Annotated in this window: 56 protein-coding genes, 1 tRNA gene and 1 pseudogene (1 of these 58 running past the window's edge); 30 read left to right on the top strand and 28 right to left on the bottom strand. The window is 70.0% G+C overall.

The window, feature by feature from the left end; translation table 11 throughout:
• From A9977_RS23820 to A9977_RS23795, 6 genes are all read left to right on the top strand, one after another.
• A protein-coding gene (locus A9977_RS23820; protein ID WP_183027327.1) for an ABC transporter ATP-binding protein crosses the window boundary here: on the top strand, window positions 1-740 show its 3' portion. 22 nt of this gene lie to the left of the window's left edge; 740 of the gene's 762 nt are visible here — the last part of the coding sequence; the start codon falls outside the window, past its left edge; the stop codon is at window positions 738-740.
• Between the two features lie 109 nt (window positions 741-849).
• Window positions 850-2079, top strand: coding sequence for an FAD-dependent monooxygenase (locus tag A9977_RS23815; RefSeq protein ID WP_183027326.1), 1230 nt, complete (start codon window positions 850-852; stop codon window positions 2077-2079).
• Window positions 2080-2094: 15 nt separating this feature from the next.
• Window positions 2095-2862 carry an Asp/Glu racemase gene (locus A9977_RS23810; protein ID WP_310936185.1) on the top strand — a complete coding sequence of 256 codons (768 nt, stop codon included), beginning with the start codon at window positions 2095-2097 and terminating at the stop codon, window positions 2860-2862.
• A complete protein-coding gene (locus A9977_RS23805) occupies window positions 2859-3689 on the top strand; it encodes an alpha/beta fold hydrolase (protein WP_183027325.1) in 831 nt (276 codons plus the stop codon). The genes A9977_RS23810 and A9977_RS23805 overlap by 4 nt, the downstream gene beginning before the upstream one ends.
• 60 nt (window positions 3690-3749) lie before the next feature.
• A complete protein-coding gene (locus tag A9977_RS23800) occupies window positions 3750-4826 on the top strand; it encodes a 2,5-dihydroxypyridine 5,6-dioxygenase (protein WP_183027324.1) in 1077 nt (358 codons plus the stop codon).
• The gene (locus A9977_RS23795; protein ID WP_183027323.1) at window positions 4819-5451 is read left to right on the top strand and encodes an isochorismatase family protein; all 633 of its coding nucleotides are present in this window, start codon (window positions 4819-4821) and stop codon (window positions 5449-5451) included. Before A9977_RS23800 ends, A9977_RS23795 begins: the two co-directional genes overlap by 8 nt.
• A gap of 20 nt (window positions 5452-5471) precedes the next feature.
• Here A9977_RS23795 and A9977_RS23790 read toward each other — a convergent pair whose 3' ends face one another.
• Window positions 5472-6149, bottom strand: a complete 678-nt coding sequence (locus tag A9977_RS23790) for a TetR/AcrR family transcriptional regulator (protein WP_183027322.1) — start codon at window positions 6147-6149, stop codon at window positions 5472-5474.
• 101 nt (window positions 6150-6250) lie between these two features.
• On the opposite strand from A9977_RS23790, the gene A9977_RS23785 reads away from it, so the two are divergent.
• Complete coding sequence (locus A9977_RS23785; RefSeq protein ID WP_183027321.1) at window positions 6251-6862, top strand: DUF938 domain-containing protein; 612 nt, start codon at window positions 6251-6253, stop codon at window positions 6860-6862.
• A gap of 4 nt (window positions 6863-6866) precedes the next feature.
• Here A9977_RS23785 and A9977_RS23780 read toward each other — a convergent pair whose 3' ends face one another.
• The gene (locus tag A9977_RS23780; protein ID WP_183027320.1) at window positions 6867-7520 is read right to left on the bottom strand and encodes an MSMEG_1061 family FMN-dependent PPOX-type flavoprotein; all 654 of its coding nucleotides are present in this window, start codon (window positions 7518-7520) and stop codon (window positions 6867-6869) included.
• Window positions 7521-7648: 128 nt separating this feature from the next.
• Window positions 7649-8602: a LysR substrate-binding domain-containing protein gene (locus tag A9977_RS23775; protein ID WP_183027319.1), complete on the bottom strand. Its 954-nt coding sequence runs from the start codon at window positions 8600-8602 to the stop codon at window positions 7649-7651.
• A gap of 83 nt (window positions 8603-8685) precedes the next feature.
• Here A9977_RS23775 and A9977_RS23770 point away from each other — a divergent pair, with 83 nt between their 5' ends.
• Window positions 8686-10026, top strand: a complete 1341-nt coding sequence (locus A9977_RS23770) for an MFS transporter (protein WP_183027318.1) — start codon at window positions 8686-8688, stop codon at window positions 10024-10026.
• On the opposite strand, the gene A9977_RS23765 is transcribed toward A9977_RS23770, so the two are convergent.
• Together A9977_RS23765 and A9977_RS23760 are read right to left on the bottom strand one after the other, a co-directional pair.
• Window positions 9956-10732 (bottom strand): sulfite exporter TauE/SafE family protein, encoded by a 777-nt coding sequence (locus A9977_RS23765; protein WP_310936184.1) that lies wholly within the window; start codon window positions 10730-10732, stop codon window positions 9956-9958. The genes A9977_RS23770 and A9977_RS23765 overlap by 71 nt on opposite strands.
• Window positions 10733-10827: 95 nt before the next feature.
• A complete protein-coding gene (locus tag A9977_RS23760) occupies window positions 10828-11742 on the bottom strand; it encodes a LysR family transcriptional regulator (RefSeq protein ID WP_183027317.1) in 915 nt (304 codons plus the stop codon).
• Window positions 11743-12074: 332 nt separating this feature from the next.
• On the opposite strand from A9977_RS23760, the gene A9977_RS23755 reads away from it, so the two are divergent.
• The 3 genes from A9977_RS23755 (at window position 12075) to A9977_RS23745 (ending at window position 14736) form a co-directional block, all read left to right on the top strand.
• Window positions 12075-12440 carry a hypothetical protein gene (locus tag A9977_RS23755; protein WP_183027316.1) on the top strand — a complete coding sequence of 122 codons (366 nt, stop codon included), beginning with the start codon at window positions 12075-12077 and terminating at the stop codon, window positions 12438-12440.
• A gap of 118 nt (window positions 12441-12558) precedes the next feature.
• On the top strand, window positions 12559-13407 hold the full coding sequence (locus A9977_RS23750) for an AraC family transcriptional regulator (protein ID WP_183027315.1): 849 nt from the start codon (window positions 12559-12561) through the stop codon (window positions 13405-13407).
• Between the two features lie 123 nt (window positions 13408-13530).
• Complete coding sequence (locus A9977_RS23745; protein WP_183027314.1) at window positions 13531-14736, top strand: serine hydrolase; 1206 nt, start codon at window positions 13531-13533, stop codon at window positions 14734-14736.
• Between the two features lie 40 nt (window positions 14737-14776).
• On the opposite strand, the gene A9977_RS23740 is transcribed toward A9977_RS23745, so the two are convergent.
• Window positions 14777-15670 carry a LysR family transcriptional regulator gene (locus tag A9977_RS23740; RefSeq protein ID WP_183027313.1) on the bottom strand — a complete coding sequence of 298 codons (894 nt, stop codon included), beginning with the start codon at window positions 15668-15670 and terminating at the stop codon, window positions 14777-14779.
• A 103-nt stretch (window positions 15671-15773) separates the two neighbouring features.
• On the opposite strand from A9977_RS23740, the gene A9977_RS23735 reads away from it, so the two are divergent.
• A complete protein-coding gene (locus A9977_RS23735; protein WP_183027312.1) occupies window positions 15774-16592 on the top strand; it encodes an NAD(P)H-dependent oxidoreductase in 819 nt (272 codons plus the stop codon).
• Between the two features lie 41 nt (window positions 16593-16633).
• Here the strand turns inward: A9977_RS23735 and A9977_RS23730 are convergent, their stop codons facing one another.
• A complete protein-coding gene (locus A9977_RS23730; RefSeq protein WP_183027311.1) occupies window positions 16634-17419 on the bottom strand; it encodes a helix-turn-helix transcriptional regulator in 786 nt (261 codons plus the stop codon).
• Between the two features lie 91 nt (window positions 17420-17510).
• Between A9977_RS23730 and A9977_RS23725 the strand changes: the two genes are divergently transcribed.
• Both A9977_RS23725 and A9977_RS23720 read left to right on the top strand, forming a co-directional pair.
• Window positions 17511-17789, top strand: coding sequence for a hypothetical protein (locus A9977_RS23725; protein WP_183027310.1), 279 nt, complete (start codon window positions 17511-17513; stop codon window positions 17787-17789).
• Window positions 17789-18196 (top strand): hypothetical protein, encoded by a 408-nt coding sequence (locus A9977_RS23720; protein WP_183027309.1) that lies wholly within the window; start codon window positions 17789-17791, stop codon window positions 18194-18196. Before A9977_RS23725 ends, A9977_RS23720 begins: the two co-directional genes overlap by 1 nt.
• Window positions 18197-18216: 20 nt before the next feature.
• Here the strand turns inward: A9977_RS23720 and A9977_RS23715 are convergent, their stop codons facing one another.
• Entirely contained in the window at window positions 18217-19242 is a 1026-nt protein-coding gene (locus A9977_RS23715; RefSeq protein WP_183027308.1) for an RNA methyltransferase, read from the bottom strand.
• 429 nt (window positions 19243-19671) lie between these two features.
• Between A9977_RS23715 and A9977_RS23710 the strand changes: the two genes are divergently transcribed.
• On the top strand, window positions 19672-20718 hold the full coding sequence (locus tag A9977_RS23710) for a Shedu anti-phage system protein SduA domain-containing protein (RefSeq protein WP_183027307.1): 1047 nt from the start codon (window positions 19672-19674) through the stop codon (window positions 20716-20718).
• Window positions 20715-21620 carry a hypothetical protein gene (locus A9977_RS23705; protein WP_183027306.1) on the top strand — a complete coding sequence of 302 codons (906 nt, stop codon included), beginning with the start codon at window positions 20715-20717 and terminating at the stop codon, window positions 21618-21620. Before A9977_RS23710 ends, A9977_RS23705 begins: the two co-directional genes overlap by 4 nt.
• A 117-nt stretch (window positions 21621-21737) precedes the next feature.
• Here A9977_RS23705 and A9977_RS23700 read toward each other — a convergent pair whose 3' ends face one another.
• From A9977_RS23700 to A9977_RS23690, 3 genes are all read right to left on the bottom strand, one after another.
• A complete protein-coding gene (locus A9977_RS23700; RefSeq protein WP_183027305.1) occupies window positions 21738-21944 on the bottom strand; it encodes a hypothetical protein in 207 nt (68 codons plus the stop codon).
• Between the two features lie 271 nt (window positions 21945-22215).
• A tRNA-Met gene (locus A9977_RS23695) sits at window positions 22216-22292 on the bottom strand.
• A gap of 36 nt (window positions 22293-22328) precedes the next feature.
• Entirely contained in the window at window positions 22329-23912 is a 1584-nt protein-coding gene (locus tag A9977_RS23690; protein WP_183027304.1) for a VWA domain-containing protein, read from the bottom strand.
• Between the two features lie 135 nt (window positions 23913-24047).
• On the opposite strand from A9977_RS23690, the gene A9977_RS23685 reads away from it, so the two are divergent.
• On the top strand, window positions 24048-24719 hold the full coding sequence (locus tag A9977_RS23685; protein WP_259652120.1) for a sigma-70 family RNA polymerase sigma factor: 672 nt from the start codon (window positions 24048-24050) through the stop codon (window positions 24717-24719).
• Window positions 24716-25855, top strand: a complete 1140-nt coding sequence (locus A9977_RS23680) for a hypothetical protein (RefSeq protein WP_183027303.1) — start codon at window positions 24716-24718, stop codon at window positions 25853-25855. The genes A9977_RS23685 and A9977_RS23680 overlap by 4 nt, the downstream gene beginning before the upstream one ends.
• Before the next feature lie 23 nt (window positions 25856-25878).
• On the opposite strand, the gene A9977_RS23675 is transcribed toward A9977_RS23680, so the two are convergent.
• The gene (locus A9977_RS23675) at window positions 25879-26658 is read right to left on the bottom strand and encodes an enoyl-CoA hydratase (protein ID WP_183027302.1); all 780 of its coding nucleotides are present in this window, start codon (window positions 26656-26658) and stop codon (window positions 25879-25881) included.
• Window positions 26659-26784: 126 nt separating this feature from the next.
• On the opposite strand from A9977_RS23675, the gene A9977_RS23670 reads away from it, so the two are divergent.
• On the top strand, window positions 26785-27336 hold the full coding sequence (locus A9977_RS23670; RefSeq protein WP_183027301.1) for a DUF2325 domain-containing protein: 552 nt from the start codon (window positions 26785-26787) through the stop codon (window positions 27334-27336).
• Between the two features lie 147 nt (window positions 27337-27483).
• On the opposite strand, the gene A9977_RS23665 is transcribed toward A9977_RS23670, so the two are convergent.
• From A9977_RS23665 to A9977_RS23655, 3 genes are all read right to left on the bottom strand, one after another.
• Entirely contained in the window at window positions 27484-29277 is a 1794-nt protein-coding gene (locus A9977_RS23665) for a M61 family metallopeptidase (RefSeq protein ID WP_183027300.1), read from the bottom strand.
• A complete protein-coding gene (locus A9977_RS23660; protein ID WP_183027299.1) occupies window positions 29277-29990 on the bottom strand; it encodes a DsbC family protein in 714 nt (237 codons plus the stop codon). The genes A9977_RS23665 and A9977_RS23660 overlap by 1 nt, the downstream gene beginning before the upstream one ends.
• A gap of 115 nt (window positions 29991-30105) precedes the next feature.
• Window positions 30106-31242 carry an FAD-dependent monooxygenase gene (locus tag A9977_RS23655; protein WP_183027298.1) on the bottom strand — a complete coding sequence of 379 codons (1137 nt, stop codon included), beginning with the start codon at window positions 31240-31242 and terminating at the stop codon, window positions 30106-30108.
• Between the two features lie 79 nt (window positions 31243-31321).
• Here A9977_RS23655 and A9977_RS23650 point away from each other — a divergent pair, with 79 nt between their 5' ends.
• Complete coding sequence (locus A9977_RS23650) at window positions 31322-32203, top strand: MOSC domain-containing protein (RefSeq protein WP_183027297.1); 882 nt, start codon at window positions 31322-31324, stop codon at window positions 32201-32203.
• 3 nt (window positions 32204-32206) lie between these two features.
• On the opposite strand, the gene rbsD is transcribed toward A9977_RS23650, so the two are convergent.
• Genes rbsD through A9977_RS23620 form a run of 6 tightly spaced genes read right to left on the bottom strand, consistent with a single transcriptional unit; the run spans window position 32207 to window position 38227 of the window.
• Window positions 32207-32599: a D-ribose pyranase gene (gene rbsD / locus A9977_RS23645; protein WP_183027296.1), complete on the bottom strand. Its 393-nt coding sequence runs from the start codon at window positions 32597-32599 to the stop codon at window positions 32207-32209.
• The gene (gene rbsK, locus A9977_RS23640) at window positions 32596-33564 is read right to left on the bottom strand and encodes a ribokinase (RefSeq protein WP_310936183.1); all 969 of its coding nucleotides are present in this window, start codon (window positions 33562-33564) and stop codon (window positions 32596-32598) included. Before rbsK ends, rbsD begins: the two co-directional genes overlap by 4 nt.
• Window positions 33561-34655 carry a LacI family DNA-binding transcriptional regulator gene (locus tag A9977_RS23635; RefSeq protein WP_183027295.1) on the bottom strand — a complete coding sequence of 365 codons (1095 nt, stop codon included), beginning with the start codon at window positions 34653-34655 and terminating at the stop codon, window positions 33561-33563. The genes rbsK and A9977_RS23635 overlap by 4 nt, the downstream gene beginning before the upstream one ends.
• Window positions 34656-34671: 16 nt before the next feature.
• The gene (locus tag A9977_RS23630; protein ID WP_183027294.1) at window positions 34672-35664 is read right to left on the bottom strand and encodes an ABC transporter permease; all 993 of its coding nucleotides are present in this window, start codon (window positions 35662-35664) and stop codon (window positions 34672-34674) included.
• Window positions 35661-37241 (bottom strand): sugar ABC transporter ATP-binding protein, encoded by a 1581-nt coding sequence (locus tag A9977_RS23625; protein ID WP_183027293.1) that lies wholly within the window; start codon window positions 37239-37241, stop codon window positions 35661-35663. The genes A9977_RS23630 and A9977_RS23625 overlap by 4 nt, the downstream gene beginning before the upstream one ends.
• A 32-nt stretch (window positions 37242-37273) precedes the next feature.
• On the bottom strand, window positions 37274-38227 hold the full coding sequence (locus A9977_RS23620; protein WP_183027292.1) for a sugar ABC transporter substrate-binding protein: 954 nt from the start codon (window positions 38225-38227) through the stop codon (window positions 37274-37276).
• Window positions 38228-38445: 218 nt separating this feature from the next.
• Between A9977_RS23620 and ychF the strand changes: the two genes are divergently transcribed.
• Window positions 38446-39537, top strand: a complete 1092-nt coding sequence (gene ychF / locus A9977_RS23615; RefSeq protein ID WP_183027291.1) for a redox-regulated ATPase YchF — start codon at window positions 38446-38448, stop codon at window positions 39535-39537.
• A 34-nt stretch (window positions 39538-39571) separates the two neighbouring features.
• Here ychF and A9977_RS23610 read toward each other — a convergent pair whose 3' ends face one another.
• Complete coding sequence (locus A9977_RS23610) at window positions 39572-40393, bottom strand: SDR family NAD(P)-dependent oxidoreductase (protein ID WP_220812046.1); 822 nt, start codon at window positions 40391-40393, stop codon at window positions 39572-39574.
• Between the two features lie 5 nt (window positions 40394-40398).
• Window positions 40399-40866 (bottom strand): SgcJ/EcaC family oxidoreductase, encoded by a 468-nt coding sequence (locus tag A9977_RS23605; protein ID WP_220812044.1) that lies wholly within the window; start codon window positions 40864-40866, stop codon window positions 40399-40401.
• A gap of 154 nt (window positions 40867-41020) precedes the next feature.
• Between A9977_RS23605 and A9977_RS23600 the strand changes: the two genes are divergently transcribed.
• Window positions 41021-41836: an SDR family NAD(P)-dependent oxidoreductase gene (locus A9977_RS23600; RefSeq protein WP_183027289.1), complete on the top strand. Its 816-nt coding sequence runs from the start codon at window positions 41021-41023 to the stop codon at window positions 41834-41836.
• Window positions 41837-41953: 117 nt separating this feature from the next.
• On the top strand, window positions 41954-42940 hold the full coding sequence (locus A9977_RS23595) for a tripartite tricarboxylate transporter substrate binding protein (protein ID WP_183027288.1): 987 nt from the start codon (window positions 41954-41956) through the stop codon (window positions 42938-42940).
• Window positions 42941-42982: 42 nt separating this feature from the next.
• Here A9977_RS23595 and A9977_RS23590 read toward each other — a convergent pair whose 3' ends face one another.
• Both A9977_RS23590 and A9977_RS23585 read right to left on the bottom strand, forming a co-directional pair.
• Window positions 42983-43768 carry an SDR family NAD(P)-dependent oxidoreductase gene (locus tag A9977_RS23590; RefSeq protein ID WP_183027287.1) on the bottom strand — a complete coding sequence of 262 codons (786 nt, stop codon included), beginning with the start codon at window positions 43766-43768 and terminating at the stop codon, window positions 42983-42985.
• Between the two features lie 103 nt (window positions 43769-43871).
• Window positions 43872-44141 carry a helix-turn-helix transcriptional regulator gene (locus A9977_RS23585; protein ID WP_183027286.1) on the bottom strand — a complete coding sequence of 90 codons (270 nt, stop codon included), beginning with the start codon at window positions 44139-44141 and terminating at the stop codon, window positions 43872-43874.
• Between the two features lie 93 nt (window positions 44142-44234).
• On the opposite strand from A9977_RS23585, the gene A9977_RS23580 reads away from it, so the two are divergent.
• The 3 genes from A9977_RS23580 (at window position 44235) to A9977_RS23570 (ending at window position 47643) form a co-directional block, all read left to right on the top strand.
• On the top strand, window positions 44235-45932 hold the full coding sequence (locus A9977_RS23580) for an FAD-dependent oxidoreductase (RefSeq protein WP_259652119.1): 1698 nt from the start codon (window positions 44235-44237) through the stop codon (window positions 45930-45932).
• A gap of 89 nt (window positions 45933-46021) precedes the next feature.
• Window positions 46022-46879 carry an IclR family transcriptional regulator gene (locus tag A9977_RS23575; protein WP_183027284.1) on the top strand — a complete coding sequence of 286 codons (858 nt, stop codon included), beginning with the start codon at window positions 46022-46024 and terminating at the stop codon, window positions 46877-46879.
• Window positions 46880-46968: 89 nt separating this feature from the next.
• Window positions 46969-47643: a glutathione S-transferase gene (locus tag A9977_RS23570; RefSeq protein ID WP_183027283.1), complete on the top strand. Its 675-nt coding sequence runs from the start codon at window positions 46969-46971 to the stop codon at window positions 47641-47643.
• A gap of 21 nt (window positions 47644-47664) precedes the next feature.
• Here A9977_RS23570 and A9977_RS23565 read toward each other — a convergent pair whose 3' ends face one another.
• Window positions 47665-48138 carry a YqaA family protein gene (locus A9977_RS23565; RefSeq protein ID WP_183027282.1) on the bottom strand — a complete coding sequence of 158 codons (474 nt, stop codon included), beginning with the start codon at window positions 48136-48138 and terminating at the stop codon, window positions 47665-47667.
• Window positions 48139-48310: 172 nt separating this feature from the next.
• On the opposite strand from A9977_RS23565, the gene dusB reads away from it, so the two are divergent.
• The 3 genes from dusB to purH all read left to right on the top strand — a co-directional run bounded on the left by dusB (window position 48311) and on the right by purH (window position 51382).
• Window positions 48311-49378: a tRNA dihydrouridine synthase DusB gene (gene dusB, locus A9977_RS23560; protein WP_183027281.1), complete on the top strand. Its 1068-nt coding sequence runs from the start codon at window positions 48311-48313 to the stop codon at window positions 49376-49378.
• 20 nt (window positions 49379-49398) lie between these two features.
• Window positions 49399-49635 (top strand): Fis family transcriptional regulator, encoded by a 237-nt coding sequence (locus A9977_RS23555; RefSeq protein WP_183027280.1) that lies wholly within the window; start codon window positions 49399-49401, stop codon window positions 49633-49635.
• A gap of 139 nt (window positions 49636-49774) precedes the next feature.
• On the top strand, window positions 49775-51382 hold the full coding sequence (purH, locus tag A9977_RS23550) for a bifunctional phosphoribosylaminoimidazolecarboxamide formyltransferase/IMP cyclohydrolase (protein ID WP_183027279.1): 1608 nt from the start codon (window positions 49775-49777) through the stop codon (window positions 51380-51382).
• Window positions 51383-51421: 39 nt separating this feature from the next.
• Here purH and A9977_RS23545 read toward each other — a convergent pair whose 3' ends face one another.
• Together A9977_RS23545 and hemL are read right to left on the bottom strand one after the other, a co-directional pair.
• Window positions 51422-51892 carry a hypothetical protein gene (locus A9977_RS23545; RefSeq protein WP_183027278.1) on the bottom strand — a complete coding sequence of 157 codons (471 nt, stop codon included), beginning with the start codon at window positions 51890-51892 and terminating at the stop codon, window positions 51422-51424.
• Complete coding sequence (gene hemL, locus A9977_RS23540; protein ID WP_183027277.1) at window positions 51889-53178, bottom strand: glutamate-1-semialdehyde 2,1-aminomutase; 1290 nt, start codon at window positions 53176-53178, stop codon at window positions 51889-51891. Before hemL ends, A9977_RS23545 begins: the two co-directional genes overlap by 4 nt.
• Window positions 53179-53295: 117 nt before the next feature.
• Between hemL and A9977_RS34420 the strand changes: the two are divergent.
• Window positions 53296-53474: pseudogene (locus tag A9977_RS34420) on the top strand (aspartate aminotransferase family protein); the annotation flags it as partial.

Below are 53474 nucleotides of genomic sequence, written 5' to 3'. Positions count from 1 at the left end.
CGCCGCCGGCCGGTGCCGCGCCTGCGGGCGAGCCGCTGCTGGCGCTGCGCCAGCTGCATGTGAGCTATGGCAAGACCGCGGCCCTGCACGGCGTCGACCTGCGCATCGCGCCCGGCGAGGTGGTGGCGCTGATCGGCGCCAACGGCGCGGGCAAGAGCACGACGCTGCGCGCGATCTCGGGCCTGCTCAAGCCGACGCGCGGCGAGATCCTGTTCAAGGGCCACGCCATCGGTGGCATGCCGGCCGACCGGATCGTGGGGCAGGGCATCGCCCAGTCGCCCGAGGAGCGCCACGTCTGGCCCGCCATGACGGTGCACGAGAACCTGGCCCTCGGCGCCTACCTCTGCAAGTCGGCCACGGTGGTGGAGGAGCGCGCCGCCAAGGTCTACGCCCGCTTCCCGCGGCTCAAGGAACGCTACAAGCAACTGGCCGGCACGCTCAGCGGCGGCGAGCAGCAGATGCTGGCGATCGGCCGCGCGCTGATGTCGGAGCCCACGCTGCTGCTGCTCGACGAGCCCAGCCTGGGCCTGAGCCCGCGCATGGCCGAGGAGGTGTTCGACTTCGTGCGCGAGATCCACGCGCATGGCGTGACGGTGCTGCTGGTGGAGCAGAACGTGCACAACGCGCTGTCGGTCGCGGCGCGGGCCTACGTCTACGAGACCGGCCGCATCGTGGCGGAGCGGCCAGCGGCCGAGCTGCTCGAGGACACCGCCTTGCTGAGCGCCTATCTGGGCGGCTGAGCCGGGGCGAAAGAGGCCGGCCCTCGAAGGCCGGCCTTCTTCCTCCCCGTTAATTAATTGTTTGTTTATTTATTAAGCGCCGGCCCTGTCCGGTACGAAGGAGATCGTGATGAGCAAGCCCTTGCGTGTAGGGATCGTGGGCGCCGGCATCGGCGGCGTGGCATTGGCGCGGGCCCTGCGCCTGCGCGGCATCGACGCGCACCTGTTCGAGCGGGCGCCCGCCTTCGGCGAGATCGGCGCGGGCGTGCAGATGACCCCCAACGCGGCCAAGGTGCTGCAGGCGCTGGGCCTGGGCGAGGCGCTCGAACGCATCGGCTTCCTGCCCGAGGCGATGGTCGGGCGCAACTGGGACACGGCGCGCGAACTGTTCCGCACGCCGCTGCGCGAGACCTGCCCGCGGCTGTTCGGCGCCGGCTTCTATCACGTGCACCGGGCCGACCTGCACGCCATCCTGTGCGAGGGCATTCCGACCGACAAGGTCCGCTTCAACGTGCAGTGCGTGGGCATCGAACAGGGCCCGCAGGGCGCGACCGCGCGCTTCGCCGACGGTTCGTCCTTCGAGGCCGACCTGATCGTCGGCGCCGACGGCATCCATTCGGTGGTGCGCGACGGCCTCTGGGGCAAGACCGCGGCGCGCTTCACCGGCCACATGTGCTGGCGCGCGCTGGTGCCGGTCGAGCGGCATCCCTTGCCCTTCGTGAGCCCGGACGCCTCGTTCTGGATGGGCCCGAAGGCGCACATCGTGACCTACTACGTCAAGGGCGGCGCGGCCGTGAACATCGTGGCGGTCAACGAGAGCGCCGACTGGGTGGCGGAGTCGTGGACCGAGCCCAGCACCCGCGAGGAACTGCTGGGCGCCTACCAGGGCTGGCACCGCGACATCGTCGACCTGTTCGAGCGCGTGGACAGCGCGCAGACCTTCAAGTGGGGCCTGTTCGACCGCGACCCGATGGCCCAGTGGTCGCAGGGCCGGGTCACGCTGCTGGGCGATGCCGCGCATCCGATGCTGCCCTTCCTGTCGCAGGGCGCGGCGATGGCGATCGAGGACGCCTACGTGCTCGCCGCCGCGCTCGCGCACCGCGCGGGCGACATCGAGGCGGCGCTGCAGGCCTACGAGGCGGAGCGCCGCCCGCGCACCGCGCGCGTGCAACTGGAGGCGCGCGAACGCGGCCGGACCTACCACCTCTCCACGCCCGAGGAACTGCGCCAGCGCGACCTGGAGATGCAGCGCCAGCAGGCACAGAACCCCAACGCCGTGGGCATCAAGGCCGAGTGGGTCTACGAGTACGACGCGACACGCTGCGTCGAGCGATTCGATGCCGAGGCCGTGTCGGCCTGAACCGGAGAAGAAAAGATGAAGACGAACTACCGCATCGGGCAGATCGTGCCCAGCTCCAACACCACCATGGAGACCGAGATCCCGGCGATGCTGCGCCTGCGCGAGCAGATCCGGCCCGAGCGCTTCACCTTCCATTCGGCGCGCATGCGCATGAAGCATGTGACCAAGGAGGAGCTGGCGGCCATGGACGCCGAGTCCGACCGCTGCGCGCTGGAGCTCAGCGACGCGCGTGTCGACGTGCTCGGCTACGCCTGCCTGGTGGCCATCATGGCCATGGGCCACGGCTACCACCGGGCCTCGCAGGAGCGGCTCGCGAGCGTGACCGCGGCCAACCAGGGCGCGGCGCCGGTGGTCAGCAGCGCCGGCGCGCTGGTCGACGGGCTGCGCGTGCTGGGCGCGAAGCGCATCGCGCTGGTGGCGCCCTACATGCTGCCGCTCACGAAGCTGGTGGTCGACTACATCGCACACGAGGGCTTCGAGGTGGTGCACTGGCGCGCGCTCGAGATCCCCGACAACCTCGAGGTGGGGCGCCACGATCCGGCCAAGCTGCCGGGCATCGTGGCCGGCATGCCCACCGACGACGTCGACGTGATCGTGCTGTCGGCCTGCGTGCAGATGCCCTCGCTGCAGGCCATCGCGCAGGTCGAGGCACGCACCGGCAAGCCGGTCGTCACCGCTGCCGCCGCGACCGTCTACGCCATGCTGTGCCAGCTGGGCCTCGAGCCCATCGTGCCAGGCGCGGGCGCGCTGCTCTCCGGCGCCTATCCGAAGGCGGCGGCATGAGCGAAAGCACTTTGCTGTACGGCGCGCAGGTCCACGCCAACGGCATCCGCCAGCACTACCTGCGCTACGGCGGTGCGGAAGGCGCGCGCGCGCGGCGCGACGTCATCGTGCTGATTCCCGGCATCACCAGCCCGGCCGTCACCTGGGGCTTCGTGGCCGAGCGCTTCGGCCGCCACTTCGACACCTATGTGCTCGACGTGCGCGGCCGCGGCCTGAGCGAGGCCGCCGACACGCTCGACTACAGCCTCGACGCGCAGGTGGCCGACGTGATCGCCTTCGCGCAGGCGCTCGAGCTGCCGCGCTATGCGATCGTCGGCCATTCGATGGGCGGGCGCATCGGCCTGCGCGCCGCGTCGCGGCGGCCCGAGGGGCTCACGCGGCTGGTGGCGGTCGATCCGCCCGTCTCGGGTCCGGGCCGGCGGCCCTATCCCGCGCAGCTGCCCTGGTACGTGGACTCCATCCGCCTGGCGCAGCGCGGCATCTCGCTCGAGCAGATGCGCGCCTTCTGCCCCAGCTGGAGCGAGGCGCAGCTGCGCCTGCGCGCGCAATGGCTGCACACCTGCAACGAGCGCGCCATCGTGACCAGCTTCGAGGCCTTCCAGACCGACGACCTCCATGCCGATGTTGCGCGCATCGCGGTGCCGACGCTGCTGCTCACCGCGGAGCGCGGCGACGTGGTGCGGCCGGCCGATGTCGACGAACTGCGCGGCCTGCTGCCCGCGCTGCTGGAGCGGCGCGTGCCCGATGCGGGCCACATGATCCCGTGGGACAACGAGGCCGGCTTCCACGCCGCCTTCGGCGACTTCCTGGGCCAGGCCCTGGACTGAGCGGCCACGCCCACCCTGCCTTCGACTTCCTTCCCAACCCTCACTGCCTGGAGACCCCTCATGGCCGTCAGCGACACCGACCTCATCCGCGCCTGGACCCAGGTGCTCACCCTGTCCAAACTCGAACCGGGCGCGGCCGTCACCGTGCTCACCAGCGAGCAGACCCACCCGCAGACGCTACGCTGCGCGATCACCGCCGCGAGCATGATGGGCGCCAGCGTGAGCCGGCTCGACCTGCCGCCGGTCAACGGCGACAAGGCGCTGAGCCGCGATCCGCTGGCCTACCTCGGCACCACGCCGCTGACCGGCAACCGGCCGGCGATCGCCGCGCTCAAGGCCTCCGACCTGGTGCTCGACCTGATGACGCTGCTGTTCTCGCCCGAGCAGCACGAGATCCTGCAGGGCGGCACCAAGATCCTGCTGGCCGTCGAACCGCCCGAGGTGCTGCTGCGCATGGTGCCGACCGCCGCCGACCGCGAGCGCGTGCTGGCCGGCGTCGCCCTGCTCAAAGGCGGCCGCGAGATGCGCGTGACCTCGGCCGCGGGCACCGACCTGCGCTGCCCCTACGGCGAATACCCGCTGACCGCCGAATACGGCTTCGTCGACGCACCCGGGCGTTGGGACCACTGGCCCAGCGGCTTCGCCTTCACCTGGCCCAACGAAGGCCAGGCCCACGGGCGCATCGTGCTGGCCAAGGGCGACGTGCTGCTGCCCATGAAATCCTATGTGGGCGAGCCCATCACGCTCACGGTCGAGAAGGGCTTCGTGACGCGCATCGACGGCGGCCAGGAGGCCGAGATGCTCAGCGAGTACATCGAGTCCTTCGCCGACCCCGAGGCCTATGCGATCTCGCACATCGGCTGGGGCCTGCAGCAGCGCGCCTACTGGTCGACGCTGGGCCTCTACGACCGCGAGGGCACGATCGGCATGGACGCGCGCGCGGTCAGCGGCAACTTCCTGTTCTCGCTCGGCCCCAACAACGAGGCGGGCGGCAGCCGCACCACCGCCTGCCACATCGACGTGCCGATGCGCCGCTGCACGGTCACGGTGGACGACCGCGAGGTCGTGCGCGACGGGCGCGTGGTGGAGTCGCTGATGCCGGCGCCCCCGGCCGCACAGGAGGCCGCCCATGCATGACGCACAGGACACGGCCGTCTACCGCCAGCAGGGCTTCGGCGCCTCGCTGCGCCTGGCGCCGCCCTTTGGCCTGCTGATCGTCGATTTCGTCGAAGGCTTCGCCGACCCGGCGGTCTTCGGCGGCGGCAACATCCCGCAGGCGATCGCGCGCACCCACGGCTTGCTCGAACTGGCGCGCACGCAGGGCTGGCCGGTGGCGCACAGCCGGATCGTCTATGCCGACGACGACGGCGATGCGAACGTGTTCTCCGACAAGGTGCCGGGCATGCTCACGCTGAAGGAGCACTCGCCCGCGAGCGCGATCGTGGCCTCGCTGGCGCCGCGCGCGGGCGAACTGGTGGTGCGCAAGAACGTGCCCTCGGCCTTCTTCGGCACCACGCTCGCGCCCTGGTTCACGCAGCGCGGCGTGCGCACGCTGGTGGTGGCCGGCTGCGTGACCAGCGGCTGCGTGCGGGCCAGCGTGGTGGATGCGATGTGCTGGGGCTTCGCGCCGGTCGTGGTGAGCGATTGCGTGGGCGACCGCGCCATCGGTCCGCACGACGCCAGCCTGTTCGACCTGGCGCAGAAGTACGCCGAGGTGCTGCCGCTCGAGGGGCTGCGTTCGAGGCTGGCGCTGGCGGCCTGACGCCGTCGCCTCAGGCCGTCTCAGGCGGCCTCGAAGCCGCCCACCACGAAGCGCGTGACCTGCTCGATCAGCGACTCCGTGTCGGCGGGGTCGTAGACCCCGGGCCGCGTCATCTCCTCCATCCGGTGCGTGTCCGAGAAGGCATAGAGGTAGGTGCCGATCATCATCGTGACGCGCCAGTGCGCATCGAGCTCGCTCAGGCCCGGCAGCGCGGCGCGCAGCGCCTCCACATAACGCAGGGTGGAGCCCCCGTAGGCCAAGGTGCGCAGCTCGTACGAAATCTCCGGCGGCTCGGTGTGCAGCCGGGCCTGCAGTCGCAGGAAGGCGCGGCCCTGCGGCGAGGCGCGCAGCGACACCGTGGGCAGCAGGAACGCCCGCACGACTTCGCGCGCCGTGGCCGTGCCCGCGCGCTGCAGCGCTTCCAGGCGCTCGATGCGCTCGAGCGACACCGGCTCGCTGCGGCGCAGGAAGGCCTGCTCGAAGAGGCCGAACTTCGAGCCGAAGTAGTAGCTGATCAGGGCCTGCGTCACCTTGGCCTTCTCGGCGACCTCGCGCATCGAGGTGCCGGCATAGCCCAGCGTGGAGAACACCGTCTCGGCCGCATCGAGGATCTCGTCGCGCACGACGCTCGTGCCTTCGGGCCGGCCCGGACCTCTGGGCTTGCGATGCTGCTGGGTGTCTTGTCTTTTCTCGGGCATCGCGGACCTGTAATTAATTGGTTGATCAATGATTATCCGATATGCCTCGGCGACGTGCTGGCCCCTGCTACCCTTTGCCAGCCCCCTCTACGCCACCCCGTATGTCCGATCTCCCGACCAGCCCCTCCGCCGAACGCAACAAGCAACCCATCCTCGAGGTCCTGCGCCGCACGCTCGGCCCACAGGGCCGCGCCCTCGAGATCGCGGCCGGCACGGGCCAGCATGCGGTGTGGTTCGCCGCGGGCCTGAGCCCCTGGCTCTGGCAGCCGAGCGAGGCCGATGCGCGCATGCTGCCCCTGCTGTCGCGCCGGGTCGAGGAGGCCGCGTTGCCGAACCTGCAGGCACCGGTGCTGCTCGACGTGACGGCGCCGCAGTGGCCCGCGCAAGGACCGGCCTTCGGCCGTGAATTCGATGCGGTCTTCTGCGCCAACATGCTGCACATCGCGCCCTGGGCCGCCTGTGCCGCGCTGATGGACGGCGCAGCCCGCAACCTGCGGCCGGGCGGCCTGCTGCTCACCTACGGGCCCTACTTCGAAGAGGGCCCCGAGGTGCCCAGCAACCAGGCCTTCGACGAGGACCTGCGTGCGCGCAACCCGGCCTGGGGCATCCGCCGCCTCGACGACGTGGCGGCACAGGCGGCGCGCGCGGGGCTGGCCCTGCGCGAGCGGCATGCGATGCCGGCGAACAACCTGCTGCTGGTGTTCGCGCGCTGAGGGTTCAGTACAGGTCGTGGCGGACCGCGTGCGCGTAGTGCGCATCGATCTGCGCGATCTGCGCCTCGCCGATCGCCGCCGCTTCGGTGCCGAGTGCCGCGAAGGCCCGCATCATCTGGCCGACCGTGGGCAGCGCGGGGCGCTCGCGTTGGGCGCTGTCGCCCCAGAGCCCGGCGCGGTGGATGGCCTTGCCGCAATGCACGATCACTTCCTCGATCCACACCACGGTGGCCGTCTTGGGCGTCCGCTCGCCCTCGCGCAACTGGGCCAGCAGCTCGGGCGCGGTCGAGACCCGGCCGCGGCCGTTGATGCGCAGGAAGACCTCCAGCCCGGGGAACAGGAAGACCATGCCGAGCCGCTCGTCGCGCGCGAGGTTGCGCATCGACTCGATGCGGTTGTTGCCCGGCCAGTCGGCGAAGGCGAGGGTGTGCGCGTCCAGCACCTGCACGAAGCCCGGCGGGCCGCCGCGCGGCGAGACGTCCAGCCCCTGCGGGCTGCCCGTGGCCAGGCAGAAGAAGGTCGCGGCCCGCAGGTATTCCTCGTGCACGTCGATCAGGCGGTCGAGCACGGCGCGCTGGACCGTCTCGGAGGGCGGCGCGTAGAGCGCGTCGAGGTCGGGCGCGTCGGCGGGTTCGGGAAGCACATCGTTGGCGCGCATGAGCGAGGTTCCAGGTGAAGAGGAACCGAGCGTAGGGCGGGTCGCGGTGAGGACGGTAGAACGCATCGGCCAAGCGATAGCGCGATGCCGCCATGTCGCCGGCCGACGCGCAAGCGCCTGCCGCCGCCTCAGGCCGCCACTTCCTCCCGCGGCCGCTGCACGCGCCCCGGCGCCGCGACCAGCGGCAGCGGTTCGATGGCCTGGCGCACCAGCTCGGCCAGCCGCAGCACCGGCGCCTCGGGCCGGGCCTGCGCGCGGTAGAGCCACAGGCCCATCGGCGGCAGCTTGGGCAGTCCCGCGGCCGCGGCATCGATGCCGCGCACCGACGGCGGCAGGCCGAAGGGCGTGCGCAAGGTCAGGCCCAGGCCGGCCGAGGTCGCGGCCCAGAGCGCGCCCAGGCTCGAGCTGCTGAAGGCGTGGCGCCAGGGGATGCCCGCGCGGTCGAGCGCGTTCGTCGCGATGTCGCGCACCGGGCAGGGCGCGTCGAGCAGCACCAGCGGCAGCGCCTCGGCGCTGCGCGCCTGCCGCTCGGGCCACCACTGCGGCCGATCGCCTGTGGCCGTGCCGATCCATTGCAACGGCGCCTTGAGCAGCCGCTCGCCGTAGGGCATCGGCGGGTGGTCGCCCGTGTCCCAGACCAGCGCCAGGTCGAGCTTGCCCAGCGTCAGCCGTTCGCGCAGTTCGGCGCAGCGCACCATGCAGGCCTCGATGCGCACCTTGGGGTGGGCGCGCGCGAAGCGGCCCAGCACCGTGGGCAGCAGCGTCTCGCCGAAGTCCTCCTGCAGGCCCAGCCGCACCCAGCCCTCGAGGTCGGCGCCGCGCATCGCGGCCGCGGCTTCGTCGTTGAGTTCGAGCAGCCGGTGCGCATAGGCCAGCAGGGTCTGGCCGGCATCGGTCAGCTCCAGCCCGCGGCCGGCCTTGCGGAACAGCGCGGTGCCGGCCTGCGCTTCGAGTTTTTTCAACTGCGCGCTCACGGCCGAGGTCGAGCGCCCCAGCTTGTCGGCCGCGCGGGCATAGCTGCCCAGCGCGATGCCGGTGGAGAAGCTGCGCAGCACGTCGAGATCGAACATCACCTGGCTCATCTGGACTGTCCTGAATTTTGGGATGGTACGGCCATTATTTTCTGATTTTCAAAACCTTGGCGGCGCCCGAGACTTCGCGCACCATGCATCGCAACGCCTCGCTCCCCCTGTCCTCGTCTCCCCTCGGTCCGCGCCATCGATGGAAGGTGCTGGCGGCCGGCGTGGCCGCCAACGCGGCCTTCTCGGTGGCCTTCAGCGGCATCCCCATGACGGCCGTGCTGATGCGCTCGGGCTACCGCCTCGACAACGCCACGCTGGGCCTGGTGCTGGGGCTCATGGGCCTGGGCATCGCCTTGAGCGAACTGCCCTGGGGCCTGCTCACCGACCGCTGGGGCGACCGCCCGGTGCTGCTGCTCGGCCTGGGCGCCACCGCGGCGGCCCTGGGCGCGATGGCTCTGTGGGCCGCGCCGCACGGCGGCCATGTGCCCGGCCTGGGCTGGCTGGCCGTCGGGCTGCTGAGCGTGGGCCTGCTGGGCGGCAGCGTCAACGGCGCCAGCGGCCGGGCCGTGATGACCTGGTTCGACGAAAGCGAGCGCGGCCTGGCGATGAGCATCCGCCAGACCGCCGTGCCGCTGGGCGGTGCCGTCGGCGCGCTGCTGCTGCCCCTGCTGGCGCTGCACGGCGGCTTCCGCGCGCTGTACGCGGTGCTGGCCGGGCTGTGCGCCCTGGGCGCGCTGATGGCCTGGGCCTGGGTGCACGAGCCCCCGGTCTCGGCGCGCGCACCGATGCCCGTGGCCGGCGGCACGCACGAGCGCGGGCCGCTGCACGACGCGCGCATCTGGCGCATCGTGGCCGGCATCGGCATCCTGTGCTCGGCGCAGTTCGCGGTGCTGTCCTTCGGCACCGTGTTCCTGCACGACTTCGGCCACCTGGGCTTCGCGGCCATCACCGCCGCGATGGTCGCGGTGCAGGTCGGTGCGATGGTCATGCGCGTCTGGAGCGGCCGCTGGACCGACCGCCGCCGCAACCGCCCGGCCTACCTGCGCGGCTGCGCGCTGCTGAGCCTGCTGCTGTTCGCCGCGCTTGGCGCGCTGACGCTGTCGGACGCGATGGCCACGCAGACCTCGACGGGACGCATCGGCTTGCTGGTGCTGCTGACGTTGGCCGGCATCAGCGTGTCGGCCTGGCACGGCGTGGCCTACACCGAGCTCGCGACCCTGGCGGGCGCGGCGCGCGCCGGCACCGCGCTGGGCATGGCGAACACCAGCGTCTTCCTGTTCTGCTTCCTCACGCCGCTGCTGATCCCGCACCTGCTCACGCTGCTGGGATGGCCGCTGGTGTGGTTCGTCGCGGGTGGCTGCGCGCTGGCGGCCATGCCCTTGATGCTGCCCGCGCGGATGCGTCAGGGGCAGGCTATCTCCCGAAGTACCGCGCGATCAGCGCCAGCCCCGAGCACAGCACGACCAGGCTCACGATGCGCATGAACTGCGCCTTCGACAGCACGAGCGTGAGCCGCCGGCCGATGGCGGTGCCGACCAGCATCGCGGGCAGCAGCCACAGCGCGAGCAGCAGCAGCGCCCGGTCGGCATAGACGCCCGCCAGCAGGAACAGGATGGCGCGCGTCAGTGTCGACAGGCCGATCAGCGTGGACTGCGTCACGCGGATGCGATCGCTGGCCTCGATGCGCCCTGCCAGGTAGATCGCGTAGATGAAGCCGCCGCTGCCGAACAGCGCGGAGAACAGCCCGCCGACCGCACCGAAGGGCCATGCGGCGCGCGGCGACAGGCGCGCTTGCGGCTTGAAGCCGCTGAGCGCATAAAGCCCGTAGCCCACCGCGAAGAGTCCCAGCGCGGCCAGCAGCACCTCGGGCCGGCCGCGCAGCAGGATGGCCGCGCCGAGCAGGCTGCCCAGTGCCATCGCGGGCACGATGCGCCGCAGCTCGCCGGTGTCGGCCGAGCGGCCGTCGCGCAGCACGTTCACCGTGGCGGCCGCGAAGTCCAGCAACGCAAGCAGCGGCACGATCACCGCCACCGGCACGAACTGCGCGAGCAGCGGGCCGGCCACCAGCGCCGTGCCGAAGCCGGCCAGGCCGAAGATCACATAGGCCACCGCGACGCCGGCGCAGACCAGCATCAGCTGCAGTGGTGCGAGCGGCAGCGCGGCCGACACGGAAGAGAAGAGGGCGTCCACGCGGCGGTTCCGAAGACAACAAGAAGAGGAGGTCGAATCTATAGGCCTGCGCACCGCGGCGCCAATACCGAATGCGGCGCGGCGCGATCTCGAAATCAGCTGGATGTGCCGGCGCCTTCGCGGCCCAGCGCGTGCACCAGGGCTTCGGCAAAGCGCAGCACGCGCGCGGGTGCGTCGGGCCGCCAGAGCGCGAGCACCTCGCTCGTGCAGGCCGCGTCGGCCAGCGGCAGCACGCACACGCCCTCGGGTGCGAGCCGGCCCATGGACGCGGGCACCACGGCCACGCCGAAGCCGCCCTGTACCAGGGCCAGCTGGGCCCATTTGCGCGAGCGCACCGAAGCCGCTGTCGGCTGGAAACCGGCCGCCGCGCACAGCTCGGCCACCCGGTGGCTCAGGCCGCCGCGCTCCCGGTGCGGCAGCGCGACGAAGCGCTGGTCGCGCAGTTCCGCCAGCGCGATCCGCTCACGGCCCGCGAGCGCATGGCCGGCGGGCACGAGCGCCACCAGCGGCTCCTCGTACAGCACGGCATGGCGCACGCCCTCGTAGCGCCGCAGGATGGGCGCGCGCGCCAGCCCGAGGTCGGCGCGGCCCTCGTGCACCTCGAGCGCCTGGCCTTCCGAAGAGGCCTGCGCCACCTCGACCGTGATCGACGGGTGCTGCTCGGCATAGCGCCTAAGCAGGACGAGCAGGGGTTCGGCCAGCGGGACCGAACTCGAATGCAGCAGCTGCAAGGTGCCCTGGGTGCCGCGCTGCGCATGCGCGGCATTGGCCGCCGCGGTTGCCAGCGCCGCGAGGATGCGCCGCGCATCGGCATAGAGCGACTGGCCCGCGGGTGTCATGGCCAGCTTGCGCGTGTCGCGCAGCAGCAGCGGCACCTGCAGCTCGCGCTCCATCTCGCGCACCTGCCGGCTCAGCGCGGACTGCGCGACGAACAGCCGCTCGGCCGCGAGGCTGAAGCCGCCCGCATCGACGATCTCCACGAAGTAGCGCAATTGCCGATGGGTGAGCATGGGGGGATTCTGGCATTCGGGGCCATGGCGTTTCAGCGCGCCGTCATGTGCTGGCCACGGCCTGGGGCGACCTGGATCGCCTGCACCGCGCGCGAGAAGGCGCGAGCGTCCATCGTTCTTTGCGCGAACACATGTTCGTTTGATTTTCGTGAGACGAATTGACAAGTCACGCGCGTCATCGAGAAGTTGCGGCACCTCGTCGCAAGACGAATGCGCCGCTGCGCCCTAGTATTTCGCAGCGGCGCGCCCGAGGAGAAAAAGACGCCGCCGGCCACGTCCCTCGCCGTCGAGGGCGTGATGTGCACGACCCCACGAAGAAGCAGGAGACAACGATGCTTGCAACCCACGAGACAGCGGCGGCAGAAGCCGGTGTCGGCAGCGAGAAGGTGTTCGAGAACGACAAGGTGATCGTCTGGAACTTCGAACTCGCACCAGGCGACGAGACACCCGTCCATACCCATGAGCGCTCCTACATGTGGTACGCCATCCAGGGCGCGCCGCTGCAGATCTACGACGAGCACGGCAAGGACCTGGGCGTGTTCGACGTGCCCACCGGCGGCGTCTTCTCGCTCAAGTGCGAGAACGGCGTGATCGAGGTGATGTCGGACATCGGCAAGGGCGTGACCGTGCCGGCCCGGCACAAGGCGCGCAACATGGGCCAGGCGCGCTACCGCGAGGTGCTGGTCGAGTACAAGTGAGCGACTAGCGCTTTCCCGACTGGTTCGTCGCGGCGGCTGGGGCCATCATTCCGGCGCACCTGCTCTCCGGGCGAAGCGCGATCGGTCCGGCGCGGGGCAGTGCAACCAAGGAGTCGATGTGTCTGCCCCGTTGCGAATCCTCCATGGCGCCTTCGGGCGGGTGGTGCTGCTGCAGGTCCACCGTTCGATGGCCCTGCACGCGCACCGCGACTGCCACATCGTGTTCAAGGTCGGCGGCGGCGAGATCCAGTTCGGCGTGGGCCGGCGCGAGCATCCGGTGACGGCCCAGAGCGTGCTCATGATCAACACCTGGGAACCGCACTTCTACGACCACCGCGGCCCCGAGCCCTGCGTGCTGCTGGCGCTCTACCTGCATCCGCGCTGGCTCAAGGAGGTCGACCGGATTTTCACCCGAAGCGCGGGCCCGAAATTCTTCACCCGGCCCGTGGCCCTGCTCAACCGGCGCCTGGCCGGATTGCGCGACGACATCCTCGACCTGCTGAGCCAGCACGAGCCGGCGCCGCCCGAGGCGGTCGAGGCCTTGATCGCCGACGTCTTCACCGAGGCCGTGACGCTGACCGCGCCGCTGTCGCGCCTGCGCTGGAGCGGCGTGCATGGCGAACTGGGCTACGACGCGCGCATCCGGCAGGTCGTCGAGGGTGCGATGGCAGGCAGCAACGCGCCGCTGTGCCTGGACGAACTCGCGCAGTCGGCCGGCCTGTCGCGCGCGCAGTTCTTCCGCCTGTTCCTGCGTTCGACCGGCCTCACGCCCAAGACCTTCGTGAACATGCTGCGCATGGAGGAATGCCTCAAGAGCGTGGTGCGGCGCGACACCCCGCTGCAGCAGATCGCGCTGCAATGCGGCTTCGACACGGCCGGCAATTTCACGCGCTTCTTCTCGGCGCGCCAGGGCATGGTGCCGAGCAAGTACCGGCGGGTGGCGGAGCTGCTGGGCCCGGACGAATAGGGACCGTTCACGCCGTGGCGGGATCGTGAACCGCCTTTGGTCGGAGGCCCAGAAAACAGGATCCGCCTTGGTGTCCAATGTGCTGCCTCGGCACATCACAACACCACGGAGGGAGGCTGCAGCATGAAGCTTGGCAAGATCGTTTGGGGAGGGCTCGCCGTTCTGGCCATCGCCGGTACCGCGGGCTGGTTCAGCCTGGACAAGGAAACGCGCGGCCTGCTCGCCACGTTGCCGACCAACAGCGATGTGCTGTTCTGGAACCAGGCGCAGCGCGATGCGGGCTTCCGGGCCCTCGACCGGCTGCCCGTGCTGGCCAAGGCACGCGTGGTGGCCGCCGGCACCACGCCATCCCCCTTGCCACCGGGGCCGCCCCTGGTGCTGCCGCTGGACCTCGATGCCTTCATGGCGCAACAGCGCAGTGCCGCGCTCGTGATCCTGCAGGGCGGCAAGCTGCGCCTGGAACGCTACGGCCTGGGCTTCGACGCCCAGGGGCGCTGGACCAGCTTCTCGGTGGCGAAATCCCTCACCTCCACCCTGCTCGGCGCCGCCGTGCGCGACGGCCACATCCGCAGCCTCGACGACAAGGTCAGCGACTACATCCAGGAGATGAAGGGCTCGGCCTATGACGCCGTGAGCATCCGCGACCTGCTGACCATGACCTCGGGCGTGCGCTGGAACGAGAACTACGCCGATCCGCAGTCGGACGTGGCGCTCTTCAACAAGCATCGGCCCGAGCCGGGTGTCGATGCGCTGGTGAGCTATCTGCGCCAGCTGCCCCGGGTGGCACCGGTGGGCACGCGCTGGAACTACAGCACCGGCGAGACCAACCTGGTGGGGGTGCTGGTGACGCGCGCCACGGGCAAGCCGCTGGCCGACTACCTCTCGGAGAAGATCTGGCGGCCGGCCGGCATGGAACAGCAGGCCACCTGGATGCTCAGCCGCACGGGCCAGGAGATCAGCGGCTGCTGCATCCAGGCGGCCACGCGCGACTTCGCGCGCTTCGGACAGTTCATCCTCGACGGTGCACGGGTCGGCGGGCAGCCCATCGTGCCGGACGACTGGCTGGCCCAGGCCACCACCCGGCGCGCCGACACCGGCCAGCCGGGCCGCGGCTACGGCTACCAGTGGTGGACCTACGACGACGGCAGCTTCGCGGCGCGCGGCATCTTCGGTCAGGGCATCTTCATCGACCCGAAGCGCCGGCTGGTCATCGCCTCCAACGGCGATTGGGCCGGCGGGGCGTCGAGCCGTGTCGACGGCGCGGCGCGGGATGATTTCTACAAGGCGGTGCAGAAGGCCGTCGACGACGAGGGCGTGGCGAAGCCTTGAGCGGGGCGCCACGATGGCTTGACGCCAGCCGTGCGGCGCCTCAATCCACCGAGGCCACAACCGCATCACGGAACCAGCGCTGGCCACCGTGCCCGTGATTGCGTTCGTGCCACACCATGCCCACGGCAAAGCCTTCCACCGGCAGCGGAGGCGCGACGGACCTGAGCCCGTCGGTGCGGCCGCGCATCAGCCGCTCCGGCACCAGCGCGACGAAGTTCGATCGGGTGACGATCTCCGGCACGGACAGGAACGATGCCGCGGACAGCACCACCTTCCGGCGGTGTCCCAGCAGGGCCAGGGTGTCGTCCACCGGCGTGCCGAATTCGCCGCCGCGCAGGGACACGATCACATGCTCGAGCTCGGCGAAGGCCGCCACCGTCATCACCTTGCGCAGGCGAGGATGCCTGCTGCGGCCGATGAGCACATAGCGCTCGTCGAAAAGAGGGCGCGTGCGCAGCGTCGGCGGGGCCACCGACGGCGTCATGAGCGCCAGGTCGACATCGCCGCAGGCCATCTGCGCTTCCAGCTGCGACAGGTCGAGGTGGCGCAGCGCCACCCGCACGGCCGGCGCCCTGGCCCTGAGCGCGATGACCAGCGGCAGCACCACCGCAGCCTGCAGGTAGTCGGTGCAGGCGATCGTGACGGTCAGCGCGGCCGTGGCGGGATCGAAGTCCGGTGCGCGCACGGTGGACCGCACATGGTCGAGCGCCTGGCGAAGCGGTGCGAGCAGCTCGAGGGCCTTGGCCGTGGGCGCCATGCCGCGCTGGGTCGGCATCAGCAGCGCATCGTCGAACATACCCCTCAGGCGGCTGAGCTGCGCGCTCACCGCCGGTTGGCTCAGGTGCAGGCGCGCCGCGGCTCGAGTCACGTTCTGCTCCGTGAGCAAGGCCTCCAGCGTCACGAGCAGGTTCAGGTCGAGGCGTTTGGTATCCATTCCATGGATAGTAGACCAGCACATTGACGATTTCACGGATGGCATCGAGCGGCACAGACTTCGCTCTTTCCATGGCACAGGCCTCGACCGAGGCACAGAGAAGATGAAAATCCTGATCGTTCACGCACACCCCGAACCCACGTCGCTGACGCGCCGCCTGGTTGCCCAGTCGGTGCGCACGCTGCAAGCCGGAGGCCACGAGGTGCTGCAGTCGGATCTGTATGCGATGCGCTGGAAGGCGGTGTTCGATGCCGACGATTTCCCTGCGCGCGCCGATCCCGAGCGGTTGTCCTTCATCGCGGAATCGGGCCACGCGTACGCCACCGGCGCCCAGACCCTCGACGTCGCGGCGGAACAGGCAAAGGTGCTGGCCGTCGACGCCGTGATCTTCCAGTTTCCGTTGTGGTGGTACGGCATGCCGGCCATCATGAAAGGCTGGATCGACCGCGTGTGGGCCTATGGGCTCGCCTACGGCTACAAGGATGGCGGCAACACCTACCGCTATGGCGATGGCGCCTTCAAGGGCAAGCGCGCCCTGTTGGCCGTCGCCGTGGGCGGGCCGGAGAAGGACTATTCGGCGCGGGGCATCAACGGGCCGCTCGAGCAACTGCTGTTTCCGATCACCCACGGCACGCTCTACTTTCCCGGCTTCGACGTGCTGCCCACGCACGCGGTCTACGACAGCGGGCGCCTGAACGCGCAGGGCCTGGCCCTGGCAGAGGCTGCCTGGTGTGCGCGCCTCGAGACGCTCTTCGACGCCGCGCCGATTCCCTTCAGGGCGCAGAACGGCGGGGACTATCCGGACCGCCATGTGCTGGCAGCGCACGTCGCGGTCGGGCAGACCGGATTGATGGCGCACATCGCAGAGGCGGCGTCGGCGCCCGACGAGAGCGCTGTCGTCTGCCACGGCGAGGTGTCCTGACGGGCGAATTCAGGCAGGCGGCAGGCGGCATGCGCACCCGCTCACAGCCGCGTCCGATAGACCGCCGGCGTCGCCCCGAAGGTGCGCCGGAACAGGCCGATGAACGCACTCGCGGTCGCATAGCCCAGGTCCAGCGCGATGGCGGTCACCGGCATGCCGGCCGCGAGCATTTCCAGCGAACGCATCATGCGCGCCCGCTGCCGCCAGGCCGTGAAGTTGAAGCCGGTCTCGGCCACGAAGCGGCGGCTCAAGGTGCGCGAACTCACCGCGGCCCAGGCCGCCCAGGCCTCGAGGTCGCGCGCGTCGGCCGGGTCCGCGATCAGCGCCTTCGCGATCCGCTGCAGGCGCGGGTCGGCTGGCAGCGGCAAGCCGAAGGGCTCGACCGGCAGGTGGCGGATCTCGTCCAGGATCAGCGCCGCGACATGCGCGCGCGCGCCCTCCAGCGGCTGCGACTGCAGGGGCCAGCTGGTCGCCCGCAACACGGCCTCGCGCAGCAGGCCCGAGGTGCGGATCGTGCAGGGCCGCGGCGGCAGGTCGGCGCAGGCCGACTCGGCCACATAGACACTCCAGCCGTGGAAGGGCCCATGCGACCGGCCCGAATGCCGCTGGTGCGGCGGCAGCCACACCGCATGGATGGCGGGCACGATCCAGACGCCGTCTTCCACACCCACCGACAGCAGGCCGCGCAGCGAGCCGAACAGCTGGCCGCGCGCATGGGAATGTGCCCCGGACGCCAGTTCGCCGTCCTGGCTGCCCTCGGCCGCGATCACGACCGGGCCGTCGTCGCGGTCGACATGGTCGGCGAGTTGGAGCAGAGGGTCGAGCATGGCGGATTCGAGCTATTGGTTGGCCGATCCAGTCTACAGCCGCCGGTATGTTCGTCCTTACGCTAGAGGCCAACCCTTCAGGAGCTTGCCCATGCGCGCACAGGACGTCCTTCCGGACACACAGAACGAGATCGAGATCCAGGGCACCACCGTCCGCAAGGGCACGGTGGGCGCCTTCCTCGTCAACGCCGCGGCTTTCGCGAATCCGGCCCTCGCGCCCGCGGCGCGCGAGGCCGCGCTGCGGGACCTCGAGGCCTTGTTGCCCGCGCTGCGGGCGCTGGGCCTGTTCGATGTGTTCGAGATCCGCAACCCGCAGCTGCGCGCCTTCGTCGAGGCGCGGATCGGCGCCGCATCGCCCTTGGAGGCCTGATGCAGCTCGACACGACGAGATTCCCGCTGGTGTTCATGCGCGAAGCGGAACATCAGACGTCGACGACTGGCACGCCGGAGCAGGCACTGGCGGCCCTGCTCGACCGTGGCGAGCGCTTCGTGCTGCTCACCGACCACCTGCCCGGCGACCATGCCGACGAGCGCCACGAGGACCGCAAGCAGCGCGCGCTGTTCTTCAAGCGCCACAAGGCGCGGATGCGCGCGCTGTGCCAGGGCATGGTGCTGATCACAGGCGACCGCGCGATCCCGGCGGCGGTTCGATTGGCGGCTCAAGGCGCTGGCAAGGTGCTCGGGCTGGCGATTGCGTTCGTCGAGACCGAGCGCGAAGCGGCCGAGGCGGCCGAGAAGTGGCTGGCCAAGGCCGAAGGGGTTGGCGAGGATGGCTGATCGGGCGCTGCCAGGCCTCTTCAGGTCCCCCGATGCAGCACCACCCGCGCCTCGATGGCCCGCGCCCTCAGCTGGCCGCAGCCGCCATCGACATCCTGCCCGGCCGAGTAGCGCAGCTTGGTGAGGATGCCGCGCTGGAGCAGCGTGCGGGCGATGTGTTCGCAGCGTTCCCGCTGCGGGCGGCTGAAGGCCGTGCCGTCCACCGTGTTGAAGGGGATCATGTTGAGCACGCCGTACTTGCCGCCCAGCAGGGCGACGATGCCCTCGATCTCCTCGTCGCTGTCGTTGACGCCTTCCAGCAGCGTCCACTGGTACTGCACGGGGTAGCCCGAGGCACGCGCGTAGCCTTCGCTGGCGTCGACCAGTTCCTCGGGCGACAGGTTCGGTGCGCGGGGCAGCAGCTTGCGGCGCAGTGCGGCGTCGGTCGTGTGCAGCGAGAGCGCCAGCGCGGGCTTCACCGTGCTCCGCTGCAGGCGCTCGAAGGCGCGCGGATCGCCCACGGTGGAGAACACCAGGTTCTTGTGGCCGATGTTGCCGGCCGTGCCCAGCAGCTCGATCGCCTCCATCACGTTGTCCAGGTTGTGGGCCGGCTCGCCCATGCCCATGAACACCACCTTGGTCACGGCGCGACGCTGGCGCGCGAGCACCACCTGGGCCACGATCTCGGCGCTGCCGACCTGGCGCAGAAGCCCGTCACGCCCCGTCATGCAGAACTGGCAGCCGACCGCGCAACCGACCTGCGACGACACGCACAGGCCGCCGCGCGGCAGCAGCACGCTTTCCACCGTCTGGCCGTCGGCCAGCGCCACCAGCAGGCGCTCGGACCCGTCGGCCCCGGGATGGACCGCGTCGATGCGCGCCAGCCCGGCGAGCTCGGCCTCGATGCGCGGCATCGCCGCCAGCAGGGACGACGGAAAGAAGGTGTGCGGCCGGCGCCGGCCGCTGTCCTGCGGCCGCGCATGCGACCACATGCGCAGGATCCGGTGTTCGTGCAGCGGGCCGGCGCCGTCGTCCTGCAGCCGCTGCCTCAGTTCGTGGATTTGCATGGGGCTGCCCTGGGAAACAAAAAACCCAGCAAGTCACTGACTTACTGGGCTCCGTATCTGGTGGCTCTTCATGAAAGAAAAATCAGAATTCTATAAGTCCTTGAAGATCAAGTACTTGCGAACCCCCGGCGGTCAGAAGTTGGACGGAATTCGTGGCGCCGACCGTCTCACACTCGCCGCCAAAAGCCAAGTCTAGTTGTGCGTGCGTCTGGGCGCTTGGGCATCGCCTCAAGCTTGGAGTGTTCGCCTCGTCATTGTCCAAGGCGCCCACGTAGCGGCTGCCCGCCTCATCGTTGTCATCGTTGCTGGCTGCCTATGAGCTTTCGCCAGCGCTGCGAAAGCGCGCGGTTGGCCTGACGGCAAACCAGGACCGTAACATCTGCCTGTCGAGCCCTGCTGATCCCCGCGGGGCCGCCGCCGGAGCCACGCATGTCCACTGTCGGGTTGCTGAAACGAGTCCTGCGCACCAAGCCCACCGTGGTCACGCGCGCGTTCTTCTGGAAGATCAAACACAACACCGAGCGCGAGGACATCTGCCTCAAGATCGGCCGCTACAAGAAGTCCGGATGGTTCAACGTCCCGGAAGAAGTCGAGAACACTCAACCCAAGTCCGAGCTGACGCTGGACCATGAGGAGTTCGAAGCTCTCATCGCATTTCTGCAAGAGAGCTACGCCCCGTTCAAGCAAGGCGTCAAAGCCTTCATCCCGCTGGACCGCCCCTTCGAAGCCACCAACGCCGCCCAGATCAAAGCGCTCTTCTCCCTGCCGGCCAAGGCCGACTTGGTGCGTTTCATCTTGGACAACGAGATCATTCCCGCCGAGTTGGAAGAAGGGCTGCGCCAGGCCCGCCGCGTGAGGGCAGTCAAGGAATTCAGGGCGATGCTGGAAGACGACCTGGTCGAGCAGCGTTGGCAAAAGTGGTTCGAGCAGAACAGTTGGGTGCTCGGCAGCGAGTTTGTCCGCATCCTCGACGAGCGGCGCATCGATACGCGCAACATCTCGGACTTTCTGATGGAGGCCTATGACGGCTTTCTTGACGTGGTGGAGATCAAGCGGCCAGGTGGAGGCATGCAGTTTTGGGCTGCGACCATGGACCACGGCAACTGGGTGCCATCGACTGACCTCATCAAAGCAATCACCCAGTCTTCGCGCTACTTGCATGAGATCGAGCTAGAGGCCAACAGCAATAAGTTCTTGGCGAGCGTGGGCGGCGTGAAGACCGTCAAGCCGCGATGCGTGCTGGTGTTCGGTCGATCGGCAGGCTGGACTGCGGAGCAGGCCGAGGCTTACCGAATCCTCAACGCTAGCTTTCACAACATCACCATCCTTACCTATGACCACGTGCTGGCGCGCGCGGAGCGCATCGTCGACATCGGCGAACGCTTCGCTGCGGATTCGACCGCGCCTTGCGGCCCTGCCGCGCCAAGAAGTAATCTGGACGATGGTGGATGGGACGACCTGGAGAGTTTGCGATGAGCCACATGGGACTATGCAAGTTGTGCGGAAACACGGCCGACCTGCAACTGAGCCACATCATCCCGGCGTTCGTGTTCAAGTGGCAGCGCGCGTCCTCCGGCAACAGGCATCTGCGGAGCTCGGACGAACCCAACGCTCGCGTCCAGGATGGGATCAAAAAGCATTGGCTTTGCTCCGACTGCGAAGAGTTGTTTAGCCGGTCCGAGCGAGCGTTCGCGACCCACGTTTTTCATCCGTATGTCGATCGGTCGGGAGGGCGGTTCAGCTACGGCCCATGGATGCTCCACTTCTGCGTCTCGGTTTCTTGGCGCTTGATCAAGCTCGCTCTCGAAGAGGCCACGTTTGATGGATGGACCGAGGACGAGATGAGCTCGGTCAAACGCGCCGAGGTGACGTGGCGAGAATTTCTGCTGGGCCAGCGAGCTCATCCGGGCGAGTTTCGCCAGCACCTGCTTCCTACCGATGAATTCAGCTCCCAGATTCCGGGCATGGTCCCGAATTTCAACCGCTACATGATGCGCGCGATACAGATGGACCTCGCTCGCGGCTCCAAGTCGACATTCACCTTCGCCAAGCTCGGCCGCTTCATGCTCATCGGGTCGATCAGGGAGGTCTCCAGCGACTGGTCAGGCACCAAGGTGAACGCCAACGAAGGTGTCGTCGCGCCTCGAAAATACATGGTGCCTGGCTCGATGTTCGGATACTGGAACCACAAAGCCCAAGCGATGGCCGACGCCCTCGGATCGGTGTCGCCGCGCCAGAAGCAAAAGATCGAGGACGCGTTCCGCGCCAACATCGAGAGATTTTCCGAAAGCGACGCGTTCAGAGCGATGCAAGCCGATGTGGAGATGTTTGGGGAGAGCGCGTTTAGCCCTTCGACGCCCTTGCCGCCCGTGGCTTGATACCCGACACGAAAACCTCGCGACCTGGCTTGCGATCGAGGCCACCAAATCTCGGAGACAGCAGCGCAATCTGCGGCAGATCCGCACACACTTCTCCACACCATGAAGCCTTCAGGCTCACAAAGCGGGTGGGCCAGTATTTAGTGGAAATCTAGGGTCAGAGATCGGTGCAACCCAATACTCAATGGCTTCGATGCGCGCGAGCATGAGCTCTTTGGCTCGCCGAAGGTCGTCATCGGTGTTGATGCCCGTGAGCTTGGTGCCGTTTGGGAACTCAGCGTCGAACTCGCGGCCTGTTTCAAATGCCCTGAGGATGTCTCCCATCGAGGGCTCGTTCTGTCGTTACGCCATTGACCATTCCCAGTTGAGCTTGGAGACCAACTTGGTAGCCAAGGCCCTGTCCTTGGTCTTCAAAGATTTTTGGCGCGTCTGTCCGCTGATAGTCAGGCGGAAGCACCACACGCCGCAGGGGTTGAGATGCAGAGCGGGAATACGTGGGCGGTTGGGCGATGGGTTCGGCATGGCATTGTTGCGACACCGGCCCGAGAAGCGAAAAACCCACCTCAGCTTGCGCTGAGGCGGGTTTCCGTTGATTTGGTGGCTCTTCACGGATTCGAACCGCGGACCTGTGGATTATGATTCCATCGCTCTAACCGACTGAGCTAAAGAGCCGAGCCTGAGATTATAGCTCGAGCTTTGTATGCCCCGTCAACTGCCTCGCGGCAATTTGTCGAGTTCCTCGGTCACGAGCCGCACGATCAGCCGGTCCAGGGTCTGGACCGAGTAGCTGCCCACGTCGTGCACCGTCTCGCGGCCCGGGCCGCTCGAAGGGCGTTCGGCGTCCTTGTAGGTGAGGAACACGAAGCGCCCGCCGGTGTACTGCGCGATCTGCCGCTGGACGTATTCGCCCTGCTTGTCGAGGCCGCTCGCGCCCACGCTGAACACCTTGATGCCCTTGCCCAGCGCGACCAGCATGTCGTCGTCGTACTGCGGGCCGCCGTAGTCCAGGTGCGGCGGCGCGTCGGCCAGCAGCACGACCATGCGGGTCGCGCCGCTGCCGCGCCAGCTCAGCCGGTGCACCGTCTCGTGCAGCGCCTCGTTCATCGCCTCCGGGTAGTCGCCGCCGCCGTTGGCCTGCAACGCGTTCAGCACGCCCTGGAAGGCGTCGAGGTCGTTCGTAAAGTCGTGGCTGCGCAGCAGGAATGCATCGCCCTTGTCGCGGTAGGCCACCAGGCCGAAGCAGGTGTCGGGGCGGCTGGGCAGTTGCGCCACTTCGCTGGCGATGGTGCGCAGGGTGCTCTTGAGGCGGCCGATCTCGTCGGCCATCGAGCCGGTGGCGTCGATCAGGAAGACCAGGTCCAGCCGCGCGCGCGCTGGCGCCGCGTCGTCAGCCAGCACGATGTCGACCGCGCTCTTCTGGCCGCGCTGCAGGAAGCCGCTGGCCTGGCGGCCGTTCTTGCGCACCGCGATCTCGTAGACCTGGCTGGCGTTCGGGTCGAAGGCGTCGGGATGCAGCCAGGCGCGGCCTCCCGCGTCGGTGCGGGCCCACATCGCGGCGCCTCCGGGGGCGCGCACCGCCACCTCGGCATCGGGCACGACGGCACCGCGCGCGCTGCGCACCTGCAGCAGGTAGCGCTGGCGCACGTCGCGGGCGCGGTGCGTGACCTGGGTGCGGTCTCGGAAGCGGAGGTACTCGCCGAAGTCGGCGTTGTCGTCGACCATGCCGGCGGTCACGGGCTGCTGAGCTTGCTGCGGTGTCTGGCGCGGCATGGGCAGGAGGGCCGGTTCGGTCATGCGGCGGGCCGAAGGCGCCGCGGCGATGGCCGGTGAGGACGGCGGCGCGGCGGCGGGGATCTCCGATTCGGCGACCGAAGCGTCGGCCACGGCCTCGCCGGCCTCCGCGCGATCGCTGCGCCGCTTGCTGGCGACACCTGCACGCTCGCGCATGTCGCCGCGTGCGCTGGCCTGCGGATCGCGCCCCGGCACCTCCCGCGTCTGGATCGGACGCGCGCAGCTCAGCGCCGACGGTGCCTGGAAGTTCGGCGTGCGCAGCACGGCCGCGCCGGCGGGCCACTGCGGTGGCGTGCCTGGCGTGGGCAGCGGCGGCTGGGGTTGGGGCGTGGGCTCGGGCCAGGCGGTGGGGCCTTCAACCACCACGCTCCGGGCCTGGCAGGCGCCGAGCAGCAACTGCGCGCACAGCAGCACGACGACGGCGCGCGGGCCACGTGAAAGACGTCGGGCCGCGGGACGGGCGGCGGAGGCGGTCGAAGGAGGGACGGAAGGCAGGGTCATCGAGGACTCCGAGGGTGAGTGATGTCCTTGATACGGCCGGCACGGACGTCCGGGGTTCGGGTCGGCCAAAGAAAACGCTGCGTGCAAACCCCGAACGCCGTCGCCGCGCGTACAAGCTGAGGTGAGAATCTGTCCATGCAGTCCCCCCCGCCCGTCGCGGCTTCCGCGATCCATGCCGCCATGCCGGACGACCAGCTGATGCTGGCCTATGCCGGCGGCGACACCGCGGCCTTCGACCTGCTCTATGCGCGCCACGAAGGCGCGCTGTACCGTTTCGTTCGGCGGCTGCTGGGTGTGCGGCTGGCGGCCGAGGTCGACGAGGTGTTCCAGGAGACCTGGGTGCGCGTCATCACGGCGCGCGACAGCTTCTCGCCGCAGGGCGCCGCGTGGCGCACCTGGGCCTTCACCATCGCGCACAACCTGGCGATGGACCGGTTGCGCGCGAGCGGGCGCCAGGTGGTCTTCCATGCGCACGACGAGGACGGCGACGGCATCGAGGCCGCGCAGCTGTTCGGGCGCGCCCTGGTCAACGACCTGGGGCAGCCGGTCGACGCCGCCCATCCCTCGGCCGAGGACATGGCCTTCTGGCGCTCGGCCGGCCGGCGGCTGCTGAACTGCCTCGACGAACTGCCCGACGAGCAGCGCGCGGCCTTCCTGCTGCACCACGAAGACGGCTTCACCGTCGAGGCCCTGGCCACCACGCTCGAGATCGGCTTCGAGACGGTGCGCAGCCGGCTGCGCTACGGCATGAAGAAACTGCGCGGGTGCATGGAGCGCTATCTGACGGCGCTGGGGGAGGGCGCATGAGCGATCCGACCTCGATCCACGACGACGATGCGGACGACCTGCGCGACCCGGTGCTGCAGCGCGCGCTCGAGAACGCGCCCGACCAGGCGGCCACGCCCGACTGGCGCCTGGGCGAGTCGATCCGCGCGATGGCGCACGAGGCCGTGGCGCCCTCCTTGCCCGAACTGCCGCTGCAACGCACCTGGTGGCAGCGGCTGCTGGGCATCGGCGCGGGCGGCGGTGTGCCGTGGAATGCGGCCTTCGCGACCGTGCTGGTCGGCGTGCTGGTCACCTTGATGTGGCAGCGCGAAGAGGTGCCGGGTGCGCGGCCCGATGGCGCGCAGCAACAAGCGGCGCCCGCGGCGGCCGCGCCACAGGCCGAGGTCGCGCAAGGCGCACCGGCACCAGCGCCCGCGGCCCCGCCGGCACCCGAGCCCGCCCCTCCGCCCAGCGCGCTCGATGCGCAGCTGGCCGAGTCCCGCGCGACCAACGCGGCCGCCACGCGCGCGCTCGACGAGGACGAAGCCCGCGCCAAGCGCGACCGCCAGGCCGAGACCGAGGCGGCGACGGCGCGTGCGCGCGCGCTCAGGAAGGAGATCGCGCGCTCCCCGTCGCCGGTGCCACCGGCCCCGCCCGCCGCACCGGCGACGGCCGAGGCGCCGTCCGGCCGCGCGGGCCCGCAGGCGGCGATCACCGAGCGGCGGACCTTCGCCGCACCGCAGGACGCCGCCCCGGCGGCCGCGCCACCGCGCGCGGCGGCCGTGGCGCCCTCTCCAGCGCCGGTGGTGCCCGCAGCCACCGCGCCGCCAAGCTTCGCCGCGCTGTCGCAATGGACCGTGCTGCACATCACGCGCCCCGATGGCGAAACGCGCACCCTGCAGCGGGCCGAGGCGCGCGAGCTGGGCGCGCTGATCGGCTCGGCGGCGTTGGCTGGAGTAGGCGCCCGGCCCTTGCGCGGCAAGGTCGACTGGCGCATCACGCTCGATCGAAACGGCGAGGCGCTGGCGGTGCTGGAACTGGCCGGCAGCCAGGTGCGCTGGCGCGAAGAGGGCGTGGCGCCAGGCATCGGTTCGCCCGGGGCCGACGCCCTGAAGGGATTGCGCGCCGCGCTGGAAGAGGCGAGCGCCCCGGCGCAGCCGCCGTCACCGCCGCGCTGAGGCGCGGCCGGTGACGGCCGGCGTCATTCGTGCTTGAACTCGGCCTTGCGCTTGTTCACGAAGGCGTCCATGCCTTCCTTCTGGTCGTGGGTGGCGAACAGCGCGTGGAACAGCCGGCGCTCGAACATCACGCCGTCGCTCAGGCCGCTCTCGAAGGCGCGGTTGACCGATTCCTTGGCCGCCATCACCGCGATCTGCGAGAAGTCGGCGATCTGCAGCGCCGCGCCCAGGGCCTCGTCGGCCAGCTTGTCGAAGGGCACCACGCGGCTCACCAGGCCCGCGCGCTCGGCTTCGGCGGCGTCCATCATGCGGCCGGTCAGCGCCATGTCCATGGCCTTGCTCTTGCCCACCGCGCGCGGCAGGCGCTGCGTGCCGCCAGCGCCGGGGATCACGCCCAGCTTGATCTCGGGCTGGCCGAACTTGGCGTTGTCGGCCGCGATGATGAAGTCGCACATCATGGCCAGCTCGCAGCCACCGCCCAGCGCGAAGCCCGACACGGCCGCGATCACCGGCTTGCGGATGCCGCGGATGGTTTCCCAGTTGCGCGTGATGTAGTCGCCCTTGTAGGCGTCGATGAAGCTGTACTTGGCCATCGCGCTGATGTCGGCGCCGGCGGCGAAGGCGCGTTCGCTGCCGGTGATGACGATGCAGCCGATCGCGCCGTCGGCGTCGAAGGCCTGGAGCGCGGTGCCCAGCTCGGTCATCAGCGCGTCGTTGAGTGCGTTCAGCGCCTTGGGGCGGTTCAGGGTGATGACACCGACCTTGCCGGCCTCGGTGCGCACTTCGATGTTGTCGTAGCTCATGCTGTCTCCGTGAGAAGTGAAGGAATGCGGGGGATGCGGGCCACTATAACCAGCGTGGCGACCCAGGATTGGCGACTTTATTGCGAATAATTCGCATCTAGAATGAACCAACGATTTGGAGTTGCCATGGAAGAAAACGCCGTCCTGTTGCGCGCCTATGCCCGGGCGCAGGAGCGCTGCTCGCGCCTGCTGGCCGAACAGGCCGCGCAGATCGTGCGGCTGCGCGCCGCGCTGATCGTGCGCGATTCGGCGCTGGCCATGGTGCGCGAGGCGCTGGCGGCGCCGGCCAGCGGCGTGTCACTGCCCAAGCGCCTGCAGAACCTGCTGCTGCCCGCGCGCCGCCGCGCCACGCGCGCCTCCCTGCCCGAGGCCGACCTGCGCGAGAAGGCGGTGCTGTGCGTGGGGCGGGCCGAGGAGGCGTCGGCCATGGCGCGCCAGCTGGTGGAGATCGCGGGTGGCCGCTTCCTGCACCACGACGGCCAGGACGACGTCGACGCCGCCGCGCTCGAGGCCAGCTTGCGCGCGGCCGACCTGGTGATCTGCCAGACCGGCTGCATGAGCCACGGCGCCTACTGGCGCGTGCAGGACCACTGCCGACGCACCGGCAAGCCCTGCGTGCTGGTGGGGCAGGAGCAGCCGATCCGGATCGTGCGGCGCGGGGAGACGGTCGGTTCCTAGCGTCTCAAGGTGCGGGCGCAGGGCCGCACCGCGTGAAACCGCTGGGCCCGAATACCAGAGACACCGCAGAACCGGCTTTGCCGGGCTGCAGGTGTCGCCCCCTTGAGGGGGAGGCAGCGACACGAAGTGCGCTGCATCGGGGGTGGGTCAGCTCAGCCAGGCCGAAAGTTTGGTGGCGTCCTGCGCAAACAAGCGCCAGGTCGTCTCGCCGCTCGGCAGCGTGAGCGCCAGCCGCAGCAGGCGCTTGTCGCGGGCCACCAGCGCCGTCACCTTCTTGTGCGCATCTCCGAGGTAGAGCGCCAGGTCGTCGAGCTTGGCCAGGCGCCAGCCCTGCGCGGGCCGGCCCTTGGCCGCGGGCAGCTCGATGCCGATCCATTCGTCGCCGGCCGAGAAGCCGGCCTTTTCCGCGGCGCTGCCGCGCAGCACCACCTTCACCTGCACGCTGCCGTTGGTTTCGGCCACGCGCAGGCCCAGCGCCTGGGCGCGCTGCGCCGGGTCGTCGAGCGTGGCCACGCCATGGGCGCGCAGCAGCTCCGACAAAGGCAGTTCGCCGGTGCCGTGAACCCATTGCGCGAGCTCGGTCGCGAAGGAGCGCTGGCCCACGGATTCCAGCGCCGCCGCGACCATGGCCTCGTCGATCGGGCCGCCACCGCTGCGCGTCCACAGCAGGCGCATCACCTCGTCGAGCGTGCCATGGCCTTCGCGCCGCAGCGTGAGGTCCAGGCACAGCGCGACCAGCGCGCCCTTGGTGTAGTAGCTGATGGTCTGGTTGGCGGTCTGCTCGTCCTGGCGGTAGTACTTGACCCAGGCGTCGAAGCTGGCCTCGGCCACCGACTGCACCTGCCGGCCGGGCGCCTGCAGCACCTGGTTGATGGTCTTGTTGAGCAGCTTGAGGTAGGTCGCGTCGTCGATGCGGCCGGCGCGGCGCAGCAGCAGGTCGTCGTAGTAGCTGGTGAAGCCCTCGAAGAACCACAGCAGCCGCGTGTAGTTCTCCTGCGCGTAGTCGTAGCGCTCGAACTCCGAAGGCCGCAGCCGCTTGACGTTCCAGGTGTGGAAGTACTCGTGGCTGATCAGGCCCAGCAGCGTGGTGTAGCCCTCCGGCTGCTTCTTGGCGCCGCGTTGCGGCAGGTCGTGGCGCGTGCAGATCAGCGCGGTCGAGTGGCGGTGCTCGAGGCCGCCGTAGCCGTCGTCGACCGCGTTGAGCATGAACACGTAGCGGTCGTGCGGCGGCTTGCCGCCCCCGCGCTTGCCCACCTTGTCGCCGTGCCAGAAGCGCATCAGCGTCTCGCAGATCGCCTGCGTGTCGGCGATCAGGCGTTCGCTGTCGAAGGCCGCGGTCGCGCCCGCCACCACGAAGCGGTGCGGCACGCCGCAGGCCTCGAAGCTGGCGCTCCAGAAATCGCCCAGCTCGACCGGGCTGTCGGCCAGCTCGTCGTAGTTCTCGGCGCGGTAGAGGCCGAAGCCGCGCGCGTCGACCCGGGCGGGCGACAGCGCGGTGGCGCACTGCCAGCGCGCACGGCCGGCGGCCGGCGCGGGCGCCACGATCTCCAGCGCATGCGGCAGGCCGGTCTGGCCGTCCACCTGCAGGCACAGGCTGGTGCCGTTGAAGAAGCCGCGGTCGGCATCGAGCCAGGCGGTGCGCACCGAGTGGTCGTAGGCGCAGACTTCGTAGCGCAGCACCAGCGGCTTGCCGGCCACGCAGTCGGTCTGCCAGCTGTGCTTGTCGAGCTGCGTCAGCACCACCTTGCGCCGGCCCTGGGTGGCGCGCAACTGCTGCAGGTTCTTGGCGAACTCGCGCACCAGGTAGCTGCCCGGGATCCACACCGGCAGCGCCACGCGCTGCAGCGCGGCGGGCGAGGCGATGGTCAGCGTGACGGCGAACAGGTGCGCGTGCGGGTCCGCGCATTCCACGCGGAAGTGGATGGCCTCGGTGCCGGCCATCACTTGGCCGCTGCGAGCATCTTCTCGACCTGCGCGGCCGGGATCGCGCCCGGGGCGCGGCTGCCGTCGGCGAAGATCACGGTCGGCGTGCCCGTGATGTTGTACTTGCGGCCGAACTCGATGTTGCGCTGCAGGGCCGCGGTGTCGCAGCTGCCCGTGGCGGGCTTGGCGCCGGTGCTCATCCAGTCGTCCCAGGTCTTGGCCTTGTCCTTGCTGCACCAGATATCGCGCGACTTGACGTTCGAGTCCGGTCCCAGCACCGGGTAGAGGAACAGGTAGACCGTGACGTTGTCGACGTTCTTCATCTCGCGCTCGAACTGCTTGCAGTAGCCGCAGTTCGGGTCCTCGAACACCGCCAGCTTGCGCTTGCCGTTGCCACGCACGATCTTGAACGCGTCCTTGAAGGGCAGCTTGTCGAAGTCGACCGTGCTGAGTTTCTCGACCCGTTCCTCGGTCAGGTTGCGGCGCGCCTGCACGTCGATCAGGTTGCCCTGCAGCAGGTAGTTGCCCTGCTCGTCGGTGTAGTAGATCTCGAAGCCGTTGATGCGGACTTCGTAGAGGCCCGCGACCGGGGTCTTGCTCACCTCGTCGATGTTGGCGAACTGCGGAATGCGCGAGGCCAGGTTCTTGCGGATGTCGGCTTCACCGGCGACGGCCGCCAGCGTGCTGCCCAGCGCGAGCGCGGCGAAGAGGATGCGGAGGGTTTTCTTCATGTTCGATCGATCGTTGACGAGGTCGATGGTTCAGGGGACAGCGCGGAACCGGCTTCGCCGGGCCGCTGGTGTCGCCCCCTTGAGGGGGAGGCGCCGCAGGCGCATCGGGGGTGGGTCACCGTGCGCCCATGGCATGGCCGGCGATCCAGTGCTTGAGCAGGCGCGTGCGATCGAAGCCGCGCATGCCCCAGTTTCGCAAGGCCGGCAGCGGGTCGGCGCTGTGGGCGAACAACTGCTGCAGGCCGTCGGTCGCCAGGCTCATCGACAGCACGTCGGTGCGGCGCGCGCGTTCGTAGCGGCGCAGCAGGCGCGCATCGCCTACGCTGCGCCAGTATTCGCGGCCCTGGATCACCTCGGCCAGCACGGCGACGTCGGCCAGGCCCAGGTTCAGGCCCTGGCCCGCCAGCGGATGCACGGTGTGGGCCGCGTCGCCGGCCAGTGCCCAGGCCTTGCCGTCGGCGCCCGCGAAGCGGCCGGTCCAGCGGTCGGCGATGGCGCGTTGCAGCGGCCAGGCGGCGCGTTCGCTGGTCAGCGTGAGCGCGCCCAGCGCGTCGTGGCTGGCTTCGCGCACCGCGGCGTCGAATTCCTCGGCGCCCAGCGCCAGCAGCGCGGGCGCGCGCAGCTGCTCGACCGACCAGACCAGTGCCAGCGAGCGGCCGCCGGCGCCGCCCAGCGGCAGCAGGGCCAGCACCTCGCCCCGGTCGTTGAACCACTGGCGCGCGATGCCGTCGTGCGGGCGCTCGGCGTCGAACCGGGCGGCGATGGCGTGCTGCGGATAGCGCGTGACCTCGTAGCTCACGCCCAGCGCTTCGCGGGTGGCGCTGGCCTTGCCTTCGCAGACCACGGTCAGGGCCGCGCTCACGGGCGCGGACACGACGTCGATCAGCGGCTGGAAGCGCACCGCGTCGGCCAGCTGCCGCTCGAGCGCGGGCACGTCGACGATCCAGGCCAGCGCCTCGACCTTCTGCGCCGCGGCATCGAAGCGCACGCGGCCGCCGTCGTCGCCGTTGACGCGCATCTCGCGCACCGGCGTGGCGTGGGCCGCATCGGGCCAGGCGCGCAGCGACTCGAGCTGGATCTTCGACGCCGCGTTGAGCGCGTAGGCGCGCACGTCCTGAGTGGTGTGTTCGGGGAGAGTGGCTGCCTCGGGCGCGACGAGCGCGACGCGCACCCGTTCGCGCGCCAGCAGCAGCGCCAATGTGCGTCCGACGATGCCGGCGCCGCGAATGCAAACCTCGGGGGAAAGGGCCATCGGGGCATTGTAGGCAGGCGCCCTGCGCACCCGCGGGAACCGGGGACAATCGCCGCTTCGCCGTCCTGAGGTTCCGACCGTGACCGACTCCGCTTTCGACCTGCGCGCCACCATCGCGCGCCTTTTCGTCTACCCGATCAAGTCCTGCGCCGGGGTCGAGCTGCCCGAGGTGCTGCTGACCGAGACCGGGCTGGAGTTCGACCGTGCCTGGATGGTGGTCGACGCGCAGGGCGAGTTCGTGACCCAGCGCGAGCTGCCCCGCATGGCGCTGGTCCAGCCGACCCTGAAGCACATGGAGATGGTGCTGCGCGCGCCCGGCATGCTGGCGCTGCACGTCGCCTTCGACCGGGTCGAGAAGCCCGTGCGCGTCAAGGTGTGGCGCGACGAGGTGGCGGCCTACGACATGGGCGACATCGCGGCCCAGTGGTTCAGCGATTTCCTCTCGGAGCCCGGCCGGCCGCAGGCGCTGCGCCTGGTGCGCTTCGACCCCGAGCAGAAGCGGCTGTCGAACATGGCCTGGACCGACGGCGTCGAGGCCGAGAACCAGTTCGCCGACGGCTTCCCGCTGCTGGTCACGAGCGAGGCCTCGCTGGCCGAGCTCAACGACAAGCTGCTGGCTGCGGGGCATGCCGCGGTCACGATGGCGCGCTTCCGGCCCAACATCGTGCTGGCCGGCCTCGAGGCGCAGGACGAGGACCGGGTCGAGACGATGCACGTGGCGACCGCCGAAGGCCAGGCGCGGCTGCAGCCGGCCAAGCCCTGCCCGCGCTGCCCGATCCCCGACATCGATCCGCTGACCGCCGTCTCGACGCCCGAGGTCAACGACATGCTGCGCACCTACCGCGCCAACGCGCGGGTCGACGGTGCGATCACCTTCGGCATGAACTGCATCGTGCTCGAGGGGGTCGAGCACCTGCTCAAGGTGGGGCAGTCCGTCGACGCGAACTACCGGTTCGAGTGAGAGTTAGAACGCTACGCCGGCGATCAGGATGATGTTGGCGTAAGGCGTGCACTCGCCCGTGCGCACGATCGCGCGGGCCTGGGCGCTGCGCTGCTTGAAGGCCTCGTGCGACACGGTCTGCGGCGCGATGCCCAGCGCCTGCGGGTACCAGCCGGGCAGCTGCCCGTCGGTGCCCAGCGCCTCGTCGGCCACCACGATGCCTTCGACCTGCAGCTCGGACAGCACCGCGCCCAGCACGTCGGCCAGCCGCGGCACGCCGCGCGCCACGGCCAGGTCGATGCGGCGCGGGCCCGCGGGAATGGGCAGGCCGGCATCGCCGAGCACCAGCATGTCGCCATGGCCCATCGAGGCGATCAGCTGGGACAGTTCGGCATGCAGCAGGGGCGAGCGTTTCACAGCGTGCTCCAGTCGGGGGGCAGAGGGCTTTGGCGCAGCACGGCGTCGCGCCGCGGGATGGACGGTTGGGCGCCGGGCTGCTGGATGCACAGCGCAGCGGCGCGGATGCCCAGGCGCACCGCCGCGTCGAAGGCCTGGCCTTCGCCCAGCGCCACGGCCAGCGCGCCCAGGAAGGTGTCGCCCGCGGCCGTGGTGTCGACCGCCTGCACGGTCGGCGCGGGATGGTGGCGCGCGCCGTCGCCATCGACCGCCACCGCGCCGCGCGAGCCCAGCGTGACGACCACGCGCGCGATGCCCTTGGCACGCAGCGAACGGCCGGCGGCGGCGGCTTGCTGCGGCGTGTCGGCGGCCAGGCCGCACAGCGCCTCGGCCTCGATTTCGTTGACGACCAGCGTGTCGACCTGCGTCCACAGCGCGTCGGGGATCGGCTGCATGGGCGAGGGGTTGAGCATCACCTTGCAGCCCGCGTCGTGGGCCAGCGCGACGGCGCGCAGCACCGGCGCCATCGGCGTCTCGAACTGCGTCACCAGGAAGGCGGCGCCCTGCAGCTGCGGCTGCAGCGCGGCCTCGTCGAGTTCGACCCGGGCGTTGGCGCCGGGCACGATGACGATGCGGTTCTGGCCGCTGTCCTCGACCAGGATCAGCGCGGTGCCCGTGGCCTCGCCGGCCACGGTGCGCAGCGCGGCGGTGTCGATGCCGTCGTCTTCAAGCGCCTCGCGCAGCGCCGCGCCATGCGCGTCGTCGCCCACGCAGCCGATCATCCGCACCTGGCCGCCCTGGCGCGCGCAACTCACGGCCTGGTTCGCGCCCTTGCCGCCGGGGATGGTGGCGATCGAATGGCCTTGCAGGGTCTCGCCCGCGGCGGGCGCGTGCGGCACGCGCAGCACCAGGTCCATGTTGAGGCTGCCGAGCACCACGATGCGCGGTGCCGGTTGGCTGGGGCGGGAAGAAGACGTCGGACTCACGGGGTGCGGGACTTTCGGGAAGAGGTGGCGGAAGAAGCAGGGGCCGGCGCGGGCACGGCCGCGTCGCGGAAATTCGCATGGCGCGCGGTCGAGCCGCGCACGCACAGCTCGGGTTGCAGCACCACCTTGCGCGCGTCGCGGCGCTGGCCGCCCACGCGTTCGAGCAGCATGTCGACCGCCAACGCGCCGATGCGCTCCTTGGGCTGGGCCACGGTGGTGAGCGGCGGGCTGGTGTAGGCCGAGAGTTCGATGTCGTCGAAGCCGACGATCGAGATCTCGTCGGGCACGTGCACGCCGCTCTCGTGCGCGGCGCGCAACGCGCCGATGGCCATCAGGTCGTTGCAGGCGAACACGGCCGAGGGCCGCTCGGCGGTGCGCAGGATCGCGTGCATGGCCTCGTAGCCGCTCTGGCTGGTGAAGCTGCCGCGCCACAGCAGCGCGTCGGCGTGCGCCGGGTCGGGCGTCGCGCCGGCCTCGGCCAGCGCCAGGCGCCAGCCTTCGATGCGCTGCTCGCTGGGCGCCACGCTCACCGGCCCGCCGATGCAGGCGATGCGCCGGTGGCCCAGCGACAGCAGGTGCCGCGCCGCGAGCAGGCCGCCCTGCATGTGCGCGGTTTCCACCAGGTCGCAGGTCGGGTCGGCGATCTCGCGGTCCAGCAGCACGGTCGGCACGCGCAGGCCGTGCAGTTGCCGCACCAGCGAGTCGTCGTCGGCCGGGCCGGTCGACACCACGATCAGCCCGTCGATGCGGCGCTCGGCCAGCACCTGCAGGTAGACGCTCTGGCGGTTCGGTTCGTCGTCGGTGTTGCACAGCACCAGCGTGTAGCCGGCACCGAAGCAGCGGTCTTCGACGATGCGCACGATCTCGGCGAAGTAGGGGTTCGAGCAGTTGGGGATCAGCATCCCCAGCGTCGAGGTGGTGTTGCTCTTCAGGCTGCGCGCCATCGCGTTGGGCACGTAGCCCAGCGCGCGGATGGCGAGCTCCACGCGCTCGCGCACCGCGGGGCTCACATGGCGCGTGGCGTTGACCACGTGCGACACGGTGGTGACGGAAACCCGCGCCTCGAGCGCGACGTCCTTGAGGGTGGCCATGGCGGTGCCGCTTCCTTCAGGCCAGGCGGCGGTCGGCGCGGCGCTGGCGCAGCGTGTCGATGATCACGGCCACCACGATCACGGCGCCGGTGATGATGCGCTTGCTCGGCTCGCTGGCGCCCACCTGGGCCAGCCCGGCCTCGAGCACCGCGATGATCAGCACGCCGAAGAAGGTGTTGATCACCGAGCCGCGCCCGCCCATGAGGCTGGTGCCGCCGATCACCACGGCCGCGATCACCTGCAGCTCGATGCCCACGCCGGCGTTCGGGTCGGCCGCCTCGAGCCGCGCCGACTGCATCAGGCCCGCGAGCCCGGCCAGCAGGCCGGTGACGGCGAACACGATGATGCGGATGGGGCGCGGGTCCACGCCCGCCAGGCGCATCGCCTCCTCGTTGGTGCCGATGCCGACCACGTAGCGGCCGAACACCGTGCGCGTGAGCACCGTCTGACCCACCACCACCAGCAGCACGGCCAGCACGAAGGCGGCGGAGATGCCGCCGATCCAGGGCGCGGCCAGGCCGGAGATCGCATCGCCCACGTACTGGGTGCGCGAGTCGGTCACCAGGTAGGCGCCGCCGCGCACGGCCTCGAGCATGCCCAGCGAGACGATGAAGCTCGGCAGCCGCCAGGCCACCGACACCGCGCCCGTGACCGTGCCGCACAGCAGGCCGGTGAGCAGGCCCAGCACCGCGGCCACGGGCACCGAGAGCTTCCATTGGAGGATGGCGGCGGCGGTGACGGCCGCGCTCAGCGCCAGCACCGAGCCCACCGACAGGTCGATGCCCGCGATGATCAGCACGAAGGTCATGCCGACCGCCATCACGGCCAAGGCGGGGATTTCGTTGGCGATCGAGAGGAAGGTGTCGCGCGTGAGGAAGTACTCGCTCATCGAGCCGAACAGCGCGATCATGCCCACGAGCACGGCCGTCAGGCCCAGGTAGGTGCCGAGCTGGCCCCGGAGGGCGGAAGGCTGGGCGGGCGAAGCGGTGGCGGGGGAGGCAGCGGTCATGGTGTGTCGGCCGTGGCCGTGGAGGAAGGGGAGGCAGCGTGCCCGGTGGCATCGCTGAAGGCGGCGGCCAGCAGCGACTGCTCGCTCCACTGGCCGCGCTCGAACACCGCGACCAGCCGGCCGGCGCTCATCACGCCGATGCGGTCGCACATGGCCATCAGTTCGCGCAGGTCGCTCGAGACCATCAGCAGGGCCTTGCCGGCGTCGGTCATGCGGTCGAGTTCGGCGTAGAGGTCGGCGCGCGCGCCCACGTCCACGCCGCGCGTGGGTTCGTCGAGCAGCAGCACCTTGCATTCGCGGTGCAGCCAGCGCGCGAACACCACCTTCTGCTGGTTGCCGCCGCTGAGCGTGGCCACCGGTTGTTCGATGCTGCGCGAGCGCACACGCAGCAGCTCGACCAGGCCCTGGGCGATGCCGCGCTCCTTGGCGCGCAGCAGCCAGCCGCCGCGCGAGATCGCGCCCAGGTCGCTTAGCGTGGCGTTGACGCGGATCGACTGGGTGAGCAGCAGTCCCTGCGACTTGCGGTCTTCGGTGACCAGGCCGATGCCCGCGCGGATCGCCTGCATCGGCGAGCGCCAGCCCTGGCGCGCCGGCTGCGTCGCCTGGCCGTTCTCGTGCAGCGTGATCCCGCCGCGGTCCGCGCGGTCGGCACCGAACAGCAGGCGCACGAGCTCGGTCCGGCCCGAGCCGACCAGGCCGGCCAGGCCCATCACCTCGCCGGCATGCAGGTCGAGGTCCACATCGCGCACCGCCTGGGCTCGGCCCAGGCCGCGGGCGCTCAGCAGCACCGGCCCGGCGACGCGGCGCGCGCGGCCTTCGTGCTCGTGCACCGCGCGCCCGACCATGCGCTGGACCAGCTCGGCTTCGCGCACGCCGGCCATCGGCCGCACGTCGACCAGCCGGCCGTCGCGCAGCACCGCCACGCGGTCGGCGATGCGCTGCAGTTCCTCCAGCCGGTGCGAGACGTAGACGATCGCCACGCCGCGCGCCTTGAGCCGGTCGATCTGCTCGAACAGGTGCGAGGTCTCGCGCGGTGTGAGCATCGCGGTGGGCTCGTCGAGCACCAGCACGCGCGTGTCGTCCTGCAGGTTGCGCGCAATCTCGACCATCTGCTGCTGGCCGATGCCCAGCCGCGCCACCGGCGTGGCCGGGTCGATGTGCGCCATGCCGATCTTGGCCAGCTGCTGCGCGGCCAGTTCGTGCAGCCGGTTGCGCCGGACCCAGCCGGCCTGGTGCGGCAGGCGGTCGAGCAGCAGGTTCTCGGCCACCGACAGCGTGGTGACCAGGCCCAGCTCCTGCATCACCATGCGCACGCCCAGGCGCTCGGCCTCGCGGCGCGAGCCGGGCGCGAAGGGCTGGCCGTCGAGCAGCATGCGGCCGCGCGTGGGCTGCACCAGGCCGCAGATCATCTTCGACAGGGTGCTCTTGCCGGCGCCGTTCTCGCCCGTGAGGGCCAGCACCTCGCCGGCGTTGAGCACCAGCGAGACGTCGTCGAGCACCGGCGCCGCATAGTCCTTGCCGAGCGCGCTCAGCGCCAGCACCGGGGTGGCCGTCGGGGCGGCGGGGGATGAAGTCAAGGTGTGGGCGTCCGGTCGGCGGGCCTGGCGGCTTACTTGCTGTCCTTGGTGACCAGCACCACGTCGGTCTTCACCGCGGCGGGCATGTCCGCCTGCTTCTTCTTGTCGGCGATGGCCTTGAGCGCGGTCTCGATGCCGAACACGGCCTGCTTGGCGGCGAACTGGTCGGCGGTGGCGAGCACGCGGCCATCTTTCAGCATCGGCTTGATGGCGCCGATGTTGTCGTAGCCCACCACCAGCACCTTGCCGGTCTTGCCCGCGGCCTTGACCGCCGCGACCGCGCCCAGCGCCATGCTGTCGTTGCCGGCTAGCAGGGCCTTGAGGTCGGGGTGCTCGCGCAGCATGCCGGCCGCGACCGTGTTGGCCTTGTCGATCTCCCACTGGCCCGACTGCACGCCCACCACCGTCATGCCGGCGGCCTTCATCGCGTCCTGGTAGCCCAGCGTGCGCTGCTGCGCATTGAAGGTGGTCGACACGCCTTCGATGATGCCGACCTTGTCGCCGGCCTTCAGTTCCTTGGCCAGCGCATCGCCCACCAGCTTGGAGCCGGCGCGGTTGTCGGGGCCGACGAAGGGCACCTGGATGCCCTTTTCCTTGAGCGCCGCGGCGTCGAGCTGGTTGTCGATGTTGACCACCAGGATGCCCTTGTCGATGGCGGCCTTGATCACCGGCACCAGCGCCTTCGAATCGGCCGGCGCGATCACCAGCGCGTTGATCTTCTGCGCCACCATCTGCTCGACCATCTTGATCTGGGCCGAGGTGTCGGTCTCGTCCTTGATGCCGTTGGCGACCAGCGTGTACTCGGCGGCATGCGCCTTCTGGTGCGCCTTGGCGCCGTCTTCCATGGTGCGGAAGAACTCGTTGGCCAGCGACTTCATGACCAGCGCCACCTTGGGCTTGTCCTGGGCGAAGGCGGGCGTTCCGGCGATGGCGCCCAGGAGCGTGAGGGCGGCGGCGCCTTGCAGGGTACGGCGGGTGAACTTCATGGTGATGTCTCCAGGGTTGGGTGAGCGGCGAGGGGGCACCGGTCTTGGCCGGGGCCGTGATCTTAGTCGACGGAAACGTTTGCGCAAACGTTTGCTAATCGGGTCAAACCCCTACGCGGCAGGCGTTCCGCAGGGTTGTGCGCGGTGCGCCGAAGGGCGTGCCACCCGGGGGACACGCGGGACCGCCTAAAATCGTGGGTTACCCAAGAGGACCTCCCATGAGTTTGCAATGCGGCATCGTCGGCCTGCCCAACGTCGGTAAATCCACCCTTTTCAATGCGTTGACCAAGGCCGGTATCGCTGCGGAGAACTACCCCTTCTGCACGATCGAGCCCAACACCGGCGTGGTCGAGGTGCCCGATCCGCGGCTGGCCCAGCTCAGCCAGATCGTGAGCCCCGAGCGCGTCGTCCCGGCGATCGTCGAGTTCGTCGACATCGCGGGCCTGGTGGCCGGCGCCAGCACGGGCGAAGGCCTGGGCAACAAGTTCCTCGCGCACATCCGCGAGACCGACGCCACGGTGAACGTTGTGCGCTGCTTCGACGACGACAACGTGATCCACGTGGCCGGCCGCGTCGACCCGATCTCCGACATCGAGGTGATCCAGACCGAACTCTGCCTGGCCGACCTGGCCACGGTCGAGAAGGCGCTGCACCGCCACACCAAGGTCGCGCGCTCGGGCGACAAGGATGCGCAGAAGCTGGTGGGCCTGCTCGAGCGCTGCCAGAAGGCGCTCAACGAGAACATCCCGGTGCGCGCGCTGGAGTTCAGCAAGGAAGAGCAGCCGCTGGTCAAGAGCTTCACGCTGATCACCGCCAAGCCCGCGATGTTCGTGGGCAACGTGTCGGAGACCGGCTTCGAGAACAACCCCTACCTCGACCGCCTGCGCGAGTACGCGGCCAAGCAGAACGCGCCCGTGGTGGCCATCTGCGCCAAGATCGAAGCCGAGCTGTCCGAGATGGACGACGAGGACAAGACCATGTTCCTGGCCGAGATCGGCCAGGACGAGCCGGGCCTGAACCGCCTGATCCGCGCGGCCTACAAGCTGCTGGGCCTGCAGACCTACTTCACCGCCGGCGTGAAGGAAGTGCGCGCCTGGACCATCCACATCGGCGACACCGGCCCGCAGGCCGCCGGCGTAATCCACGGCGACTTCGAGAAGGGCTACATCCGCGCCCAGACCATCGCCTTCGACGACTACATCGCCTTCAAGGGCGAGCAGGGCGCCAAGGACGCGGGCAAGATGCGCGCCGAAGGCAAGGACTACGTCGTCAAGGATGGCGACGTGATGAACTTCCTGTTCAGCTCCTGAGCGGCCGCGTGCGGGCCGGAGCCCGCGCGCAGGCCTAGACGTGCCGCGAGCCGCCGTCCACCGTCAGGATGTGGCCGGTCACGTAGCGCGCGCTGTCCGAGAGCAGGAAGAGCAGCGGGCCGACGACTTCCTCGGGCGAGCCCATGCGGTGCAGCGGGATGTTGTCCAGCGTCCTGCCCAGCGTCTCGGCATCGTTCTGGAGCCAATGCGTCATCTCGGTGTCGATGAGGCCCGGGGCGATCGCGTTGACGCGCAGCCCCAGGTCGCCGAACTCCACCGCCAGCGATTCGGTCAGGTGCGCCACCGCGGCCTTCGAGGCGCAGTACGCGGCCCGCAGCCGCCGCACGCGGAAGGCGGCCACGCTGGCCATGTTGAGGATCGCGCCGCCCGGCTTCATGACCGACGCCGCGGCCTGCGCGCCGTAGAGCACGCCCTCGACGTTGATCGCCAGGGTGGCCTGGATCTGCGAGACGGGAATCTCGGCGGCCGGCGCGGCGGGGAAGATGCCCGCGTTGTTGATCCACAGGTCGAGCCGGCCGAAGCGCTCGACGGCGAAGTCGGCCAGCGCCTGCTGGGCCGCGCGGCTGCGCACATCGACCGTGGTGGCCACGACCTCGCCGGCGCCGGCGACCTCGCGGTGCTCCAGGGCGATGGCCTTCGCCGCCTCTTCCACCGCGGCGACGTCGATGTCGGCGCCCACCACCTGCACGCCGCGGCGCGCCAGGGCTGCGGCGAAGCGCGCGCCCATGCCGCGGCCGGCACCGGTCACCACGGCCACCTTGCCGCGCAGGTCCGGGTGCTCCGCCGCCATCAGTCGGCCCTCGACGCGGCCGGGGTGCTTCGGGGTTGTTTCCACGGCGCTCATGCCTTGCTTTCGCTGGGTGTGCGGGTCGGTTCGGCATCGTCGCGCAGCACTTGGCGGTGGGCGACGCGCCAGGCGCCGTCGCGGCGCAGCAGCTGGTCGGTGATGGTGGTCAGGCGCACGAGGCGGCTGAACTCGCCGCGCGGCGTGGCCACGATCTGCAGGTAGGCGTGGACCACGAGCCGGTCTTCGTCCGCGCCGGGCAGCACATCCACGTTGGTGATCACATGCCGGCTCACGGTGCCCGAGGCATTGCCCGCGGCGAAGCGCTCGGCGAAGGCGCGCAGTTGGTGCGTGCCCGTCGCGGGCTCGGGGTAGGACGGCGAGGCGAACACGCCGTCGGCGGTGAAGGTCGCGGCCCACGCCGCGGCATCGCCGCTGTCGATCAGGCGCGATTGGCGCGCATAGAGCCGCATCACCTGGACGGCCACCAGGTCCGGGACTTCGTTCACTCCGACGGCGCTCACGTCGCGCCCATTGCAGGATTTTTCATGGCCGAAACTTTAGCGGCCGAGGGCCTCCGCAAGGCGCTTCCAGAGGCTGCGGACCCGTCACATCCGCATGGGGCAGACGGGCGCGGACGCGCGGTCTAGACTTTCGGGCCCCATCGAACGGCCTGCCATGTCCTCTGCTCCATCCTCCAACGCTTCTCCTGTCGCCGCGCCCCGCGTGGCGTTGATCACCGGCGGTGCCGGCGCGCTCGGCCACGCGGTGGCGCAGCGCTTCGCGGAGGATGGCCTGCGCGTGGTGGTGGCCGACATGGATGCGGCGCAGGCCGAACGCATCGCCGCGGCCCTGCCGGGCACCGGCCACCGCGGCATCGCGCTGGACGTGACGAGCGAGGCCTCGGTCGCGCAGGCCTTCGAGACGATCGAGACCGGGCTCGGCCCGATCGCGGTGCTCGCCACCTTCGCCGGCGTGGTCGGCAACGGGCCCGGCGGCCGGCAGCCGGCGCTGGTCGACACCACGCTCGACACCTGGAACTTCACGCTCGCCGTCAATGTCACGGGCTGCTTCCTGTGCGTGCGCGAGTTCGCGCGCTGGCGTGCGCGGCAGGCGGTGCCGCACGGCCGGGTGATCACCGTCTCGTCCTCGGCAGGGCAGCTGGGTGGCTACCAGAGCCGCTCGCCCTACGTGAGCTCCAAGGCCGCGGTGCTGGGCCTGACCCGCGTCGTCGCGCGCGAGCTCGCGGCGCAGGGCATCACGGTGAACGCGATCGCGCCCGGGCCGGTCGAGACGCCCATGATGCGGTCCTCGCGCAAGGCGGCCGACGCCCAGACTGCCGGCACCGCCTACGACGCGATGGCGATGCTGCCCCTGGGCCGCGTCGGCCTGCCGCACGAGATCGCGGCGGCCGCGTCCTATCTCGCCTCCGTCGACGCGGCCTTCGTCACCGGCGCCACGCTGGACGTCAACGGCGGCGTCCGCATGCAGTAAGGCGGGCGGCGGGCCGGCTGTCACATCGCGATGTGGCAGCGCTGGCGCCGCTTCGTTCCTACAGTCGCGGTAGCGGGATGCGGCGCGCGTCCCGTTCGTTCACCAGAGAAGAAACATATGACAAAGACCCTCCACCGCCGCGCCCTGTGCGCCGCCCTGCTGGCCTCCGCCATCGCCGTCCCGGCGTTCGCGGCCGAGCCCAACGACTGGCCGAACCGGCCCCTGCGCGTGATCATTCCCTTCGCGCCCGGCGGCGCCACCGACGTGGCGGCCCGCATCGTGGGCCAGGAACTGGCCAAGGAGCTGGGTCAACCGGTGGTGATCGAGAACCGTCCGGGCGGCAACAACCTGATCGCGGCGCGCGCGCTGCTGAGTTCCAAGCCGGACGGCTACACCATCATGGCGGCCGGCGCCGACGCCCTGTCGATCGTGCCCCTGCTGTACGACGCGCCGTACAAGGTGGAACAGGACTTCACCTTCATCGCGTCGATGATGACCGCGCCCTACGTGCTGGTGGCACGCGGCGACTTCCCGGCCAACAACCTCAAGGAGTTCACCGAGCGCCTGCGTGCGGACGGCACCAAGCTCAACTACGGCTCTTTCGGCGTGGGCTCGGTGACCCACCTGGGCACCCAGATGATGCTGAACCAGATGGGCGTGAGCGCCACCATGATTCCCTACCCGGGCGGCACGGCGCCCGCGGTGCAGGCCCTGGTGGCCAAGCAGATCGACTTCATCCTGACCGACGTGCCGGGCTCGCTGCAGTTCGTGAAGTCCGGCCAGCTGCGGGCCTACGCCTGGACCGGCCACGGCCTGAAGGGCGTGCTGCCGGAACTGCCGACCATGGCCAAGGCCGGCCTGCCGAACTACTTCTTCGATCCCTACGTGGGCATCATCGCGCCCGCCGGCGTGCCGGCGCCGATCGCCGAGAAGCTCAGCGCGGCGTTCAAGAAGGTGCTGACGCTGGAGTCGGTGCGCAAGGACTTCGAATCGCGCGGCGTGGTGGCCACCTACCTGCCCGGCAGCGGCTTGCGCGAGCAGGCGCTGACCATGGCGCAGCAGATGCAAAAGGTGATCAACGAGAACAAGATCTCGGTGAAGTGAGGAAGGCGCCCGTCCAGGGCGCTTTTTTTTGGGGGGCTGGGCTCAGGCGGCGGCCTGCGGCCGGGGCACCTGCCCGATCAGTGCATGCGACAGGCCGCCGTCGATCACGAGGTTGTGGCCGCTGATGTAGGCGGCCGCATCGCTCGCCAGGAACAGGGCGGCGTCGGCCACGTGGCGGGGCGTGCCGATCGCGCGCAGCGGCACCAGTTGCTCGCGCTGCGCGCGCACGCCGGGCACCGCATAGAAGGGCGCGCTCAATGCGGTCTCGATCAAGCCGGGGCTGATGCAGTTGGAGCGCACGCCGTGCGGGCCCCACTCCACGGCCATCTGCGCGGACAGCGCCACCGTCGCCGCCTTCGACGCCGAATAGGCGCCGCATCCGCCGTGCGCCTGCGTGGCCGCGATGGAGGCAATGTGGACGATGGCGCCGCGGCGCTCCGCGATCATGTGGCGCCCGAGCTGCCGCGCGAAGCGGAAGCCGCCGCCGAGGTTGATGTCCAGCACCTGGTCCCACTGAGCATCGTCCAGGTCCTCCAGCGCGCCGCGCCGCAGGATGCCCGCGTTGTTGACCAGCACGTCGCAGCGGCCGGCGCGCGCGATGAGCTCGTCGCAGGTGCGCGCGATCTGCGCCGCATCGGCCACGTCGCACACCGCGCCGCGGATGCGCAGCGCGGCGCCTGCCGCCTCGTCCGCCAGCTGCTCGAGCAGGACCGGGTCGCGGTCGACCGCGAGCACGTCGCCGCCGGCGGCCGCGAAGGCCCAGGCGATCTCGCGGCCGATGCCGCTGGCCGCGCCGGTGACGACGCAGACCTTGTGGGGGAATGGCATGGGTTCTTCCATCGGTGCATGCGCTGCACGCGTGAGTCGGACGGTGGGGCGTCACATCGCCATGTGATGGCGGGACGCTGCCTGGCTGCCTAGAGTCGACAACTTACATGAGCAACCGGAACAACTGGTTCTGGGACGAGATGTTGAGCCTCGCGTAGGCCCGTTTTCTATAGGTAAGAACTGTGTTTCGGCTAATTCCCAGATCGATCCCGATGCCCTCGGACGTGACACCCAGCATGATCCGGATGCACACCTCCACCTCTCTCGGCGAGAGCAGGGGTGCGACGGTCTTCAGTCGCTCCCGCGAGCTGTCGATGAATCCGCTGTGCGCGCCCGCAGGGGGCGCCGCTGTGTGGTCGCTGACTTCCATCATGCTTGTCTTCCTTGTAGGTGCGCGAATTTACGAACAGTTCGCCCCGCCGACCACCGCAATGTCCGTTGAATGGACAGCGGCGGGAGGCGCCCGATGAGCCAGGACGCGCCCGTGCAGGTCGACCTGCTGGTGTTCGGTTCCGGCGCGGGGGGGCTGGCCACGGCCGTCTTCGCGGCGCAGCGCGGCCTGCGCGTGCTGCTGTGCGAGAAGAGCGCGCAGCTGGGTGGCACCACGGCCACCTCGGGTGGCGTGGTCTGGATCCCCTGCAGCCCGCAGGCGCGCCAGGCCGGCGTCGCGGACTCGGCCGAGGCGGTCCGCACCTACCTCCGGGGCGAGGCCGGTGCGCTCTACCGCGACGACCTGGTCTCGGCCTACCTGGCGCACGGCGTGCCGGCGCTGCAGGCGCTGGAACAGGCCGGCGTGCCCTTCGACCTGATCGACATGCCCGACTACCACAGCGCGGCGCCCGGTGCCGTGGCGCGCGGCCGCTCGCTGCAGGCGCGCGCCTATGACGGGCGCGAACTCGGTGCGGATTTCGCGAAGGTGCGGGCGCCGATCAGCAACCTGCTGGTGCTCGGCGGCATGATGCTCGGCCCCGACGACGTGGCCAAGTTCGTGCGGCCCCTGGCCTCGTTCGCCGCGTTCTCGCGCGTGGTCAGCCGTGTGCTGCGGCACGCGGGCGACCGCCTGCGCGGCTACCCGCGCGGCACCGTCATTTCGAACGGCAATGCGCTGGTCGCGCGCATGTTCGCCTACCTGCGCACCACCCCGGCGCAGATCTGGCTGTCGTCGCCGCTGGTGTCGCTGGTGGAAGAGGGCGGACGCGTGGCCGGGGCCGAGGTCGACACGCCCGACGGCCCGCGCCGCGTGAATGCGCGCCTGGGCGTGGTGCTGGCCACCGGCGGCTTCCCGCACAGCCAGCCGCTGCGCGCCGAACTGGCGCCGCGCTTCCCGCATTTGCATTCGATGGCCTTCGGCGCGAACACGGGCGACGGCATCGGCGCCGCGCGTGCGGTCGGCGCTCAGGTCGACACGGCGCTGCATTCGCCGGGCCTCTGGACGCCGGCCTCGGAACGGGTGAGTGGCCAGCGGCGCGAGACGTTCATCTACGGCTACCTCGACCGCGGCCGGCCCGGCGTGATCGCCGTCGACGGCACGGGACGACGCTTCGTCAACGAGTCGAACTCGTACCACGACATCGTGCTGGCGCTGTTCGAACGCCAGCGCGCGGGGCAGCAGCGCTTCTACTTCGTCTGCGACGCCGACTTCATGCACCGGCGCGGCCTCGGGGCCGTGCGGCCCTGGCCCTGGAATCTGGTGCAGATGCCGCGCATGCTGCGCGACGGCTACCTGCTGCGTGCCGACACGCTGGCCGAACTGGCGGCGCGCGCGGGCCTCGACCCCGCGGGGCTGGTGGACGAGGTGCGGCGCCACAACGCCTTCTGCGCGACCGGCGTCGACACCGACTTCGGCAAGGGCGACACCGCCTACAACCATTCCTGGGGCGACCCGGCGGTGCAGCCCAACCCCAACCTGGCGCCGATCGCGCGCGGCCCCTTCTATGCGCTGCCCATCGTGCCGGCCACGCTGGGGACCGCGATCGGGCTGCAGACCGACGCGCATGCGCGGGTCGTCGACGCTGCCGGCGCACCCATCCCCGGCCTCTATGCCTGCGGCAACGAGCTGGCCTCGATGATGCGCGGCGCCTACCCGGGCGGCGGCATCACGCTGGGCCCCGCCATCACTTTCGCCCACGTCGCGGTGAGCCACGCCGAGGCGCAACAGGCCTGAGCGGGGCGCGGCGCATGGCATCGTGCACGGAGGACGCAGCGGCTGCGATCCCGCCGCTCACACCGGTGGAGCGGGCTAGACTCGCCGCCATGGAAGCGCCCAGTCCAGGGACCCTCAAGCCGCGCGCCGGGTCCAGCAACGACAGCACGATCGGTCGCGCCGCGCACCTGCTGCGCATGCTGGCCGTCGCGGGAGGCCATGGGCTGGGCCTGTCGGAACTCTCCACCTACGTGGGCCTGCCGCATCCCACGGTGCACCGGCTGCTGGGCCAGCTGATCGACGAAGGGCTGGCCCGCAAGGTCGAAACCTCGCGCCGCTACATCCTTGGGCCCATGCTGTTCGAGCTGGGGCTGGCGGCGGCACCGCATTTCGAGATCCGCCCCCACTGCCGGCCCTACCTGCTGCAGCTGGCCGAGAGCACGGGCGAAACCGTCTACCTGACCATCCGCAGCGGCGACGAGGCGGTCTGCATCGACTGCTGCAACAGCCCCACGGCCGGCGCGCGCGTGCTGCTGGTGATGGGCACGCGCTGGCCGCTGGGGGCCGGCTCCGGCAGCGTGGCCATGCTGGCGCGCCTGCCGCGCGAGGAGCGCGACCACATCGTCTCGCTGTCCCTGCCGAGGCTGCGCGGCCCCTACAAGGTGGGCCAGGAGGATTTCGTCACCGCCATCGAGGAAGCGGCGCGCTGCGGCTACGCCTTCCTGCGCAACCGCGTCGCGCTGGGCGATTCGGCGATCGCTGTGGCGCTGACCGCGGCGGGGCGCCCCTTCGGCTCGATCACCGTGGTGGGGCCGAACCACCGCATCCCGCATGCACGCGCGCCCGAGATCGCGCGCCAACTGCAGGAGGTGGTGGCGCAGATGGAACGGCGGCTCGCACCCTATTTCGCCAGCCTCGCCTCCGAGCGCGATGCCTTCGGTGGCGCGCGCTTCGGCAAGGGCCGCTGATCGCATGGCGCGGGCGCGAGGCGGCCGGATCGGTTAGAAACCGGAACCGCTGCAGGCCTCTTCCGGCGCCTGGCGTGCAAGCTGCACCCATGATCACCGTCCACCACCTCAACAACTCGCGCTCGCAGCGCGTGCTCTGGCTGCTCGAAGAGCTCGGGCTGCCCTACGACATCGTGCGTTACGAGCGCGATCCCAAGACGATGCTGGCGCCACCGGAACTGCGCAAGGTCCATCCCCTGGGCAAGTCGCCGGTGGTGACGACCGACGAGGGGCTGGTGCTGGCCGAGTCGGGCGCGATCATCGAGACGCTGATCGAGCGCCACGGCCAGGGCCGGCTCGCGCCCGCGGCGGGCAGCGCGGAGGCGCTGCGCTACCGCTACTGGCTGCACTACGCCGAGGGCTCGGCCATGCCGCCGCTGCTGCTCAAGCTGATCTTCGACCGCATCGAGAGCAGCAAGATGCCCTTCTTCGTGAAGCCCGTGGCCCGGATGATCGCGGGCAAGGCCAAGGCCGGCTTCGTGGCGCCCAATCTCAAGACGCACCTGGACTTCATGGAAGGCGAGCTCGGCCAGGGCGCGTGGTTCGCCGGGCCCGAGTTCACCGGCGCCGACATCCAGATGAGCTTCCCGCTCGAAGCGGCCCGGGCCCGCGGCGGGCTCGACGCCAGCCGGCCGCGGTTGATGGCCTGGCTCGAACGCATCCATGCGCGGCCGGCCTACCGGCGCGCGCTGGAACGCGGTGGCCCCTACGGCCTGTTGTCCTGAAGGAGGACGGCGCCGCGCTTTTCAGTGCGTGGGCCAGATGTAGAGCAGCGCCACGGTCATCGTCACGTAGCGCGCGAACTTGCCGATGGCCATGTAGAACACGCAGGGCCAGAAAGGCAGCTTGAGCCAGCCGGCCACCGCGCACAGCGGGTCGCCTACCAGCGGCAGCCAGCTGAGCAGGCAGGCCTTGGGCCCCAATCGCTCGAGCCAGGCCAGCACCCGCACATGGTGCTTGGAGTTCGAGTACTTGTCGGCCACCTGGTGGGCGCCGTAGCCCATCCACCAGTCGACCGCGCCGCCCAGCGTGTTGCCCACCGTCGCCACCGCGATGGCCGACCAGAACATGTCGGGGTTGAGGCGCAGCAGGCCGAACAGGATCGGCTCGGAGCCCACGGGAATCAGCGTGGCGGAGACGAAGGCGGCGAAGAAAAGCGTCGACAACCCGTATTGGGGCAGCGCCAGGAGGGTCAGGAGAGAGTCGAGCCAGGCTTCCATTGCATCGCAGTATAGGAAGGCGATCGGCCGCGTCACGTGGGAGGGGGCGCCGCGCGGCCCGCGCAAGAGGGGAAGCCTTAGTTCAAACGTTTCAGCCCCTGAAATGACGCTTGGCTACAATCGTGCCTCATTTTTCAGCAGCCCCGCGCTCGCTCCCCCCTCCTTGACCACCATGCAGATCGGCCCTATCGCGCTGGAAAACCGGCTGTTCGTCGCGCCCATGGCCGGCGTGACCGACCGGCCGTTCCGCATGCTCTGCCGTTCGTTGGGGGCGGGCTATGCGGTGAGCGAGATGGTGACCTCACGCAAGGAGCTGTGGAACACGCTCAAGACCTCGCGCCGCGCCGACCATGCGGGCGAGCCGGGCCCCATCGCGGTGCAGATCGCGGGCACCGACGCGGCCATGATGGCCGAGGCGGCGCAGTACAACATCGACCGCGGCGCGCAGATCATCGACATCAACATGGGTTGCCCGGCCAAGAAGGTCTGCAACAAGTGGGCCGGTTCGGCGCTGATGCGCGACGAACCGCTGGCGCTGGAGATCGCGCGCGCGGTCGTCGACGCGGCCGCGCCGCACGGCGTGCCGGTGACGCTCAAGATGCGCACCGGCTGGAGCGCCGACCACCGCAACGCCGTCAAGCTGGCGCGCGATTTCGAATCCGCCGGTGTGCAGATGCTGACCGTGCACGGCCGCACGCGCGAGCAGGGCTACAAGGGATCGGCCGAATACGACACCATCGCCGCCGTCAAGGCCGCGGTGCGGGTGCCGGTGGTGGCCAACGGCGACGTCACCAGCCCCGAGAAGGCGCGCGAGGTGCTGGCCGCGACCGGCGCCGACGCGGTGATGATCGGCCGCGCGGCGCAGGGCCGGCCCTGGATCTTCCGCGAGATCGCGCATTTCCTCGCGACGGGCACGCACCTTGCACCGCCGCTGGTGGCCGAGGTGCGCCGGCTGCTGCTCGATCACCTGCAGGAGCACTACGGGCTCTACGGCGAATACAGCGGCGTGCGCACGGCACGCAAGCACATCGGCTGGTACGTGCGCGCGCTGCCCGGCGGCGAGGCATTCCGCGGCCGCATGAACGGCATCGAGGACTGCGCGCAGCAACTGCGCGCGGTGTCCGACTATTTCGAGCAGTTGGCCCAGGGGATGGAACGCATTCCCGTGCACCGGGACGCTGTCGAGGCGGAGGACGAAGAGGGTGCCCAGGACGAGGGCGCGGCCACGGCCGCGCATTGAGAACACAAGAGAAGAAGACCATGAGCAAGAAGAACATCGACGAATGCGTGAGGAACAGCCTCGACAGCTATTTCCGCGACCTGCGGGGCATCGAGCCTGACGGCATGTACGACATGCTGGTGCGGGTGGTGGAGAAACCGCTGCTCGACGTGGTGATGACCCGCGCGGAGGGCAACCAGTCCAAGGCCGCCCAGTGGCTGGGACTCAACCGCAACACGCTGCGCAAGAAGCTGGTCGAGCACAAACTGATCAAGTAGGCCCACCCCCGAAGTCGCCGCGCACTGCGTGTCGCGACGACCTCCCCCTCGAGGGGGCACCACCGGCGGCCCGGCCAAGCCGGTTCCGCGGTGGTCCCCGAAAAAGAACACCGCCCCTTTTGCTTTTGTTGAGAACCCTATGGCACTGACCGCACTGATTTCCGTCTCCGACAAGACCGGCATCCTCGAATTCGCCCAGGCGCTGCATGCGCTGGGCACGAAGCTGCTGTCCACCGGCGGCACCGCCAAGCTGCTGGCCGACGCCGGCCTGCCGGTGACCGAAGTGGCCGAGCACACCGGCTTCCCCGAGATGCTCGACGGCCGCGTGAAGACGCTGCATCCGAAGATCCACGGCGGCCTGCTGGCGCGCCGCGACCTGCCCGAACACGTGGCGGCGATCCAGGCCCACGGCATCGACACCATCGACCTGCTGATCGTCAACCTCTACCCCTTCGAAGCCACCGTGGCCAAGGCCGGCTGCACGCTGGAAGACGCGATCGAGAACATCGACATCGGCGGCCCGGCCATGGTGCGCAGCGCGGCCAAGAACTGGAAGGACGTGGGCGTGCTCACCGACGCCTCGCAGTACGCGGTGGCGCTGGCCGAACTGAAGGCCGACGGCCAGCTCAGCGACAAGACCAAGTTCGCCTTCTCGGTGGCCGCCTTCAACCGCATCGCCGACTACGACGGCGCGATCAGCGACTACCTCTCGGCCATCGACTTCGACGCCAGCATCGGCCAGCCCGCTCCGACGCGCTCGCTGTTCCCGGCGCAGAGCAACGGCCGCTTCGTCAAGGTGCAGGACCTGCGCTACGGCGAGAACCCGCACCAGCAGGCCGCCTTCTACCGCGACCTGCATCCGGCGCCCGGTTCGCTGGTGTCTGCAAAGCAGCTGCAGGGCAAGGAACTCAGCTACAACAACATCGCCGATGCCGATGCGGCCTGGGAATGCGTCAAGAGCTTCGACGTGCCGGCCTGCGTGATCGTCAAGCACGCCAACCCCTGCGGTGTGGCCATCGGCAAGGATGCGGCGGAAGCCTATTCGAAGGCCTTCAAGACCGACCCGACCTCGGCCTTCGGCGGCATCATCGCCTTCAACCGTCCGGTCGACGCAGAGACCGCCCAGGCCATCGCCAAGCAGTTCGTCGAAGTGCTGATGGCGCCGGGCTACACGCCCGAGGCGCTGGAAGTGTTCCAGGCCACCAAGGCCAAGCTCAACGTGCGCGTGCTGGAAATCGCGCTGCCCCAGGGCGGCACCAGCGACTGGGACAACGGCCGCAACGCGATGGACGTCAAGCGCGTCGGCTCGGGCCTGTTGATCCAGACCGCCGACAACCACGAGCTCGCGGCCAGCGAGCTCAAGGTGGTCAGCAAGAAGCAACCCACGCCCCAGCAGCTCGAAGACCTGCTGTTCGCCTGGAAGGTCGCGAAGTACGTGAAGAGCAACGCCATCGTGTTCTGTGCCGACGGGATGACCATGGGCGTGGGCGCGGGCCAGATGAGCCGCCTCGACTCGGCGCGCATCGCGAGCATCAAGGCCGAGCACGCGGGCCTGTCGCTGAAAAACACCGCCGTGGCCAGCGACGCCTTCTTCCCCTTCCGCGACGGCCTCGACGTGGTGGTGGATGCGGGCGCGAGCTGCGTGATCCAGCCGGGTGGCTCGATGCGCGACCAGGAAGTCATCGATGCCGCGGACGAGCGCGGCGTGGTGATGGTGCTCTCCGGCGTGCGCCACTTCCGGCACTGAACGCTTGCGCGCCTCGGCGCGCAAGCGGCCGGTGCAGGCTCAGTCCTTGAAGCGGTACTTGAGCTGGAAGGTCAGCGCGCCGTACAGCCGGTTCTTGATCGTCGGCACGTAGGCGATGTTGAGCCCCCAGTTCTTGCCCTCGATCGCCGCGGTGGGGATCAGGGCCGGGAACCAGTTGCCGTTGCGGTAGTTGGGGTAGCCGTCGAAACCGCCGACCACGGCACCCAGCCGCACGCCATAGACCTCGAAGGGCAGCACGTACAGGCCCAGGTAGTTCGACTGCCGGCGGTCGCTGTTGTGGAAGGTGCCGGCCGTGAGCCGGTAGACGTCGCTCAGCGGGTACTCGAAGCCCAGCCCGTAGTTTGAGTTCTCGAGGCCCTTGTTGCTGTCGAAGTGCGCCGAGTAGAAGCCGGGGTTGATCCAGATTTCCTTCGGGTCGAAGGACTGCGCCAGCGCCAGGCCGGGCAGCAGGAGGGCACTCAGGAGCGGCAGGGCGCGCAGGGAATTCATGGCTGGGATGCGTGGAAGATCTGACGTGCGGCGTCGATGGTGGCAGCGATGTCCTCGTCGCTGTGGGCAGCGCTCACGAAGCCGGCCTCGTAGAGCGCGGGTGCAATGTACACGCCGCGATCGAGCAATCCGTGAAACAGCGCGTTGAATTTCGCGTTGTCGGTGGTCATCACGGTGCCGTAATTCTGTGGCTTGTCCTTCATCAGGAAGAAGCCGAACATGCCGCCCTCGCTGTCGACGTTGAAGGGCACGCCTTCGGCATCCGCCGCGGCTTTCAGGCCCGCGACCAGCGTGCGCGTCTTGGCCGACAGCGCCTCGTAGAAGCCGGGCTTGGCGATCTCCTTGAGCGTCGCCAGGCCGCAGGCCGTGGCCACCGGGTTGCCCGAGAGCGTGCCGGCCTGGTAGACCGGGCCCAGCGGCGCGAGTTGTTCCATGATGGCGCGCGGCCCGCCGAAGGCCGCCAGCGGCATGCCGCCGCCGATCACCTTGCCCAGCACCGTGAGGTCGGGCGTGATGCCCAGCACGCCCTGCGCGCCGTGCAGTCCCACGCGGAAGCCGGTCATCACTTCGTCGAACACCAGCAGCGCGCCGTGCTGCGTGCAGAGCTCGCGGCAGCGGCGGGCGAATTCGGGCGTGGCGCGCACGAAGTTCATGTTGCCCGCGATGGCCTCGATCATCAGGCAGGCCATGTCCTTGCCGTGCAGCGCGAAGGCTTCCTCGAGCTGGGCGATGTTGTTGTACTCGAGCACGATCGTGTGCTGCACCGCTTCGGGCGGGACGCCGCCCGAGGTCGGATGGCCGAAGGTGGCCAGGCCCGAGCCGGCCTTGACCAGCAGCGCGTCGGCATGGCCGTGGTAGCAGCCCTCGAACTTGATGATGTGCTTGCGGCCGGTGGCGCCGCGCGCCAGGCGCAGCGCGCTCATCGCGGCCTCGGTGCCCGAGCTCACGAGCCGCACCATCTCCATCGACGGCACCAGCGCCAGGATGGCTTCGGCCAGTTCGATCTCGCGCTCGGTCGGCGCGCCGTAGGAGAAGCCTTCGAGCACCGCCTTCTGCACCGCATCGACCACCGCCGGGTGGCCGTGGCCCAGGATCATCGGGCCCCAGGAGCCGATGTAGTCGATGTAGCGCTTCCCGTTGGCGTCCCAGAAGTAGGCGCCCTGCGCGCGCTGGATGAAGCGCGGCGTGCCGCCCACGGCCTTGAAGGCGCGCACCGGCGAGTTCACGCCGCCGGGGATCACGGCGCTGGCGCGTTGGAAGAGGGTCTGGTTGTTGTCAGTGGTCATGTCTTGCGTAAGGTTCGATGGCGGCCCATTGCCAGGGATACCGCGGAACCGGCTTTGCCGGGCCGCTGGTATCGCCCCCTCGAGGGCAATGGGCCGCCATCGAACCTTACGCAAGACATGACCACTGACAACAACCAGACCCTCTTCCAACGCGCCAGCGCCGTGATCCCCGGCGGCGTGAACTCGCCGGTGCGCGCCTTCAAGGCCGTGGGCGGCACGCCGCGCTTCATCCAGCGCGCGCAGGGCGCCTACTTCTGGGACGCCAACGGGAAGCGCTACATCGACTACATCGGCTC

This window comes from Variovorax sp. UMC13 (genome assembly GCF_014170375.1).
In the GTDB taxonomy this organism is placed as follows: domain Bacteria; phylum Pseudomonadota; class Gammaproteobacteria; order Burkholderiales; family Burkholderiaceae_C; genus Variovorax.
This window is presented reverse-complemented; position numbering and strand designations above follow the sequence as displayed.

What these genes read in the sequence shown, in the direction of transcription:
- A9977_RS23785 (WP_183027321.1), top strand. Translation starts at nt 6,251, where the DNA reads ATGTCCGATCTCCCGACCAGCCCCTCCGCCGAACGCAACAAGCAACCC.
- A9977_RS23680 (WP_183027303.1), top strand. Translation starts at nt 24,716, where the DNA reads ATGAGCGATCCGACCTCGATCCACGACGACGATGCGGACGACCTGCGC.
- A9977_RS23555 (WP_183027280.1), top strand. Translation starts at nt 49,399, where the DNA reads ATGAGCAAGAAGAACATCGACGAATGCGTGAGGAACAGCCTCGACAGC.
- A9977_RS23655 (WP_183027298.1), bottom strand. Translation starts at nt 31,242, where the DNA reads ATGGCCCTTTCCCCCGAGGTTTGCATTCGCGGCGCCGGCATCGTCGGA.
- A9977_RS23675 (WP_183027302.1), bottom strand. Translation starts at nt 26,658, where the DNA reads ATGAGCTACGACAACATCGAAGTGCGCACCGAGGCCGGCAAGGTCGGT.
- A9977_RS23810 (WP_310936185.1), top strand. Translation starts at nt 2,095, where the DNA reads ATGAAGACGAACTACCGCATCGGGCAGATCGTGCCCAGCTCCAACACC.
- A9977_RS23725 (WP_183027310.1), top strand. Translation starts at nt 17,511, where the DNA reads ATGCGCGCACAGGACGTCCTTCCGGACACACAGAACGAGATCGAGATC.
- A9977_RS23710 (WP_183027307.1), top strand. Translation starts at nt 19,672, where the DNA reads ATGTCCACTGTCGGGTTGCTGAAACGAGTCCTGCGCACCAAGCCCACC.
- A9977_RS23715 (WP_183027308.1), bottom strand. Translation starts at nt 19,242, where the DNA reads ATGCAAATCCACGAACTGAGGCAGCGGCTGCAGGACGACGGCGCCGGC.
- A9977_RS23570 (WP_183027283.1), top strand. Translation starts at nt 46,969, where the DNA reads ATGATCACCGTCCACCACCTCAACAACTCGCGCTCGCAGCGCGTGCTC.
- A9977_RS23690 (WP_183027304.1), bottom strand. Translation starts at nt 23,912, where the DNA reads ATGACCCTGCCTTCCGTCCCTCCTTCGACCGCCTCCGCCGCCCGTCCC.
- hemL (WP_183027277.1), bottom strand. Translation starts at nt 53,178, where the DNA reads ATGACCACTGACAACAACCAGACCCTCTTCCAACGCGCCAGCGCCGTG.
- A9977_RS23775 (WP_183027319.1), bottom strand. Translation starts at nt 8,602, where the DNA reads ATGAGCCAGGTGATGTTCGATCTCGACGTGCTGCGCAGCTTCTCCACC.
- A9977_RS23720 (WP_183027309.1), top strand. Translation starts at nt 17,789, where the DNA reads ATGCAGCTCGACACGACGAGATTCCCGCTGGTGTTCATGCGCGAAGCG.
- A9977_RS23620 (WP_183027292.1), bottom strand. Translation starts at nt 38,227, where the DNA reads ATGAAGTTCACCCGCCGTACCCTGCAAGGCGCCGCCGCCCTCACGCTC.
- A9977_RS23580 (WP_259652119.1), top strand. Translation starts at nt 44,235, where the DNA reads ATGAGCCAGGACGCGCCCGTGCAGGTCGACCTGCTGGTGTTCGGTTCC.
- A9977_RS23790 (WP_183027322.1), bottom strand. Translation starts at nt 6,149, where the DNA reads ATGCCCGAGAAAAGACAAGACACCCAGCAGCATCGCAAGCCCAGAGGT.
- A9977_RS23795 (WP_183027323.1), top strand. Translation starts at nt 4,819, where the DNA reads ATGCATGACGCACAGGACACGGCCGTCTACCGCCAGCAGGGCTTCGGC.
- A9977_RS23565 (WP_183027282.1), bottom strand. Translation starts at nt 48,138, where the DNA reads ATGGAAGCCTGGCTCGACTCTCTCCTGACCCTCCTGGCGCTGCCCCAA.
- A9977_RS23670 (WP_183027301.1), top strand. Translation starts at nt 26,785, where the DNA reads ATGGAAGAAAACGCCGTCCTGTTGCGCGCCTATGCCCGGGCGCAGGAG.
- A9977_RS23685 (WP_259652120.1), top strand. Translation starts at nt 24,048, where the DNA reads ATGCAGTCCCCCCCGCCCGTCGCGGCTTCCGCGATCCATGCCGCCATG.
- A9977_RS23730 (WP_183027311.1), bottom strand. Translation starts at nt 17,419, where the DNA reads ATGCTCGACCCTCTGCTCCAACTCGCCGACCATGTCGACCGCGACGAC.
- A9977_RS23770 (WP_183027318.1), top strand. Translation starts at nt 8,686, where the DNA reads ATGCATCGCAACGCCTCGCTCCCCCTGTCCTCGTCTCCCCTCGGTCCG.
- dusB (WP_183027281.1), top strand. Translation starts at nt 48,311, where the DNA reads ATGCAGATCGGCCCTATCGCGCTGGAAAACCGGCTGTTCGTCGCGCCC.
- A9977_RS23595 (WP_183027288.1), top strand. Translation starts at nt 41,954, where the DNA reads ATGACAAAGACCCTCCACCGCCGCGCCCTGTGCGCCGCCCTGCTGGCC.
- A9977_RS23635 (WP_183027295.1), bottom strand. Translation starts at nt 34,655, where the DNA reads ATGGCCACCCTCAAGGACGTCGCGCTCGAGGCGCGGGTTTCCGTCACC.
- A9977_RS23590 (WP_183027287.1), bottom strand. Translation starts at nt 43,768, where the DNA reads ATGCCATTCCCCCACAAGGTCTGCGTCGTCACCGGCGCGGCCAGCGGC.
- A9977_RS23735 (WP_183027312.1), top strand. Translation starts at nt 15,774, where the DNA reads ATGAAAATCCTGATCGTTCACGCACACCCCGAACCCACGTCGCTGACG.
- A9977_RS23805 (WP_183027325.1), top strand. Translation starts at nt 2,859, where the DNA reads ATGAGCGAAAGCACTTTGCTGTACGGCGCGCAGGTCCACGCCAACGGC.
- A9977_RS23575 (WP_183027284.1), top strand. Translation starts at nt 46,022, where the DNA reads ATGGAAGCGCCCAGTCCAGGGACCCTCAAGCCGCGCGCCGGGTCCAGC.
- A9977_RS23585 (WP_183027286.1), bottom strand. Translation starts at nt 44,141, where the DNA reads ATGATGGAAGTCAGCGACCACACAGCGGCGCCCCCTGCGGGCGCGCAC.
- A9977_RS23780 (WP_183027320.1), bottom strand. Translation starts at nt 7,520, where the DNA reads ATGCGCGCCAACGATGTGCTTCCCGAACCCGCCGACGCGCCCGACCTC.
- A9977_RS23630 (WP_183027294.1), bottom strand. Translation starts at nt 35,664, where the DNA reads ATGACCGCTGCCTCCCCCGCCACCGCTTCGCCCGCCCAGCCTTCCGCC.
- A9977_RS23700 (WP_183027305.1), bottom strand. Translation starts at nt 21,944, where the DNA reads ATGGGAGACATCCTCAGGGCATTTGAAACAGGCCGCGAGTTCGACGCT.
- A9977_RS23705 (WP_183027306.1), top strand. Translation starts at nt 20,715, where the DNA reads ATGAGCCACATGGGACTATGCAAGTTGTGCGGAAACACGGCCGACCTG.
- A9977_RS23665 (WP_183027300.1), bottom strand. Translation starts at nt 29,277, where the DNA reads ATGGCCGGCACCGAGGCCATCCACTTCCGCGTGGAATGCGCGGACCCG.
- A9977_RS23545 (WP_183027278.1), bottom strand. Translation starts at nt 51,892, where the DNA reads ATGAATTCCCTGCGCGCCCTGCCGCTCCTGAGTGCCCTCCTGCTGCCC.
- A9977_RS23600 (WP_183027289.1), top strand. Translation starts at nt 41,021, where the DNA reads ATGTCCTCTGCTCCATCCTCCAACGCTTCTCCTGTCGCCGCGCCCCGC.
- ychF (WP_183027291.1), top strand. Translation starts at nt 38,446, where the DNA reads ATGAGTTTGCAATGCGGCATCGTCGGCCTGCCCAACGTCGGTAAATCC.
- A9977_RS23740 (WP_183027313.1), bottom strand. Translation starts at nt 15,670, where the DNA reads ATGGATACCAAACGCCTCGACCTGAACCTGCTCGTGACGCTGGAGGCC.
- A9977_RS23800 (WP_183027324.1), top strand. Translation starts at nt 3,750, where the DNA reads ATGGCCGTCAGCGACACCGACCTCATCCGCGCCTGGACCCAGGTGCTC.
- A9977_RS23760 (WP_183027317.1), bottom strand. Translation starts at nt 11,742, where the DNA reads ATGCTCACCCATCGGCAATTGCGCTACTTCGTGGAGATCGTCGATGCG.
- A9977_RS23755 (WP_183027316.1), top strand. Translation starts at nt 12,075, where the DNA reads ATGCTTGCAACCCACGAGACAGCGGCGGCAGAAGCCGGTGTCGGCAGC.
- A9977_RS23745 (WP_183027314.1), top strand. Translation starts at nt 13,531, where the DNA reads ATGAAGCTTGGCAAGATCGTTTGGGGAGGGCTCGCCGTTCTGGCCATC.
- A9977_RS23660 (WP_183027299.1), bottom strand. Translation starts at nt 29,990, where the DNA reads ATGAAGAAAACCCTCCGCATCCTCTTCGCCGCGCTCGCGCTGGGCAGC.
- purH (WP_183027279.1), top strand. Translation starts at nt 49,775, where the DNA reads ATGGCACTGACCGCACTGATTTCCGTCTCCGACAAGACCGGCATCCTC.
- A9977_RS23815 (WP_183027326.1), top strand. Translation starts at nt 850, where the DNA reads ATGAGCAAGCCCTTGCGTGTAGGGATCGTGGGCGCCGGCATCGGCGGC.